Source organism: Metabacillus litoralis (genome assembly GCF_007994985.1).
In the GTDB taxonomy this organism is placed as follows: Bacteria; Bacillota; Bacilli; order Bacillales; family Bacillaceae; genus Metabacillus; species Metabacillus litoralis.
The window spans coordinates 1-57,671 of the sequence record NZ_VOQF01000003.1 but is presented as its reverse complement, the minus strand read 5'-3'; the positions used below and the strand labels follow the sequence as shown (position 1 = coordinate 57,671).

The following is a 57,671-nucleotide window of genomic DNA, read 5'->3' as shown; positions in this document are numbered from 1 at the left end:
AAGTGCAATCGAGTTTAATAAAGACATTGTTTTAGATAATAAATTATATGGAATTCCCTACACACAAAATTTAGATATATTATGGTATCGTGCAGATTGGTTTAAAGAAGCAAGTATATCACCTCCAGAATCTTGGGATGAATTTTTTACAGCCATAAAATCAATGACAGATAAAGATAATAACCGTTATGGTTTTACAATCCGTGGTGGTGCAGGTGGGTCTTTCCAATTGCAAAGAATGCTTTATGCTTACTCTGGTATTGAGGATTATATTACAGAGGATGGCAAGAGTACGATTAATGACCCAAAGCATGTTAAGTTTTTAGAAGAATACTTAAGCCTTTATAAAGAATATACACCGAAAAGTGATATTACAAATGGCTATAAAGAAATGATTGCGGGTTTTGATACAGGTGCTGTAGCAATGGTTCACCATAATATTGGTTCATATGGTGAGCATAGTGAATCACTAGAAGAAGGTCAATATGCAGCATTACCACTTCCAAAATCTGAAGATGGAAAATATGTTGCTGAAGGCGGTAATACAATTGGTATTAGTGTTTTCAAAACTACGGAAAATCCTGATGCAGCATGGGAGCTAGTTAGTTTCTTAAATTCTGCAGAAAGTCAAAGCTACTGGAATGAACAAGTTGGTCAAATCCCAACTAACTCTGATGTCTTAAATGAAGAATGGGTTCAAAATTCTCAGCATATTGAAACAGCATTTAAAGTATATGAAGATCCAAATCTAGTGCTTTATAAGCCAGCGTTTTATTTACCTGATTACAGATCAATTTTAGATAATGTTGTTGATCCTGGTACACAATCTGTTATGAGTGGAAAAACCACTGTTCAAGAATTTTTAGATGAATGGGCAAAAGCAATTGAAGACTCACAGAAAAAATATGAAGAACATGTGAACTAAAATAAGGGAAGCAAAAGGCGCATTAAGGAAAGATTTCTATCCTTCTTAACTAACTGGAAAAGTCTGTGGCGATTCCTCGCTTCTACAGACTTCTCCTTTAAGAAAAATAGTGAGGTGACTTCATTGATTGGAAAAGTATATTCTTCTGAATTTAAAAGCTATCAAGATGAAAAAACGGGAAGAATCGTTACACAATTAACAACAAATGGTTCAAATAATTTTCATTTTTACTTTACAGATAACTCTTTCACTTATGGAAACAACGAAATCCTTTTTTTATCAGATCGTGCCTCAATTGCAGCAAATATTTTTAATCTTTTTAAGATGGACCTTCATACAGGAGAAATGACTCAATTAACAGATGAAAAGGTCGGAATTACTCCAGGTTATATGACGAAAACACCTGAAAGTGATCTTGTCGTGTATGTTACAGAAAATAAAATCAGAAAGCTGAATGTAATTACACTTGAAAATCAGATCATTTATGAAGAAAAAGGGAAAGTTCATTTAGGGCACCCTCATATTTCTCCAAATAAACGGTATGTTGGAATAGCAAGAAATGAAGAAGCTGAAATTGAACGTGGTGCAAATTATAAAGGCTTTAAAGAAACAATGTATGCTACAAAAAAAGGGTGGATCACACTTATTTCGTTGGATGGAGATGAAGCCGTTGATGTATATGAGGACACACATTGGTTAGGTCATTTTCAATTTTCACCAGATGATGATACAGTAGCAATGTTTTGTCATGAAGGTCCTTGGAATCTAGTGCATCAGCGCATATGGATTTTGGATTTGATTAATAGAACTGTCAAAGCTTGCTTCAGACAAGGTGAGGATGACTGTGTAGGACATGAATTTTGGACCCGTGATGGTCTTATTTTCTTTGATAATCGACGTAAAGGTCATGATGGGACAATCACAGTGAATAAAACACAAGCAACAATTCAGGATGAACATACAAATCAAGTTCCATATATCGGTTTTGTTGATAAAAAAGGAAGTATAAAAAGAAAGCTTGATTTACCGTATTATTGTAATCATTATCACAGTAATGAACAAAATACCTTATTAGTTGGGGATGAGGTTGAAGATTTAGTATTAATAAATATTGAAGGCGATAAAGCTGAGATTGAAACTTTATGTTCCCATCATACAAGCTGGATAACCCAAAATACTCATTGTCATCCAACCTTTAGCTGGGATAATAAAAATATTTTATATACAAGTGATCGTGACGGTGTGTGTAATCTTTATCTTATAAATCTTGAAAAGAAATGTTAGGAGGAGAAAATATGTTTGTAAAGGGAGAAGTTGTTGAGTCTGTTGAAGCCGCAAATGGTGTAAGTAGGAAGCTACTTTCAAGAGGTGGTGGACTTATGATGACCGAAGTAACATTTGAAAAGGACGCAATTGGTGATATTCATTACCATATACATGAGCAAATTAGCTATATCGTCCAAGGGAGCTTTGAATTTAATTTAGATGGTGAAAAGAAGGTTGTACAAAAAGGAGATAGTATTTTTATCCCCTCAAATGCACCACATGGAGTAAAAGCATTAGAGCAAAATTCTATTATTCTAGATATCTTCACTCCACAAAGGGAGGATTTTTTATAATCTATTAGGACATTATTTGATTACTGCCTTTTAGGTACTCGTGATAATGAAGAAAACAGATATTTCAGAGCTTGATTTTAATAAAGAAAGGATGTCCTGATGGAAAAGAAACAATACGGAGTCCAAGTTTATGAAGTAAATCCCTTGAGTTCTGCAGAAATAGCGTGTAAAACCCTTATGAGTACCTATAAACCTGAAGAATTGCCTCCCGCTAATGTTTGGCATTATCACCAAGGTGTGTTTTTATACGGCATGCTAAAAGTCTGGGAAGTGACAAAAAATCAGGAATACTTCCAATATATCAAGAGTTATTTTGATCTCTTAATTGATAAAAATGGTAATTTCTTATTTGCTAGAGATGAACTTGATTCAATACAGGCGGGTATTCTTCTTTTTCCGCTTTATGAAGAAACGCAGGATCGTCGCTACTTAATTGCAGCAAAAAAGCTTAGACATTTGTTTTTTTCGATAAATAAAACGAGGGAAGGAGGGTTTTGGCATAAAGATAAGTATCCTTATCAGATGTGGCTAGATGGTCTATTTATGGCTGGACCTTTTGCATTAATGTATGATAAGCATTTTCAAGAAAGTGATTTCATTGAACAGGTTTTATATCAGGAAAAGCTTATGAGAAAAAATATGAAAAATGAAGACACTGGACTATTTTATCATGCATGGGATGAGACAAAAACCATGCCATGGGCAAATAAAGAAACAGGTTGTTCTCCAGAATTTTGGGGAAGATCTGTAGGTTGGTATGGAACAGCCCTTATCGATATATTAGATTTGCTTCCGGTAACTCATCCCTCAAGAAACGAATTAATAACAGAGCTGCAGCAGTTGATAAAGTCGTTAGTGAGCTTTCAAGATAAACAAACAGGCTTATGGTATCAAATTGTGAACAAAGGGAATCTTCATGATAACTGGCTAGAATCCTCATGCTCTAGTTTGTTTATTTATACTATTTCACGTGCTATTGAAAAAAATTACGTTGAAGAAGAATATCTATTAAATATCAACAAAGCATATCAAGGCTTACTAGAAAATATGACTGAAACAACTGATGGAAAGTGGAATTTAAAAGGTATTTGTATCGGTACTTCTGCAGGAGATTATGATTACTATGTTAATAGACCAACATCGAAAAATGATCTACATGGAGTTGGAGCGTTTGTTTTGGCGAGTATGGCATTAGAAAAAATAATGAAATAGATTTTTATCTAAGAACTTGTTTTGTGTTTTGTTCATTAAAAAATCAAAGGGGTGACCGGTTTGAAGACTATTATTAAAATAGGTCTTGTAGGTGCATTGGTTTTTGGAACATTTTCTTCTGTTCATGCAAGTCCCAAAGAGTTAGGTGATGAAGTACTTGGTAAAAAAGATGGATGGGCGTCATATGGTGAAGGTACAACCGGGGGATCTAAAGCAGACCAAAAGCATATTTACCGAGTTTCGACTAAGGTTGAACTGATCGATGCCTTAGGTGGAGATAATAGTAAAAATGCTAAGAATGATATTGATAAAATAATTTATGTGGAAGGTACAATTGAGTTAAATGTTGATGAAAATAATAACCCAATTGGTCCAGAATATTATGAAGATCCTGATTATGATTTTGATGATTATTTGGCTACATATGCTCCAGAGGTATGGGGTTATGAACGTGAAGTTTTTGGTAACTTGGAGAATGCTCGCGAGCGGTCACAACAAAATCAGAAAAAAGAGATTGTTATTAATATAGGTTCAAACACATCTATTATTGGATTAAAAGATGATGCGAAAATTATCGGTGGAAGCTTAATGATGAACGGTGTTGAAAATATTATTATTCGTAATATTGAATTTGAAGCACCTCTTGATTATTTCCCACAGTGGGATCCAACTGATGGTGACGTAGGAGAGTGGAATTCTGAATATGATAATGTTTCGATAACAAATGGAACACATCATGTATGGATCGATCATAACACATTTAGTGATGGAGAAAACCATGATCAAAAATCTGGCACCTATTTTGGACGTTTATATCAGCAGCATGATGGTTTATTAGACATAACAAATGGAGCGAATTATGTAACAGTTTCGTACAATGTCTTTAAAGATCATGATAAAGTTTCCATTATTGGTTCAAGTGATAGTAAAACATCAGATCGTGACCATTTAAAGGTTACATTACATCATAATCATTATAAAAACTTAACACAACGTCTACCAAGGGTTCGCTACGGAGAAGTTCATGTTTATAATAATTTCTATGAATTTACAAAGCACTCAGATTACCAATTTGATTATGCATTTGGAGTAGGTGTTGAATCAAAGATTTACGCAGAAAATAATTATTTTAAATTTGATTATGAAGTCGATCCTGCAGCCATTATTAAAAATTGGAAGGGTTCATCTATTTACGAAAGTGGATCATATGTTAATGGGAAAAGTAAACACCATAAAGTAGATTTACTAGATGTTCATAACAAGTCAAATGTTGTGAAGCTAAACGAAAACGTCAACTGGAAGCCTTTTTTATTCAACAAAATTCATCCAACTCAAAGTGTACCTGCACATGTAAAGAGTATGGCTGGTGCAGGACAGCTGCACTAATATAATAAAGAATGAGTGAATGGGATCTGCACCTCTTCACTCATTCTTGGAAAATCCTTCAAATTCCCCTTTACCAATTAATAGATATACAGTATTCTAGCACTAATAACTCTAATTGATTTTCGAGCAGAGCATGTGGGGTAATGTGAGATGCTAAAAAAGTTAATTCCGCTTTATTCAACAAGATCATTTAAAACGACGATTATTAGTTTGTATTTACCTGTCATTATTTTCTTTATCTTGCTTATCTCTTGGATTTCTTATTTGCTTGCTGCAAGTCAAATTCAAGAAAATGCCTATCAAAACATTAATGATACGGTCTTTCAGACAAAACATCACCTTGAAAACAGACTTACAGATGTGTTTGAACAGTTAGTATCACTATCGAATGATCCCAAAACTTTATCTATCATTACGAAAGATCCTTCAGAAATCACTCCAGAAGATTATATTGCGATGGATGAATATATAAACAGAATATATTTAAATCATAATTCCATGATTGAATCGGTATTAGTTGATTTACATCGCGGTCATTTCACATTAAGTAAACACGATCAACAAGCAGAGCAAATTCAATTTGATTATGATAAATATATGAAGAACTATAAAGGAAGTAAGGAAGGATTTTATTGGAGAAACCTTCATAAAGATGATGTGTTTTTAAATAAAAATAGTCCAAATGAAGTGATAAGTGTTTTTAAGTTAATTGGTAATGAACGTTCACAGGTTAATGGTGCTTTATTATTTAATATTCGCACAGATTTTTTTGAAAGGGTTTTCAATAAATCTTTGATTGGTGATAATGGATATTTAACGTTAGTTAGCAAAGAAGGGTATATGAAATCTAAAACAGTAGAAGAAGAATACCAATTAGATGAAACTGTCCTCAATTATCTTCATACACGTACGGAGGAACAAGGTCAGTTTGAATATCAAAAACCAAATGGAAAGAAAATGATCGTTATTTTTGATACGTTAGGTGTTAACAAGTGGAAGGTAGCGGCTGTTTTTCCTGAAGAAGATATATTGAAGAAAGCAAATTACATTAAATATCTGACTATATTTGTGATTATGATCTTAATTGTCATCGCTGTTATGATTGCTAATGTTATAGCGAAGTTCATTACAGAGCCAATAAGCTCATTAGTCAAAAATATAGAAAGTGTTAATGAGAAAAATGTCCATGTAGATCTTCCAGATTTTCAAAATGCTCCAAAAGAAATGGTGATTTTAAATAATGGTATAAAGAATTTAATGACGAAGATTAATAGTTTATTAAATCAAGTCAAATTAGATCAAGAAGAAAAACGCCAACTCGAATTCTCGGTCATACATGCACAAATAAATCCTCATTTTTTATATAACACCCTATATTCAATAAAAGGACTATGTGATATGGGAATGAATAAAGAAGCAAGTGATATGATCAGTGCGTTATCAACCTTTTTTAGAATTAGTATTAGTAAAGGAAAAGAAATCATTAAGATAAAAGATGAAATTGAGCATATTCAGAATTATTTATATATCCAAGAAATGCGTTATGGTGACGACTTCAATTATACATTTGATATTGATCAAAGAATATTAAGCTATCAAACAGTTAAACTCACATTACAGCCATTAATTGAGAATGCAATTTATCATGGAGTAAAGCAATCGCGAGGAATGGGAGAAATTCAAATTATTGGCTATGAAAAAGAAAATGAGATTATCTTTCATGTTATTGATAATGGTCACGGTATGAATGAACAGAATCTAAATAAAATCAGAGCTGAAATAAGTAATAAACATCACTCGTCAAGTAATATAGGCATTGGTTTAAGAAGTGTCCATGAACGAATGAAAATCCACTTTGGGGATCAATATGGTCTCACTTTTAGCAGCAAGCTTGGTGAAGGAACAAATGTAACCGTTACTATTCCAAAAGTAAGAGAGTAGGTGAAACGTTTTATGCATAAAGTTGTGATCGTTGATGATGATCGAATTATTCGTAGAGGGTTGATACAGACCATCCCTTGGGAGGAAAACGGTATTAAAGTAGTTGGGGAAGCTGGTGACGGTGAGAAGGGCTTAGAATTAATACGTTCAAAAAACCCACAAATTGTTGTTTCTGATATCAAGATGCCTTTTATGAATGGTTTAGAAATGGCACAGAAAATTAGAGGCGAATTTCCGACTATGAAAATAATTTTGCTTACAGGATATGACGATTTTAAATATGCTCAAGAGGCTATCAAAATAAGAGCATTTGATTATCTATTAAAACCAGTTGACAGTCTAGACTTAGTAAGGAAGGTAAAAGAAGCAGCAATTGAACTAGATAAAGAAGTAGAAGCGATTTCCAAGCTAAATGATGCGTTACCCCTTTTACAACAAGAATTTTTAAAGAATTTAATATATGGAAAAATACCTGAAAGTGAAATTCAGCAGAGTCTTTTCGAGGAGTTAAACCTTAACTTAAAGGGACCTTTTTACGCGACAATAATCGCTAGTAGCAGAGAAGAGAAGGATTCCTTTTATACAGGAGAAATAAAGAAATTATCTACTGATTTAGTAGTAACAAGAAAAGATGAAATACAAGGAATTGAATTTATCAAAAATCAACATGAATTAGTAATGATCTTCTCATGTTTTTCATTAGTAGATAATAGTTTCTTAAAGAAGTTAGCTGAAGAGCTTAAACATCTGCTAAAACATCATATTGATGTTGATTTAACAATCTCGTTAGGAAATTTATATAAAGGAATACATCATCTTAGTACTTCTTTCGAAGAAGCAAGAATGGCAATGGATTTCAGTCATGTTTCTGGCAAACAAAGAATTATATCTGTATCTGATATAAATCTTTCTGATAAAAAGTTAGATGTGATCCTAGAAGGGGAAGAATTAGAACTTCTCCAAAAAATCAGTCTTGGGTTAGTTTGTGAAGTAGAGGCTTTTTATGAAAATCTACAAAAATTACTTCTTAATCATTACCACTCTCTACAAGATGTTCATTTTATTGCTTTAAAACTATTAATCGCATTAAATAATAAAGCTAGTCATGATGCTGTAGTCTGGGTTGAAGATACAAATTTTAATTTAACAAGTTTATATCAAGAAATTTATCGTTTGCATACAATTCAAGATATTATAGAGAAACTTGAAGATATATCTGTAAGTTTAGCTCATTATTTACAAGCTGAAAATTCTAGAAGAAAGGTATCTGTTGTTGATATGGCTATTTCATTTCTTGAAGAGAATTACCATCAAGAAAGATTGTCGTTGCAAAAAATATCTTCCAAAGTTCATGTCAGTCCTGCATATTTAAGTAACTTGTTTAAGGTTGAAAAAGGGAAGAACTTTGGAGAGTTTTTGTTAGAAATAAGAATGGAAAAAGCAATGGAGCTTATTCGAAAAGAAAATTTAAAAACCTACGAAGTTGCAGAAAAGGTAGGATATAGTAATCCTCAATATTTTAGTATTTGCTTCAAAAAATACACAAATTACTCACCTGCTGAATTTAAGAAGTTATCGTAAGTTATTCTTTATGATAAAAAAAGCTTTGAGTGTAAATCAAAGAATAATCAATTTAATTTAAAAAAGAATACCAGTTAAAAAAATGAGAGAAGCTACAAACTTCCTTATATCTTATAGTGAAAGTTGTGAATGTGAAAACCTTTCTGTTCAAGTAAGGAGTATGGAGAAAAAGAGACACATTAGGTAAAAATTGAAGAGGCTGGGACATAAGTATTCAAGTTAATGAAAAACCCGAATTATTAGGTGATATTTCAAGTAATCATTCGCTTAATAGTTCGGGTTTTTATTTGCTGTCTTTAATAGATTTTTTGATTTTGTATACTATTTTTAAGAACTAGTGGAATGGAGCGGAAGACACTAGGGCACCTACTTTGAATAGAGGAAAGGCTAAGACCCCACAGGCGCGCAGCTTACGAGGAGGCTTAACTTCCTCCCCATGGAAAGCGAGTGTCTGCAGCGCAATGGAACGAACTTGCTTCTTTCAGCTTAACTGAATTTAGATTTATTCGTCTTTTTTTATGACTTCTTTACTTATGTCCCAACCTCTTTGTAGAATTTTATTAATACAAATAATCTAATTTAATTTAAAACCTCTATTCGAAATAAAGGATAGAGTTTTTATCCTATTAACCACCTATTTAAATGACATCATATAACCTGACAGATTTTTATATTTTTGTGTAAATTCACTAGTTTTTGTGACATAATGTTCATGGAAAAAGGAGTGAGAACATGCAAAAGATTATGATTGTTGAAGATGATCCTAAAATTGCTGAGCATTTACAAGCTCATCTACATAAATACGGTTTTAATGTGACACTAGTGAAGGATTTTAATGCTGTAATGGATGAATTTCATAAAAATAAACCTGACTTAGTTTTATTAGATATTAATCTTCCAAGTTTTGATGGTTATTATTGGTGTAGACAAATTCGAAAGGAATCAATTTGTCCTGTCATCTTTCTATCAGCAAGGGTGGGAGAAATGGATCAAGTGATGGCTTTGGAAAACGGTGGAGATGATTTTATAACAAAGCCTTTTTATATTGAAGTGGTTATGGCAAAAATACGAAGTCAGCTTCGACGTGCTTATGGAGAGTATGCTGTGGTAGCGGAAGAAAGGGTATTAGAAAAAGAAGGGCTAAAGCTATTCATTGAAAGATTAGAACTCATGTTAAACAATCAAGCTGTTACACTTTCAAAGAAGGAGGCAGATATAATAGAAAGTTTGATGGATCGCTATCCTCGTGTTGCTGGCCGAGAGGATTTGCTTGTTAAGTTATGGGATGAACAAACATATGTAGATGAAAATACACTTAATGTAAATATAACAAGAGTTCGAAAAAAGTTTCTTGAGCTTGGGGTTAAAGATGCAGTTGAAACAGTTAGAGGTGTAGGTTACAGACTTAACCCTACTTGGACAAAGGTAGAGAGATTATGAAATTATTTATGAAAGAGCATTTTTTATTAATTGTTGTACAACTCATCCAATTTTCTGTCATGTTCTCTATTTATTGGCTTGATGGGTATCGATCAATTCGACCTGGTCTTTATTCAGTTTTTCTCGGAATTTTCTTTCTTGTATGTTATCTTTTTTATTATTTTAACAGTCGCCGCAATTTCTATAAACGTCTAACTAAGCCACTAGAAGCACTTGATGATTCCTTCCAAAAAACAGAACAAACTCCTATATCAGAGGCACTTGATTCGTTATTGAAAGATCAATACAAGCTGTATCAACATCAAATCAAAACCTTAGAAAATCAGCAGTTGCAGCACAATAAGTTTATGAATCAATGGGTTCATCAAATGAAAACACCACTTTCAGTTATTGAACTTACTGCACAAACACTTGATGAACCTGATTCATCAAATATTCGAGAAGAAACAGAAAAAATGAAAAACGGGTTAAATACTGTACTATATATGGCGCGACTTCGATCGATTGAACAGGACTTTTCTATAAAGCCCGTTGTATTATCTAAGATTGTCAATGAAGTAAATGGTGAAAATAAACGTTTTTTTATTAGAAATCAAGTATATCCTAAGCTTGAGGTAGAAAAAGTAGGAATTACTGTTGAATCTGATGAAAAATGGTTATTTTTTATCCTTTCTCAACTGATAAACAATGCTGTTAAGTATTCATCTGGTCAAAGCAGCAGTATTGTGATTTCTATATTTGAACAAGCTGGGGAAGCGGTGCTAGAAGTGACTGACTTTGGAGTAGGTATTCCTGATACGGATAAAAGGCGTGTTTTTTCACCATTTTTTACAGGGGAGAATGGTCGTGAATTTAGAGAATCTACAGGAGTGGGACTTTATTTAGTAAAGGAAGCTGTTGATCATCTTGGACATGTGATTGAATTTGATTCTGAAATTGGAGAAGGTACGACATTTAGATTGGTTTTTTCACAAACTCAAAACCTTACATCGTTGTAAGAATAGTGAAAGATGAATCGATAGTTTACCACTTATTTGTAAAGCTATACTAATCACAGGTTAAACGAAAATGAGGAATCGAGGAGATCTTGTGATGTTATATGTAAACCAAGTTAGTAAAATCTATGAAGGCAAAATCACATATCGTGCATTGACAGATATTGACCTGACTATTGAGACTGGAGAGTTTGTTGGAATAATGGGACCTTCTGGAAGTGGGAAAACAACCCTTCTCAATTTAATTGCAACTATTGATGAACCTACAACAGGTAAAATTCTTATTAATGAAAAAAATCCCCATCAGTTAAAAAGAGATGAATTGGCTAAATTTCGCCGCAGAGAATTGGGTTTTGTTTTTCAAGATTTTAATCTGCTTCATACATTAACAGTTGAAGAAAACATTGTACTTCCTTTAACACTAGAAGGGAAAAAAGTAGAAGAAATGAAACAGAAAGCTCGTGACATTGCTGAGAAGCTTGGGATTTCAGAAATTATGAATAAGCGCACATATGAAATATCGGGTGGTCAAGCACAAAGAGCAGCTGTGGCTAGAGCAATGATTCATAATCCTAAACTGCTACTAGCCGATGAACCAACAGGTAATCTTGATTCGAAATCTTCTAAGGATGTCATGGAGATGCTAGAATATATTAATAATAAGGAACGAACAACAATGATGCTTGTAACTCATGATCCACAAGCGGCTAGCTATTGTAATCGAGTTGTTTTTATTCGCGATGGGAAGTTTTATTCGGAAATTCACCGTGGGAACAATCGTCAGGCCTTTTTCCAGAAGATTATTGATACACTTTCTTTATTGGGAGGGGATGCACATGACCTTTCGTCAATTCGCGTTTAATAATGTCACACGAAATAAAAGACTTTATGCAGCTTATTTTCTTAGTAGTTTGTTTACCGTTATGGTCTTTTTTACGTTTGCAATTTTTGCCTTTCATCCGGTATTAAGTGGAGATGAAATGAATGGTAATGTAACAAGTGGTATGTATATTTCTGCTTGGATTATTTATGTTTTTTCTTTCTTCTTTATTTTGTATTCAATGAGCTCTTTTCTACAGTCACGTAAAAAAGAATTTGGCTTATTGATGTTGCAAGGAATGACATCCAAGCAAATTCGTTTAATGGTTTTTCTGGAAAATATGCTAATTGGATTTTTTGCTACTCTTGGTGGAATATTGCTAGGGTTAGTTTTTGCGAAAGGAATTCTACTTTTAGCAGAAAATGTGCTAATTATCGATGAACGCCTTCATTTTTATCTTCCGATTCAGGCCATGATCCTATCATTTTTTTCTTTTATTTTATTATTTTTCTGTATCTCTCTTTTTGTTTCTTATGTTTTAAGAAGTAAAAAATTAATTGATTTAATTAAAGGGAACAAGAAGTCAAAGGGAGAACCAAAAGCAAATCTCTTTTTAACGATAATTGCTGTTTCATTATTAGGCATAGGCTATGCTGTTGCTTTAATGGTAAAAGGGGTTGTAGTAATCACGGTTATGGTACCGGTAATACTGTTAGTCATTGCTGGAACATATCTTATGTTTACTCAATTAAGTGTTTTTGTCATTGGTAGGTTAAAAAAGAAAGAATCTTTTTTCTGGTATAAAACAAACATGCTCTTGTTTTCAGATCTTGCTTTTCGGATGAAAGATAATGCACGAACGTTCTTTATGGTCTCAATCGTGTCAACGATTGCATTTTGTGCTATTGGAACTTTATTCGGTTTTCAAGCGTGGTCTACCTCAGGAACGAAAATTACAAATCCTAACTCTATTACCTATAGAGGTCAAAATGCCGACGTGGAAGTAGCACTTATTAACAAAACGTTACAAAAGCACAATATTGTCGCTAAAGAAGAACAAATGATGTTAAGCTATTTTGAAGTAGAAGGAGAAAAAATTGTCATTGCAAAGCAATCTGATTATAACCATTTTGCCAAGTTAATTGACGAAGAAATCATTAACCTTCAAGAGGGACAGATGATCACTGTTGAATTTGAAGGATTTTCTTTTGGACAAATGAATATAGATAGAAATGAGTCAGTGAAGCTAAATTCAGGAGATATTTTAAAATCAACAGAAGTGATCTATTCTAGAGCATTACCTTCAACAGATCCTTATTATGTTGTTTCAGATGAAGATTTCGAACAAATTTCAACAGAGCCTGCTGATGAGGTATATTTTCATGCCTGGCAAGTGACATCAGGAAAAGAAAATGTTATCGAAGCTTCAGAAAAATTACAGCAGAACCTGAAACCTTATGAATTTACATCTGTTGATTATGATGTTTATCAAATAAATAAATCATATGCACCCATTTTGTTTGTGGGGTTATTTATTGGAATTGTCTTTTTTATCTCAGCTGGTAGTTTTCTATATTTCCGTCTATACATGGATTTAGATGAGGATAAACAAAAATTTAAATCTATTTCCAAAATGGGATTAAGCGAAAAAGAGCTAAAAAAAGTGCTAACAAAGCAAACGGCTATTCTATTTTTTGCACCAATTATTGTAGCACTCATTCATGGTGCTGTTGCTTTAACGGCTTTATCAAACTTTTTCTCCTTTAATTTATTTAAGGAATCCGTTGGTGTGCTTGGAGTTTTCTTCATTATACAAGTAGTTTATTATTTTATCGTGCGTTTTTTCTATTCAAAACAGTTCATTGCTTCTGTTCAGTAAAATAATACGTGGTGTGAACTCGTTACAGATTCAATTAAATAAGATAAGTTAACAAAACCAGAAAAAAGACGTACTCGTTAATAAGAGTTGCGCCTTTTTTTTGGAGAAATAAATCTAACTTCTATCATTCCCTTTGGTAGTATGATGGTAAGAGCCTGTACTTAGTTTTAATACCTAGCTCTAGGCACTTATAAAATTCACTTAAATCATTTCCACCAATTATCATGCATAGAAGCAGGAACTTCACGTTTATGCTGACTCGTGATATAGCGCTTTTCAATTTTTTCAGCGATGTTCTTTGTTACTTCTTTTCCTTCTAAGTAATCATCTAATTCATCATAAGTAATGCCAAGCTCAGTTTCGTCAGCTTGAAGTGGTGTGTTATCAAGTAAATCAGCTGTTGGTGTTTTTAGGTATAAACGTTCTGGAGCTTCGAGCTCTTGAAGTAAGCTTTTTCCTTGACGTTTTGTTAGTCCAGTTAATGGAAGAAGATCTGCTCCTCCATCTCCATATTTTGTGAAAAAACCAGTAACAGCTTCTGCAGCATGATCAGTCCCAATGACTAATAAACCGTTTTGTCCTCCGATTGCATACTGTGTGATCATTCTTACTCGAGCCTTTACATTACCTTTATTAAAATCAGTAAGAGCTTCATTAGTCGTTTGATTATAACTAGTTGCAAAAGTATCAACAGTATTTGAAATATCAAAGGCAATACTTTCATCTGGCTTGATAAAAGAGAGGGCTAGCTGAGCATCATCTTCATCCTTTTGAATACCATAGGGAAGTCTAACAGCTGTGAATGTCGCTGAATGTCCTTCAGCTCGTAATTGTTCAACAGCCAATTGTGCTAGACGACCAGCTAATGTAGAATCTTGACCACCACTAATGCCTAACACGAACCCTTTTGCACCAGTTTTTTTAACATACTCCTTTAAGAAAGCAATTCGTGCAGAAATTTCTTCCCTAGGATTTATTGTTTCTTTTACATTTAAGTCGTTCATAATTTGTTTTTGTAGATTCATCATAATTTCCTCCTACTGATATAGTCCATGCTTTTTAATATACTTATAACAAGCTTCAGGAAGAAGGTAGCGTGGATCTCCACCTAAAGAAAATTCATCTCTTATATATGAAGAACTGATTTCCATTGCTAAACCCTTATCTAGCAAATGGAAAGTTTTCCCATCATCATTATTTCGTAAAATAGGTGAGCTACTTATTGCCCGAAGCATATTAATCTCATTTCTAGCCATAACAATAAATTGGTTTTCTTTAACTAAAAGATCGCCATTTCCCCATTTTCCCTGGCCAATATCAATTAATAGATCAGCACCCATAATGAAATAAATACGATCATCTTTAAATTTATTTTTGAAATGCTTTAATGTTTCGTAGGTTGTGATTTTCCATGCATTTTGATTCATTTCATAAGCATCTGCTTCAAACTGATTATTATCATTAATTGCTAGCTCGAGCATATTCCAGCGATGTTGATCTTCTGTTTGCATTTTCTTGTCTCTACGCTTATTTGAGCAAGGAAGGAAGATGATTTTATCTAGATTGCATCGATGTAGGATTGTATTTGCTGTCCAAAGATGAACATTAGTAACTGGATCAAAGGAAGAACCATAAATGCCGATTTTACCCATAAACACAACCTCCATAAAATCTAGTTTTAATATTCAGTTCTAGTACTAACCATTTCAGCAACTTTAGAGTTTACTTCATTTATATTGTTCATTTTATTTTCCCAACAAGCTTGACTTAAATCGACCGGATATTCCTCAGGATGAAGGGCACGTTTATATTCATCCCATAGCAAGTCGAGATTTGCTGCTGTATATTTTTGCATGCTCTCTAATGAAGGAGTATCATACACAAGCTTTCCTGAATTAAAAATTTGGTGATGAAGATTTTTCGCTTCAAAATTTGTGACAAATTTACTTACAAACGTGTGAATAGGGTGAAACATTTTTAATTTTTCCTCTTTCTCAGGTTCTTCGTTATAAAGTGTGATATAGTCACCTTCAGATTTTCCGTTCAGTTTGTTGATAATTCGATAAACCTTTTTTAAGCCTGGAGTAGAAACCTTCTCAGGGTTACCACTGATTTTGATGGTATCGACCATTTCGCCATTTTCATCCTCGATAGAAGCAAGCTTATAAACAGCACCTAAAGCAGGCTGATCAAAAGCAGTGATAAGCTTTGTACCAATTCCCCAAATATCAATTTTAGCTCCCTGTGACTTCAAGTTTATAATTGTTGCTTCATCAAGATCGTTTGAAGCGATAATTTTTGTATCATGGAAACCAGCTTGATCAAGCATTTTTCTAGCTTCTTTTGATAGGTAAGCTAAATCTCCGCTATCTAGACGAATTCCTTTAAATTGAATCTGATCGCCCAATTCTTTTGCTACCTTTATCGCATTTGGTACACCAGATTTTAATGTATTATAGGTGTCTACTAGAAAAACACAATCTTTATGTCTACCTGCATATTTATGAAAAGCAATATATTCATCCTTATAAGCTTGCACAAAAGAGTGAGCGTGTGTTCCCGAAACAGGAATACCAAACATTTTTCCAGCTCGAACATTAGATGTGGCATTAAAACCACCAATATATGCTGCTCTTGTTCCCCAAATAGCGGCATCAAGCTCGTGGGCACGTCTTGTGCCAAATTCCATAACAACATCATTTCCTACAACTTGCTTAATTCGAGCAGCCTTTGTCGCAATAAGGGTTTGATAATTAACAATATTTAAAAGAGCGGTTTCGATAAGCTGAGCTTCAACTAATGGGGCTTCAACTCGGATAATTGGTTCGTTCCCGAAAACCATTTCTCCTTCTTGGACAGAGTAAACATTTCCTGTAAAACGTATTTGTTGTAAATAATGTAAAAAGTCATCTTGATAACCTAGCTGATTTCGTAAATAATCGATATCTGATTCAGTAAATGCGAAGTTTTCAAGATATTCAATAATTCTTTCAAGCCCAGCAAAAATACCATAACCATTTCCAAAGGGAAGCTTACGAAAATATACTTCAAAAATCGCTTTGCGGTTATGAATACCGTCCTCCCAGTATGATTCAGCCATATTTATTTGATAAAGATCTGTGTGTAATGCTAAACTATCATCTTTATATTGTGTTTTCATATTTCCTATTCCTCCACAGTAAGTTCAATTTTTCACATAAATGATCGTGAAAGAGGGGGATATTTACCAAGGGTTAATTATTACGAGCTACTCATAAAAACTATAATTTCTAATTTAAACAACAGTAGCGTTTAAAGAGCCTTTAAAATGCTGTAATGCCCAATCATGTCCTTGTTGATTAAAGCTAGCAATAGCTTTTTCATGAATGACAATTTTATAGCCTTTGTTATAAGCATCTACTGCAGTGTGTAAAACACAAATATCTGTACAAACACCAACTAAATGGAGCTCAGTTATTTCACGTTCTTTTAGTTTTAAATCTAAATTTGTTCCCACAAATGCACTGTAGCGGGTTTTATCCATCCAGTAGACATTGTTTTTTTCTTTATAATCATCATAAGTAGCTTGAAGACCACCATAGAGTTTTCTACCTTCAGTGCCACGTATATTATGTGGGGGGTAAAGGGCTGTTTCAGGATGGAACTCATCATTTTGTTCGTGCATATCAATGGCAAAAACGACAAAATCATTTTGTGAAACAAATTGTTTTGTTAAATTAACAATTTCTAATTCAATCTCTTGACCTGGCTTTCCACATGTTAATGCACCATTATCTGCAACAAAATCATTCGTATAATCAATATTTATTAAGGCTTTTTTCATTTTTGTACCTCCTAATAATAAAAATAAAAAATGCTATTTGTAAACATGTATGCTTACCTAAATCAGTATCTTGCCGTATAAATGGGTCTTGCGACATTTATATCTTCAACAAAACGATAAAGCTGAGTGGGTGTTTTAGAAGTTCTTTGTGTTTTTTGTCCGGTTACTTCTTCTATAAAAGGGAGACTTTTAATTTTTCTTGAAAATGCTTGATCACTCGAGATCGCTGGATCGTTTGTAACAGTTTTTAAAACAGCCTGTAGCTCTGAATAGGTAAAATGATTTTGTAGAAAGTTCTTTGCAATTGGTGTTTGCAGGAGATCATGTTTAATAATTGAAATGGCCTCACTAATAATTTCTGCATGATCAAACGCTAAGTCTAGCTGTAGTACATCATCAATTGAAAATAATCTTACATCTTCTGCATCATCATTTGCTTTCCTTTTTGATAGCGTATGTTCAGGTACAATGGCATAGTGCGCATTCGAGAGGATCCAGCCCCGAGGGTCTCTGCCTGGTTTGTCATATACACCATAATGTTTAATATGAATACTTGCTACACCAGTTTCTTCTTCTAATTCTCGTTTAGCGGCTTCTAGAGCTGTTTCATCTGGCTGAACAAAACCACCTGGTAAAGCCCATTTTCCAGCTTCAATATTTGGGTTTCCTTCAGCATTTCTTTCAGATCTCTTAATTAACATGAGCATTAACTTCATTAGTGGTGGTTTAAACTCACCAACCTTGGATGAAATAATTGTAAAAACAGCAATGTCAGAAGTGTACCCATCTGGAGTCTGGAATTGTTTTGAATCATATAGATCTAATGCTTCTTTGTTTGACATCTGCTCAAGCTCCTATATGTTATTTAATTAACAAAATGTTAATTGTTAATTGTATTATATGGTAAACTTCTTACAATGTCTACACTGTTTAGGAAAAATAGGGAAAAAGTAGGGGGAAGGGTAAGCAGAAGGGTTTTAGAGTGATTTATCGACAAAAATAGAAAATGCCGATACTATGTGCATCGGCATTTTGTTTTTATGGATTCGTTGACCACATTCCGGCTGATTTAATGAAAATACGAGGATGTAATTTTAATTGCGATATCATAATTTCAGCTAAATCCTCTGGTTGCATAACTTTGTCTGGATTTCCATCTGTTAAGTTTTCTTTATATGCTAATTCAGTTGCTACTGTACTTGGAGTAAGAGCTGTTACTCGAATATTATGTTTACGAACTTCAAGTGCTAATGATTCTGTTAAACCTAGTACTCCAAATTTCGAAGCACTATAAGCACTAGTAACTGGAGCACCTTTTTGACCAGCAGTTGAAGAAATATTAATAATATCTCCACCATTTTTTTCAATTAATTGTGGTAGCACTGCACGGGTTACATAATAAACACCCATTAAATTAACATCAATAATATTTTTCCATTCTTGTGGATCAAGTTCCAGAAATTTACCAAACTTTCCAATACCAGCATTATTAATTAAAATATCAGTTGGTCCAAGGGATTTTGTGATTTTTTCAACAGCAGCATTCACTTCATCAATTGATGAGACATCCGCAGTAGCATAAGCTGATTTTGCTCCTATTGCCTCAATTTCCTTTGTTACGTCAATTAGATCCTTTTCTGTACGAGCTAATAAACCTACAGAAACTCCTTCTTTTGCTAATGCAAGAGCAATTGCACGCCCAATACCTTTTCCAGCTCCTGTAACAAGAGCTACTTTACCATCTAATGATTGTGCCATTTTTATTTGGCTCCCTTCAATATGTAAGATCTGATTTCTATAATACTATGGTTTAATTGATAGTCAAAAATTCTGCTTAAATTGATAAAAGAATTAAATTGTCAGAAGGATCCTTGACAGTATAATTACTATCTTGATTATGAGTGTTAATATTGTGCATCTTAAGCTGAGCAATTACAGCTTTTCTTGTTTCTTCATTAGGATACATTATTGTAAAAGATTTTAAACCAATTTCATCTGCATTTGAGGGTGAAGCATCTTTTGAGTGCCAAGTATTTAATCCAATATGATGATGATAACCTCCTGTGGACATAAACAGAGCTTGGTTACCATAACGATTGACAATATTAAAACCGAGAAGTTGATAAAATCTTTCTGAATCAGCAATATTTGCTACTTGAAGATGAATATGCCCAATAATTGTTTCTGGTGATAACTTAATAAAGGGGATATCACATTTTTGAGCTAATAAATCCTGAACATCTAGATGATTTGTCGCCATTTCAATCGTGTTATTATTTTTGGTCCATGTATCTGTTGGTCGATCAACATAAAGCTCAATTCCATTGCCGTCTGGATCTGCTAAGTAGATGGCTTCACTTACTAGGTGATCTGAAGCACCTTGAAGAGGATACTTCGTTAATAAAAGATGATTTAGACAATTTGCAAGCTCTTTCCGACTTGGAAATAATAGTGCAATATGATACAGGCCTGTTTTATTATGTGAAAGAGGGATCGTACTTTCAACTTCTTCAAGTGTGATTAGTATATCTTTTCCATTAGTTGAAAGATGTGCTATATGTTTTGTTTGCTTAAGTACATTAAATCCTAGTTTTTCTTTATAAAATGAAATCGATTTTGATAACTGACTAACCTTAAGGTGTATATGGTTAACATTTGTTGTGTGTGTACCGTGAAATAGCAACTTTATCTCTCCTTATTTAAATACTTACTTTTTGTAAGTAAAATATATCTTTTACTAGTCGTTGTGGTCAAGAAAATACACTTAGAGGGTTGAGTGTATAAAAATACAACGATATTAATTAATATGTTATCAAAGAGTAGTTTAAACCCATTTATTCCCTTATAAATGCTTGGAGTTGTATGTAAACGCTTTCTAATAAAATATTATAAAAATACAGAAAATTTAATAGAAAAAGACTTGTCAAATTTACAATCTTTAAATATAATAAACTCATGTTATAAAAAACGACATTGAAATGAGAGGTTATCTAACATGGCTGAAGCGGTTATTTCAAAAGGAAAAAATGATACAGAAACTCTTGCACAAATTAAAGAAATCATTAGCTCGAAAAATGTTGAGCTTATACATCTACAATTCGTAGACATAGAAGGCATTTTAAAAAGTGTTACGGTAACTGTAGAACAATTTGATGATGTAGCAGCAGGTAAGCAAATGTTTGACGGTTCATCAGTTAAAGGTTTTTCACCAATTAACAAATCAGATTTATACTTAATTCCAGATTATTCAACATTTGCAGTTTTACCTTGGACAGTTGAAGAAGGATATTCAGAAGCGCGTTTCTTATGCTCGGCAGCTAATCCAGATGGAACACTTTTTGAAGGAGATACACGTAACGTCTTAAAAAAGACTGTTAAGCGTGCTGCAGATCAAGGATATACAATCTCTGTAGGACCTGAACTAGAATTCTTCTTATTTAAAGCAGATGAAAACGGTAATCCAACTTCTGAGTTAGGTGATAATGGTGGATACTTCGAGCCATCACCAAAGGATTTAGGAGAGCGTGTACGTCTAGAAATATATAGAGCATTAAAAGCAATGGGCTTTACAATTGAAGCATCTCACCATGAGGTTGCTGAAGGACAACACGAAATTAATTTTAAATATGCAGATGCCCTAGGTGCTGCAGATATGTCTACAACGTACAAATGGGTTGTTAAAACGATAGCGCAAAAATTCGGATTACATGCGACATTTATGCCAAAACCTGTATTCGGTATTAACGGATCTGGAATGCATGTAAATATGTCATTCTTCAAAGATGGCGAAAATGCATTTTATGATGAATCAGATGAACTTCAATTATCAACAGAAGCATATCAATTTATTGCTGGATTAGTAGAAAACGTGAAAAGTTTTGCTGCAATTACAAATCCACTAGTAAACTCTTATAAACGCTTAGTACCTGGATATGAAGCACCTTGTTATATTGCATGGTCTGCATCTAATCGTTCTGCACTAATTCGTATTCCTGCTAAAAAAGGAATGGCAACACGTGTTGAACTTCGTTGTCCAGATCCATCGGCAAACCCATACTTAACATTTGCCGTAATCGCATCTGCGGGTCTTGATGGCATTGAAAAAGAATTACCAGTATCTGCATCTATTAACGAAGATATCTTCCATATGACAGAAGAACGTCGTGAAGAATTAGGTATTGAAAATCTTCCTGGAAGCCTTGAAGCAGCAGTAGCTGAGCTACAAAACGGAGAAATCGGCCGTAAAACTTTAGGTGATCATGTATTTAATGAATACGTAGCAGCTAAAAAAGCTGAGTGGGATAGCTATCGTACAGCTGTACATTCTTGGGAACTAGATAACTACCAATCTAAATTCTAAATAATTAATGAAAAAGTAGGTGACTTTGGTTACCTGCTTTTTTTGTTGTGAAAAAAGGATTATTAGAAATGTTAGTAGATCCTTTTTGTAATCACTAAAAATAGTTTTTATATTGATTGCCATCACATACTTCATTCTTAGAAACGTTTAACATCAGTAATAAATTTATTCAACTTTTAAGTAGGCTATGTTAAAGGTTAATGTTGATTTTTAGCACGATGTTGATTCGAGGTGAATATATATGAGACTCCTACTTAGAGAAGCGTGTCAAAGGGAGACCCCGCAGGCGCGCAGCTTACGAGGAAGCACCCGGACCTAGGAAGAATTGTCTTTATTCTTCCCTAGGAAAAAAGGTGCTTTTTTCCCGGGAAAGCGAATACCTGTAACGGAAATCAACAACAAAGTTTAACAGAGCTAAATTAAAAATTAATCGACATATATCTACATACTTCGACTGTGAACGATGGGGTAATGAATAGTAAGTCTATGAATGCCAACTAAAAACGGTGACATTTGGGTATAAATTTATGAAAGATATGGTTATTCGTGTCGGAAGTTGTTATAGTAGTGATTATACTTTATCTGTAAATAAAGGTCGGATGCAATTTGATACTAGAATCATCAATATTAGAAAAAGTTTTTTTACAGTCACGAATACCACAAATGATCTTTCAACAGGATTTTATTAATAATATTGCAAATAATGCATTTTTTCAATTTATTGGTTACACAGAAGAAGAATGGAGAAAAATTTCTGTTCAGGAAATCTCTCATCCAGAGGATTATGAATTAGATTTACAGCTATTCAGAGATATGTTAACAGGTTTACGTGATTCTTATCAGCTGGAAAAGCGTTATTTTCATAAAAATGGAGAGATTATCTGGGGATCTTTAAATGTTACATTAATTGAAGATTCTTATTCTGAAAAGAAATATTTTTTAGCACAAGTGCTAGATATTACTGAGGAGAAAAATCTCGAGCAGGTACTTACCAAAAATGAGCAGAAATATCGTTTATTAGCTGAAAATTCTTCTGACATCATTAATCTCCATTTAAAGGATGGTCAGTTTATTTATAATTCACCTTCGATCAAGCAAATTCTAGGTTATGAGGCTGCTGAATTACTAGGCGACAAACCTAGTGATTATATACATCCTGATGATCTTTCACTTATAAAGGAAAAGCATACATATCTTATAAATCATCAAGGTCCTTTATTGATTTCATATCGTGCTAGGAACAAGAATGGTACATATATTCCTTTAGAGTCAAGTGTAAAATCTGTTTTTGATGAAAAAACTGGTCTTGTAACAGGTTTCATTTCAATTACAAGGGATATCCGTAGTAGAGTTGAACAAGATATTTTATTGCGAAAGTCAGAAAAACTTGCCGTTGTTGGTCAATTGGCAGCTGCTGTTGCCCATGAAATTCGTAATCCTTTAACTTCTATTAAAGGATTCATGCAACTATTTTATTCTACAAAGGAATGTAATGAAGAACTAATAAACGTAGCTTTTAGTGAAATTAATCGGGTTGAAGAAATTATCTCAGAATTTCTTACTCTTGCTCGCCCACATCAAGAAAAAAAGGAACCAATAAAGGTTCATGACTTGATGAAACAAGTTGTTCAATTACTTCAAGCACAAGCGATACTAATAAATAAAGAAATTAAGTGCAAGATAGAAGAAGATATCCCAGTTATGTATGGTGATCCAAATGCATTGAAGCAAGTATTTTTTAATATTATTCAAAATGGCTTAGATGCAATCGACGAAAGAGGCTTTGTTATTATAAAAATAACATCTTCTGATCAATCAATAAGAATAGATTTTATAGATAATGGTCGCGGTATTCCTAAGGAACGATTACAACGAATCGCAGAGCCTTTTTATTCTACAACAGAAAAGGGAACAGGCTTTGGTTTATTAACAAGCTATAAAACTGTTGAAAATCATAATGGGAAGTTAGAAATCGATTCAACTGTTGGTATTGGAACAACCGTAACGATATTTTTACCGAATGCATCTAACTAGAAAAACATTATTTATCAATGGTATAGTTATTTTTAAATAATGAAAGAAGTTAGAGGGTGTTATTTTGTATTATGTTGTATTAGATCTAGGATGTTCGGATTGTGGTGAAAGCTCAAATATCCTTGGTATTTTTACTTCGCTCGAGTTTGCTAAAAGTGCGCGTGAAGAATATAAGGAGAAAAACCGGTTAGATGAATATTCTGATCATGAATTTTTTATTTACCAAATTGATACTTTAGATAAAATTTATCATAATAGTTTTGATCATCTTGTAGATTCATGAAACAATCCCTATTTCTAAGCATACTATGTTTAGAAAAGGGGTTATAACATGGATAAATATTACTGTTCAAGATGTATGCTAATATCTGATGAAAGTACGCCGTGTAAACAATGTGGTCATATAGAACTTAAGCATATTTGGATTACTGTTCAAGATCAAAAAGCAGAATATTATGTGGAAGATTGAAAATGACAGCACTCATGGCTGTCATTTTGTTTTTGAGAAGATAATGATCGAGAGAAAATCCGAACTATGGATGAGGAAAGATTGGTAGTGTTAAAATTTAATCATAAATGTTAATGGATTTATTTTTATGATTTGAGGTAAGATTTTTTGAGATGTTTATTTCTAAAATCCCATTATTGAATATAGCTGTTATTTTTTTATCTTCTATTTTAATAGGTAGAATGATATTTCTTGTCACTATATCATTTTGTTGTAATGCTAGTACTGATATTTTGATTACTTCTTTGTTAACGGTTACAGAGATATTTTCTTTTTTTATTTTATCTCCTAGCTCCGCTTCTATAATAAATTCTTCACTTGTCTCGAACAAATCTACTCGAAATGTTTCTTCATCCAATAAACTTGTGAATGGGTCAACGAAAAATTGAGTCATCCATTCTTCGATTCCTTTTATATTCATCGGATTCGAACATTTTCTTATATTCATTTTTGATGACCTCCATTTGGTGATTACAAATAGTAAAAACCCTCCCTTACCTGTTAAAATATTCAACTGGATTGTATTTGTGAACGGGTGTTGTCCATTTAAAGTGAAGTTAGTAAATTTGTGTATTGACTAATAGTGGAAAGGGTACTGGAAGATGTCAAAGAACAAGGGGAAAACAAGTTCGTTCCAAAACGCTGCAGACACATGTTTCGCCGAGGAGGAAGCTGAGTCTCCTCTATGCCCTTAGAAGTCGAGTGTTTTCCACTACATTTAAATAGTTCTTAAAAATAGATGTGAAATAAAAACCCGAACCATTAGGCATTAAAAAAGTACCTAATAATTCGGGTTTATCAATTACATATCATGACCTTGATTATGCTTTTGACGAGTGTGGTTAGCATTTTTCACTTTTTTTGAGCCGCTAAGTGGCTCTGGTTGCCCAGGATTGTTTCCTTTAGGAGCATTTTTTCGTATGTCTTTTCCTGTGTTTTTTTCTGTCATCTTATATCCCTCCTCTATATGTATATCATGAGTTTAAATTCTTAAAATCATGCTAGAAAAAAATGAATATTACAGTTTGTATACAAAACTCAGGACCTTGAGAATGATTTTGTTAAGAATGACTTTTCGAGGCGTGCGGCCTTGTGAGGTGCGGAGTAACCTAGTTGATAATTAGCATTGCTGCAAGGGAGTGTTTGTCAACAGTTTAATGAATATTATATTTTATTTTACACATCCTATCATATAGTTCGATACTTTTTCCTGAGAGGATAGTGAAGCACTTATGCCGTACAATAAGAATAAACAACAAGCGTTTCAAGCAGCTCAACAAGGAGCAACAGAAGCATTTGATTCATACGAAGCAATAGTGAAGGACAGTGCTGATTATGGACACCAATTAAAGCATTTAACAAATGAGGTAAATGAGGCTTATCAACAGATTAACAATGCATTAGAAACAGCCTCAGAAACACAAAGAGATCGCCTGGAACAATACCAACGTGATCTTCAACAAATTGTCCAGGATGTAAATGGATCTACAGAATAAATAAAACGACGGGAGTTCCGTCGTTTTTTTGTGCGAATTTTATCACATTATTGGTTTTTCTTACGCTTTTTATTATTTTGTCTCTGTGCAGCACTTAACGGCTCGTTTTGTAGTTCTTCATTATAACCAGTGCCAACTCCTTGAGCACTTGCATCATTCATACCCATTCTTATGTGATTTGCTTTACGTTTTGCCATAATAACAATTCACCCCCATGTAAATAGTTTGTCTAAAATTTCGAATTGAATGCAGAAACATCAAGAAGAAATTCTAAATTTCTTAAGATTTCTCTTTTTCTTTTTAAATCGTTAACAAGAACAAGTTTATACATTCGGAATAGTATTAAAGAGGTGATCATTACGTTAAGCCTGAAGTTTAACAGAAAAAAACAATGCTAAATAGTTTAAAATTTGGTATAGTAAGAAAGTAAAAACTAGTACGCTTTCATAAGAATAACTTATACATATCAATAACATCATTGTTATTTACTTATGTTACTAGTTGTATTACTATTAAATTGAGAGAACATTCAAAAATGGGGTACCACCCTTCGACAAGAGTCGATTTCTTGATCTTATTAAGGGGGAAAAATTTAATGACTAATCAAGTGACTACGAACAAAGACGCTTTCCAAGCACGTAAAAGCTTTACAATCAATGGAAAAACGTACAACTACTACTCTTTACAAGCATTAGAAGATGCAGGAATTGGTAATGTTTCACGTTTACCATATTCAGTTAAGGTTCTTTTAGAATCTGTTCTACGTCAAGTAGATGGAAGAGTAATTACAAAAGAACATGTTGAAAATTTAGCAAAATGGGGTACTAGTGAACAAAAGGAAATCGATGTTCCTTTTAAACCATCACGTGTTATCCTTCAAGATTTCACAGGAGTTCCAGCTGTTGTTGACTTAGCATCATTAAGAAAAGCTATGGCTGACATGGGTGGAGATCCTGATAAAATCAATCCAGAAATTCCAGTTGACCTAGTAATTGACCACTCTGTACAGGTTGACAAAGCAGGAACTGCTGATTCACTTCAATTCAATATGGACCTTGAATTTGAACGTAATGCAGAACGTTATAAATTCCTAAGCTGGGCGAGAAAATCTCTTGATAACTATCGTGCAGTGCCACCTGCAACTGGTATCGTTCACCAAGTTAACTTAGAGTATTTAGCAAATGTAGTTCACGCTGTAGAAAATGAAAATGGTGAATTTGAAGCATTCCCAGATTCTCTAGTTGGTACAGATTCTCATACAACAATGATCAATGGTATTGGTGTTCTTGGATGGGGTGTTGGGGGTATCGAAGCAGAAGCTGGAATGTTAGGACAACCATCTTATTTCCCAGTTCCTGAAGTAATTGGTGTTAAATTAACAGGAGAACTTCCAAATGGAACAACTGCTACTGATTTAGCATTAAAAGTAACTCAAGTTTTACGTCAACAAGGTGTTGTAGGTAAATTCGTTGAGTTCTTTGGTCCTGGTGTAGCACAGCTTCCACTTGCAGATCGTGCGACAATTGCAAACATGGCTCCTGAATATGGTGCTACATGTGGATTCTTCCCAGTTGATGAAGAAGCATTAAACTACATGCGTTTAACTGGTCGTGAAGAAGAACAGATCCAAATCGTTGGTGACTACTGTAAAGCAAATGGATTATTCTTTACACCTGATAATGAAGATCCAATTTTCACAAAGGTTGTTGAAATTGATCTTTCTGAGATTGAAGCAAATCTTTCTGGTCCTAAACGTCCACAAGATTTAATTCCTCTATCAATGATGAAGGATACATTCCATGATCATTTAGTTGCGCCTGCTGGAAACCAAGGTTTCGGTTTAGAGCCAACTGAGATCAATAAAGAAATCACTGTTAAGTTCAAAAATGGTGATGAAACAAATATGAAAACTGGTGCGATTGCGATTGCTGCGATTACTAGTTGTACAAATACATCAAATCCATATGTACTAGTAGCTGCTGGACTTGTTGCGAAAAAGGCTACTGAACTTGGTCTAGAAGTTCCTAAATACGTAAAAACTTCTTTAGCTCCTGGTTCAAAGGTTGTAACTGGATATTTGGAAAACTCTGGTCTTTTACCACATTTAGAGAAGCTAGGATTTAACCTAGTTGGTTATGGCTGTACAACTTGTATTGGTAACTCTGGTCCACTTTTAGATGAAATCGAAGAAGCTGTTGCAGCTAACGATTTATTAGTAACATCTGTGTTATCTGGTAACCGTAACTTTGAAGGTCGTATTCATCCACTAGTAAAAGGTAACTACTTAGCTTCACCACCACTTGTTGTGGCATATGCACTTGCTGGTACTGTTGATGTTGATTTACAAAAAGATTCTTTAGGTAAAGATAAAGATGGAAATGATGTATTCTTTAAAGATATCTGGCCTGAAACTGATGAAATTAATGAAGTTGTTAACAAAACAGTTACACCAGAGCTATTCAGAAAAGAATATGAGCAAGTATTTGATGACAACGAACGTTGGAACGCAATTGAAACAACTGATGAAGCATTATATGTTTGGGATGATTCTTCAACATATATTCAAAACCCTCCTTTCTTTGAAGGTTTAGAAGCTGAAGCTGGAACTGTGGAAACTCTTAAAGATCTTCGTATTGTAGCAAAATTCGGTGATTCTGTTACTACTGACCATATTTCTCCTGCAGGTTCAATTGGTAAAGATACTCCTGCAGGTCGTTACTTACAAGAAAATGGTGTAACACCTAGAGAATTTAACTCTTACGGTTCTCGTCGTGGTAACCATGAAGTAATGATGAGAGGTACATTTGCAAATATCCGTATCAAAAACCAAATTGCACCAGGTACAGAAGGTGGATACACAACTTACTGGCCAACTGGTGAAGTAAAATCTATTTATGATGCATGTATGGATTATAAACAAGATGGTACAGGACTTGTTGTTTTAGCTGGTAAAGATTACGGTATGGGAAGTTCTCGTGACTGGGCAGCTAAAGGAACGAATCTTTTAGGAATTAAAACTGTAATTGCTGAAAGCTTTGAGCGTATTCACCGTAGTAACCTAGTTTTAATGGGTGTTCTTCCTCTACAATTTAAAGATGGAGAAAATGCTGAAGTATTAGGCCTAAATGGTAAAGAAACAATTGAAGTTGAAATTGGTGAATCAGTAAAACCACGTGATTTTGTTAAAGTAACAGCAACTGATGAAGCTGGAAACAAAAAAGAATTTGAAGTACTAGTTCGTTTCGACAGTGAAGTTGAAATTGATTACTACCGTCATGGTGGAATTCTTCAAATGGTATTACGTGATAAACTAAAAGCTTAATAAACACAAAAAAAGGAACGGACTAGTCCGTTCCTTTTTTGTGTTGCTTAACCTTTTTATATACTCGTCTTCTTGTTTGTCATATAATATTCATTGTTAGTAAGCTTATTACATGGTTAAATAGAATAGAACCGTTAGGAGAAAGCCGCATGTATGACGCACTACAAATAGGGCCATTTACGATTCAATATTTTTTACTGATTGCCGTAGCAACATTTTTACTTACATACTTTATTCTTGATTCATTTTTAAAAGATTCAGAAGTCAAAAAGTTACTTAAAAAGCATTACTGGACAATTGTGTTCATCTTATTTTTATCTTATAAATTTGGTATTGTGATTTTTAGACCAGAGCTATTAAGGTCATCTAGTTGGATTTTTATGACTGGAGGAGAGAAAGGGATATATTTAGGTATTTTTCTGGCATTTTCTTTCTTACTTTGGCAAGTATTGAGGAAAAATGCTTCTATAAAAGCGGTCATTTATATGTATGGGTTAGTAATCGTTTGTTTTACGATCTTATTTCAAATTATTAAAATATTTGTTCTGTCGATTTTGTAGGAGGTTATCGTTTTAAAATGAAGAAAATATTAGCCATTTCAATTCTTGTTTTCTTAATTGGTTATGCAATATATAACACTGTTATCCCTTCAAATGCTAAGGTAGGTGTGACAGAAGGAAATGCAGCTCCTGATTTTGAGTTAACAACACTTGATGGAGAAAAAATGAGTCTTTCTGATTTAAAAGGAAAAAAGGTTCTCATAAATTTCTGGGCAACTTGGTGTCCTCCATGCCGTTCAGAGATGCCTGATATGCAACAGATTTATGATGAGTATGATGATGACGTAGTTATTGCTGCTGTTAATCTTACGAGCTCTGAAAGCAGTGTAGATACAGTCGAGTCCTTTGTTAATGAACTTAGCTTAACATTTCCTATCTTACTAGACGAAAAAGGAAAAGTGAATAATGAGTATGAGGTATTATCATATCCAACTTCTTATTTCATTGATGAAGAGGGCATTATTAAAACGAAATTTGTAGGTGCTTTATCATATGATCAAATGAAGAAATTAATTGATGATATGTAATGAATAGAGATATTTAACTGCTGAGATGCTTCATATCTCAGTGGTTTTTTAGTTGTTTTAATATTTATTGTACTGATTAAGTTTTAAGATTTTCTTCTTTCATTTTCCTCGTCATACTAACCAATATGGTTACATTCTTTTTCTTTTTTTGTCGAGAAAAGCCGGATATAGATTATTTAATAAAAATGTTTTAAGATTTCTGAAAATTGGGTATCCTTCTAATAAATAACTCGGAGGTGTACTTTCAACGATGATGAGAAAAAACAAGAAAAAAACATTTGAAGAATTAGTTCTTGAAAACAAACAACAACTGTTAAAAGATCAGGAAGCATTAGATCGAATAGAGGAAAGATGGGAACAAAGAATGTTGAAAAAATTAGATTAACAGTGATTTCTAATTATTGATTTGCTTCTTGTGGGCATTCTATGTGTGAGGAGGCGATAAGATTGTCTAACCAAAACGATACTCAAACACATTATAATCCATCACATGTTGGAATGAAGCCAAGAGGCTTTGGTAATAACAAAGGAAAAAAAATGCAAGATACATCTGGTAAACATGCACAAGTTATTCAAACAAAGGGTGAATAACTCTTTCTTTCAATTAATCAAATGTTGAGTAAAAAATAGTATGTTTAAGCAGACTATAATTGTCTAAATTGGAAACTTAGATTTATATGACTTCATCATTTATTAAACAATGGAAGGAAGATTAAAACATGCCAAAACATACAAAGCCAAATCCAGATGACCGTTCTGACAATGTAGAAAAGTTACAAAGTATGGTCCAAAATACAATCGAAAACATTGAAGAAGCACAGGATTCTCTACAATTTGCTAATCCTGAGGAACGAGAGCGAATTGAAGCGAAAAATCATCGTCGTGAAGAAAGCATTAATGCGATGAGAAATGAAATAAAAGATGAAGCACAAGCACGTGAAAACGGCTTCCGTCACGATGAATAATTAACACTAGAACCAGGCATTTGCCTGGTTTATTTTTGTGCATTTTTCTTTCAATAAATTTTCCATTTATGTTATGCTTGTTTGAAGAATTTATAAAAAACAATGTTATTGTGCAACAAGGAGAGAAATAGATGCATGTATCTAAGAAAGAAATTGAAGTAAGGTATGCTGAAACAGATCAAATGGGTGTTGTTTATCACGCTAATTATTTAATTTGGATGGAGTTAGGAAGAACAAAGCTAATTCAGGATTTAGGTTTTTCTTATGCAGGAATGGAAGAACAGGGAATAATTTCACCAGTAATCGACTTAGATATTTCTTATAAGAAGCCTCTTCGTTATGGTGAAATCGCTACAGTACATACTTGGATTGAAGCTTATAATGGTCTAAAAAGTATTTATGGATATGAAATTTTTAATTCAAAAGGTGACTTAGCAGTAACAGCAACTTCTAGTCATGTTTGTGTTCAAAAAGATTCTTTTAGACCGGTAAAGTTTAAAAAGCTTTTTCCAGATTGGCATGAAGCTTATGAAAAGGCCAAAAAATAAGTATGGCTTTTGGTATAACGCGCCAGGAATTAACTAATTGGAAGAAAGATGTTATACAAGGAGAAATTGCATTTTTAACACATTATTGGCTAGATGATCGTTTTCCAGATTCACATTGTGTGACAAAAGTAGGTTGTGCTAATGTTGAGAAGTTAGCTAAATGGGGATCACAATTTGGATTAAAAAAAGAATGGATTCATCATTATGACTTATTTCCACATTTTGATTTATTAGGCGAAAAACAGTTTCTTATTTTAAAGCATTATGGTTTAGAAGACCATATCAAAAAATTCAAATTAAAAATTTAGTAAAAAAAGGTCAAAATGCTTAAAAGCTTTTGACCTTTTTACGTTAATTTTCATACTGAAAGATTGGTTCATCTTCACTTTTATCAAGCTCTACACGCAAATTATGATTATCAAAATACCAGATATCACGTTTTTCGACAAAAAAAGTAATACCTTTGCTATCAAAACTTGCCCCAATATCTTCTGGAGTTTGTTTTACAACACCTAGAGAAAATCCTTTTTGTACATTACTGCAGCCACCATATCTCACAAAAAATTGAACCATATCTCCTTTTTCAAGTTGTAGTTCATTTATATACCAGCTTGCAGCGTTATCTTCAACAACCATTTTCATTTATTTCACTCTCCTTATTATTAAAATGAAAGGGTGTTTACTTAGTAAACTTTTCCCTAATTAGATTAGAAATAACAACCTTTATTCATATTATAGTTCAGAAAAGTGGTTAACTCTATAAATTCAACTTATTGAACGTGTGAAATTTATGTAAAAAAACCACTATTTTAGTGGTTTCAGACAGTTACCACAAACGCTCATTTTCTACGTTACTACTTTGCTGTGTTTTTTATCAAACAGGGCAAATTCATTCTTAACTAGGCTTCTTGCCTCAAGTGTTTTAAGCAGTATGAGGGGCTTGTAACTATACTTTGTCTACAAACTGAAACCACGATATTAGTGGTTTTCAATCAAACTAAAAGAAAAATGTATAGTCCTATAACCACTTTACTTTAGGCTCTGTTTTGTCGATAATTCTTTTAATATTTGCGCGGTGTCGATAAATAACAAAAGCAGTTAATAACGAGATGACAATGATTAAACCAATCTCGCCAATAAATATGCTATAGATAATACCATAAACACCAGCTAACATTGAAGATAATGAAACATATTTAGAGAGATAAAGAACAAGAAAAAAGAAAGCAATCATCGTGATAACCATTAGTGGTTGGACAAATAATAAAAGTCCAGCAGAAGTTGCTACTGCTTTACCACCTTTGAATTTTGCGAAGATAGGATATGTATGACCAATTACTGCAAAAACACCAACTAAAAGTGGATTTAATTCACTGTTAAAAAGTAATGGTAATGATGCAGCTAATGTCCCTTTTAAAATATCTGAAATAGTTACAATCAGGCCAGCCTTTACTCCAAGAGTACGAAATGTATTCGTTCCTCCTAAGTTTCCGCTTCCATGTTCACGGATATCTACTCCATAACCGATTTTACCAACAATAAGTCCAAATGGAATCGATCCTAGGAGATACGCTAAAATAAAAATCAATGCTTCAATCATAATAGTGCTCCTTTACGTATTCTTCTTATATTCTATCACGAGAAAATAGAAAAACTCTATTAGAGAATAAAAAAATCGAAAATCTCCCAAGTTAATAACAAATTCTAGATTTAGTATGAGAGTTTGGGCACGAACTCATGCGGTGTTAAAAACAAAGAAGATAACCAAACTAGTGTGATTATGCTTAAGCTAATTCATTGAATATTAGAGTTTTAGTTGATATTATGAAGAAAAAGGAGCAGGTTAAAATGACAATTGAAAACCCGACTAGACAGGAAATTGGTGAAATTTTAAAACAAAGTAAAACAATTGCGGTCGTTGGTTTATCCGATAATCCTGATCGTACATCATACATGGTTAGTAAAGCGATGCAGGATGCAGGTTATGAGATTATCCCTGTTAATCCAACTGTTGATGAAGTACTTGGTCAGAAAGCCGTGTCTTCTTTAAGAGATATTAAAACACATGTTGATATTGTTAACGTATTTCGACGTTCTGAGCATTTGCTTTCTGTAGCAGAAGAGTTTTTAGAAATTGATGCTGATATTTATTGGGCTCAATTAGGTCTTGAGAATGAAGATGCATATAATTTGTTAAAAAAAGCAAACAAAACAGTAGTAATGAATCGATGTATTAAGGTAGAGCATGCTATGACAAAGTGAATATTCAGCTTACTATTTTTAAAAATCCTTGTAAAAAACAAGGGTTTTTTATTTTATTACACGAATAATGTTTGCTAAACTCGTTTTACCATATACAATAAAGCAAGGATAATGTTTAATTTGCATGATAATGACGTACAAATAATATAAGATTATTTCGCCTTTCTTTTAAAGAAGCGGGTTGTCGATACGCAAATTATTGTATAAAATACTAAAACATGCGTTCTAATTCAAATACTCATTTTTGATTGTGTGTCTACTGAAAGGGGTTTAGTCGTTTGAGTAATAAGCAACAATTTGATTATAATGATGATGCCATACAAGTCTTAGAAGGACTGGAAGCTGTCAGAAAACGACCAGGTATGTATATTGGAAGTACAGATAGTCGTGGTTTGCATCATCTCGTATACGAGATTGTCGATAACTCCGTTGATGAAGCTTTGGCTGGTCACGGAGATCATATAATTGTAAAAATACATAAAGATAACAGTATTTCTGTTCAAGATAAAGGGCGTGGTATGCCTACTGGAATGCATAAGTTAGGTAAGCCAACTCCTGAGGTCATTTTAACAATCCTCCATGCAGGAGGTAAATTCGGTCAAGGTGGTTATAAAACAAGTGGAGGTCTACATGGAGTAGGTGCGTCAGTTGTAAACGCTTTGTCTGAATGGCTTGTTGTAACGATTCAACGAGATGGCTTTGTGTATGAACAAAGATTCGAAAATGGTGGTAAACCAGCAACAACATTAGAGAAAAAAGGTAAAACAAATAGATCAGGCACAAAAATTCATTTTAAACCAGATCCTACTATTTTTAGTACAACAACTTATAACTTTGAAACGTTGAGTGAACGCTTAAGAGAGTCGGCCTTTTTGTTAAAAGGCTTTAAGATCGAGTTAATTGATGAGCGACAGGATCAAAGTGAAGTTTATCATTATGAAACAGGTATTGAAGCATTTGTTACTTACTTAAACGAAGAGAAGGATGCCCTTCATCCAGTTGTTTCATTTGAAGGTATCCAAAATGGAATTGAAGTTGATTTTGCCTTTCAATTTAATGATGGGTACTCAGAAAATATTTTATCTTTTGTTAATAATGTCCGTACAAAAGACGGAGGAACACATGAAGCTGGTTCAAAGACAGCTATGACCAGAGCTTTTAATGAATATGCTCGTAAAACAGGTGTGTTGAAGGAAAAAGATAAAAATTTAGAAGGATCAGATATACGAGAAGGTCTAGCAGCAATTATTTCTGTTCGTATTCCAGAAGAGCTTCTTCAATTTGAAGGCCAAACAAAAGGGAAATTAGGTACAAGTGAAGCTAGATCGGCTGTAGATGCAATTGTATCTGAGAATCTATCTTATTTTCTTGAAGAAAACCCTGATGAAGGAACATTACTAGTTAAAAAGGCTATAAAAGCATTTCAAGCGCGAGAAGCTGCACGAAAAGCTCGAGAAGAAGCCAGAAGTGGAAAGAAGCGTAAACGCTCTGAAACAACGCTAAGTGGGAAATTAACACCTGCTCAATCTCGAAACCCATTAAAAAACGAAATTTATTTAGTTGAGGGTGATTCAGCAGGTGGATCAGCTAAACAAGGTCGCGATCGTCGCTTTCAAGCAGTTCTCCCTTTAAGAGGTAAAGTAATAAATACCGAAAAAGCTAAATTGGCTGATATATTTAAAAATGAAGAGATCAATACGATCATCCATGCAATTGGTGCTGGAGTTGGTGCTGAATTTTTAATTGAAGATGTCAATTATGATAAAGTCATTATCATGACGGATGCTGATACAGATGGAGCACATATACAGGTTCTGCTTTTAACATTCTTTTATCGTTATATGAAACCACTGATTGAAAACGGTAAAGTCTTTATTGCTTTACCACCTTTATACAAGGTAAGTAAAGGTTCAGGGAAAAAAGAAGTTGTAGAATATGCGTGGTCTGATGATGAATTAAGTGGTGCTATCTCTAAAGTAGGTAAAGGCTATATGATTCAGCGTTATAAAGGTCTAGGTGAGATGAATGCTGATCAGCTTTGGGAAACGACGATGAATCCAGAATCAAGAACACTTATTCGAGTGAAAATTGATGATGCTGCCCGTGCTGAACGCCGTGTGACAACACTTATGGGTGATAAAGTTGAACCACGACGTAAATGGATTGAAAGTAATGTAGCGTTTGGTCTTGATGAAGAAACAAATATATTAGAAAACGAACACTTATCGGTAGTAGAGGAGGTATAGGTTTTGGCAGATTCAGTAGAAATATTTCGAGATTTACCTCTTGAAGATGTACTAGGTGATCGTTTCGGACGTTATAGTAAGTACATCATTCAAGATCGTGCTCTTCCTGATGCGCGTGATGGTTTAAAGCCTGTACAACGAAGAATTTTATACGCGATGCATGTAGAAGGTAATACAAATGATAAGCACTATCGAAAATCAGCAAAAACAGTTGGTAATGTTATTGGTAACTATCATCCCCATGGTGATACTTCTGTTTATGATGCGATGGTGCGTATGAGTCAGGATTGGAAGTTACGTAACCTTCAAATTCAAATGCATGGTAACAACGGAAGCATTGATGGTGATCCACCTGCTGCAATGCGTTATACAGAAGCAAGGTTATCAGCAATTGCTTCTGAATTATTACGTGATATAGATAAAGAAACAGTCGAGTTTGTACCGAATTTCGATGATACAAGTAAAGAACCATTAGTGTTACCTGCAATGTTTCCGAATTTATTAGTGAATGGTTCGACTGGAATTTCTGCAGGATATGCAACAGATATTCCACCACATCATTTAGGGGAAGTTATTGATGCAGTTATAAAACGTATGGACAATCCATTTTCTACAGTTGATGAATTAATGACGGTTATAAAAGGACCAGATTTTCCAACTGGTGGTATTATTCAAGGTGTTGAAGGAATTAAAAAAGCTTACGAGACAGGTAAGGGCAAAATAATTCTTCGTGGAAAAGCATGCATTGAAGATATACGTGGCAGTAAGCAACAAATAGTAATTACCGAGATTCCATATGAAATAAACAAAGCAAATCTTGTAAAACGAATCGATGAATTTAGAATTGAGCGAAAAGTAGAAGGAATCTCAGAGGTTCGTGATGAAACAGATCGAACAGGTTTACGAATTGTCATTGAATTGAAAAAAGATGCAAATGCAGAAGGTGTCCTGCATTATTTATATAAAAACAGTGACCTTCAAATTACATATAACTTCAACATGGTAGCGATTCACAACCGAAGACCAATGCTAATGAGTTTACCTTCGATTTTAGATGCTTACATAAACCATCAAAAGGAAGTTGTAACAAACCGTTCAAAATATGAATTACGTAAAGCTCGTGAGCGTCAGCATATTGTAGAAGGACTAATTAAGGCTTTATCAATTTTAGATGAAGTAATTACTACAATTAGAGCATCAAAGGATAAGCGTGATGCGAAGGATAACTTAATTCAAAAATATCAATTTACTGAAGCACAAGCTGAAGCAATTGTTTCTTTACAACTTTATCGTTTAACAAATACAGATATAACAGCTTTGACAAATGAAGCTGAAGAGTTAGCAAAGAAAGTTGAGGAGCTTACCAATATCTTAAATGATGAAAAAGTTTTAATTAAAGTTATTAAAACGGACTTGAAAAAAGTTAAAAAAACATATGCAGATGAAAGACGCTCTGTGATACAAGCTGAAATTGAAGAAATTAAGATTAATCTTGAAGTTATGATCGCTTCAGAGGATGTTATCGTAACCGTAACTAAAGATGGTTATGTAAAAAGAACAAGTCAGCGATCCTATGCAGCATCTAATGGCCAAGATTTTGGTATGAAGGAAACTGACAGGCTTCTCAGTCAATTTGAGATAAATACAACTGAAGTAGTGTTGTTGTTTACAAATAAAGGGAATTATTTGTATTGTCCTGTTCATGAGCTGCCAGATATTCGTTGGAAGGATTTAGGTCAGCATATTGCAAATATCATTCCTATAGAACGTGATGAACAAATATTAAAAGCAATTCCGGTAAAAAGCTTTGATGAAAACTTATTCCTAACTTTTATAACAAAGTCTGGTATGGTGAAAAAATCAGAGTTAAGTCAATATAAAGCACAAAGATATTCCAAGCCTTTAGTTGCTGTAAATTTAAAAGGTGATGATAAAGTAGTTGATGTTCATGTAACATCGGGAACAGAAGACTTATTCTTAGTCACGAGTTCAGGTTATGGCTTATGGTTTGCAGAAGAAGAAGTGAATGTTGTTGGACCAAGAGCTGCTGGTGTAAAAGGAATTAACCTTAAGCCAGATGATTATGTGGTTAGTGGTAATATTGTTAATCCGAATAAAAAAGCTTATTTAGTTATTGCAACCCAAAGAGGTGCAGTAAAGAAGATGTCATTAAATGATTTTGAAAAATCCTCTCGTGCAAAGCGTGGATTAGTCATGCTACGAGAGCTTAAAAGCAATCCTCATCGAATAATAGGAGGAGCTATTGTTCAGGAAAAGGAAGATTTCTATATTGAATCGTCAGGTGGCACTGTTGAATGTATAAATGTTTCAGCATTACGTGCAGTTGATCGATATAGCAATGGGTCATTTGTCATTGATGAACAAGAAGCAGGAGCTATTATTGAGGTATGGATATCACCATCAGAAGAACAAAATAAATAAAAAAAGGGCTGATCAGCATTTTAAAATTGCTGATCAGCCCTTTTTGGTTATTATTGTGATTTATTTTTATATAATTCAGTAATTGCGTGTGTTAATTCAATTCCTTGGTATGTTAATAAGCTTAATGCTGTTAACGAAAACAGAACTACCGGTATTAATCGAATAAAAAACATCATTTATAAAACCTCCAATTAAATTTAATTACCTGAGTGTTTAATAAATGACTTTTTGAGAGATAAGAAGATTGATAATGAACAGAACAAAGGAAATGTCTCACTTTTTCTCTTCCTGCTATAAGCATACTAAACAGACATAAAATCATGGCTGCAAGTAACACTAGAAAGCTCATACCTATGAAGCTATTAAATAAATCAATATGCTTCTTTTTGTCCTCATCTATTTGTAGAAATACATGAGATGATTCAGCTTCAACAGCAATCATATGGTTATGATCTGAATGAGGATGATTACCATATGACATCGAAACAATGTGAGAGCCGGAAAGGACAATCAGAAACATGATGATTGATTTAATCAGGAAAAGTTGTTTCAATGATATCACCCCTTTGCCATATAATAGACATATCATAGTCTTTTTTAAGCTATTTGAAAAGTGTTTTTTTTGTCGCAACAAATTATTTTTTTATAATATTGTTTACGTAAGTGTTTCCATTTCTATTATTTCGGGAAGTTAATAATTAATGATGAAATTGATAAATTTATATTGTTAGTGATAAACTCAAAATGAACCGAATAGAAAATTTAAACAGTAAGTTTTTTATTTGAGAGGAGATCATAAATGAATATTCAAGGATTATTGATAAATGGAAAATATGTTATGAAAGAAAGAACTTATCCTTTGTATGCTCCTTACGACGGTAGGTTGCTTGCTAAGATCAGCATGGCTGATGAAGAAGATGTAAAAGAAGCGATCAGTGGAGCACATGAAGCATTTAAATCAATGAAGGACATGCCTGCATATAAGCGAGCTGAAATATTGTTTAACGTTTCTAAAATTATTCGTGAACGAAGTGATCAGCTGGCTACAGTAATAGCAAACGAGGCCGGTAAACCAATTAAAGCAGCTAGAGCTGAAATAAGTCGTACTATCGTTACATATGAATTTGCAGCAGAGGAAGCAAAACGGATTTATGGAGAAACCATTCCTATGGATGCTGCACCTGGTGGAGAAAATCGTATTGGGATGACCTGGAGAGAGCCGATTGGTGTTGTAACAGCCATCAGCCCTTTTAATTTCCCTTTTAATCTTGTTGCACATAAGTTAGGTCCTGCGTTTGCAGCAGGCAATACAGTTGTGTTAAAGCCTGCTGAAAAAACACCATTAAGTGCGTTTTTAATTGCTGAGATATTTCAACAAGCAGGTCTTCCTGAAGGTGCTTTACAGGTGATAACTGGAAGCGGAAAAGAACTTAGCGATGCGTTAATCACAGATGAGAGAGTCAAAAAAGTAACATTTACAGGCAGTGCTGCTGTTGGAAAGATCATTAAGCAAAAAGCCGGCTTACGGAAAGTAACACTAGAACTTGGTTCGAACTCAGGCTTAATCGTAGAACCAGATATTCCTATGGACAAAATTATCCCAAGATGTGTGGAGGGTGCATTTGCCTTTGCAGGACAAGTTTGTATTTCTCTTCAACGGATTTATGTTCATGAGTCAATTTATCAAACATTCACTGAGAAATTTATAGAACAAGCAAAACAATTGAAAATCGGTGATCCATTAGATGATAAAACAGATATTAGTACGATGATCGATGAAGCTGAGGCGAAGCGGATTGACACATGGGTAAAAGCTGCAGTAGATCAAGGTGCTAAAATTGGCTTAGGTGGTAAAAGAGAGGGATCGATCTTTACACCAACTGTTTTATTAGATGTGAAACAAGATATGGCTGTTTCTTGTGAAGAAACGTTTGCACCAGTTGTGTCGATTGTTCCATATCAACATTTAGACGAGGCAATTGAAATGGTCAATGATTCCGTATATGGATTAAACGTTGCTTTGTATACTCAAAATATTAATAATGCTCTAAATGCTTCTAGAAAACTGGAATCAGGAGGAGTTATTATTAATGATATACCTACTTTTAGACTGGATCATATGCCATATGGTGGAGTAAAAGAAAGTGGTTATGGACGTGAAGGTATCAAATATGCTGTAGAAGAAATGACGGAATTAAAGTTTGTTACCATCAAAACAGAATTTTAGTCTATCTCATTGTTAAAAGGGAGTTAATACAAGAACTCCCTTTTAGCTAAGTTTTTAATGTTTCTTTTCTTTAACTAGATATTATTGTATTTTTTATTAATTTCTATTACTTATTGTTATCCTTACCTTTGTTTTTCTTATTCGGATTGTCTACTTGAAAAGCTGTTTCAGTTTCATGATCATTTTTTATTTGTTCAATGCTTGAATTTTGAATATCTTTTTTCACAATTTACACCACCTTTTATTAAAGATCATTATGTAGGATTTGTATTACTTATAGTTTTTATGATTAGTCATTTACTTTATTTTGATAATAGGGTTAATTTCAATGATTTTAGTGGTTTTACATATGAAAATGGAAGTATAGGGGCTTATGGTTATCCACTTATTGAGGTTTATACCTTTAGAAAGTGGTTATTTTTATTTTGAAAAAAACTTTATATTTACAATGGAGGTTTCATAGAGGATGATCGTCTATAGAAAATATAGGGAGTTTTATGATGTTTACTATTAAAAATTTGCACTTTAAAGATATTTTAGAAATTGAAACTATGGATATTCCTAAAAATAAAATCACTTGTATCGTTGGTGAAAGTGGGGCAGGAAAGTCAACTTTATTAAAAATGTTAAATATTATGCTTTCTCCTGATAAAGGAGAGATCTATTACAAAGGAAAAAACCTACTTAAAGAAGATCCAATTAAGCATAGAAGATTAGTTGTGATGTTACCACAGCAGCCAACGATTTTTGATGGAACAATTCGAAAAAACATAAATATCGGCTTGGAATTCGCAGGGAATGATGTACAAGATGATTCTAAGCTTTTGAATGCATTGGAACTAGTTCATTTAGCTAAAAGTCTAGATGAGGATGCTGAAACACTTTCTGGTGGGGAAAAGCAACGTCTTGCACTTGCGAGGGCATATATAATGAATCCGGAAGTCTTTTTACTTGATGAGCCTACAGCGGCACTTGATGATGATACCGAGGATAAGGTAATGGAAAGCTTTATTAATAAAATAAAAGAAAACAATCAAACTGCTGTTCTTATTACTCATTCCCAAAAGCTAGCAGCAAAATACGGAGAAAATACGATTACTCTAAATAAAAATGGAGGAGGAAGTAAGTGACAAATATCGTAAGAGATATTGAATTTTGGAGACTTTGTGCAGGCTACGTTTTTATTTTACTATTAATTGGTTTTGTAAAATGGAGAGGGCTAAAGAGAGAGAAGCGGATCATCATATCCACCGCTCGAATGACGATTCAATTAGTGTTGGTTGGTTATATACTTACCTATATCTTTAAGGAACCAAATCCATATCTTATTAGCCTAATTGTATTATTTATGTTAACATTTGCGATTTTCAATACATTCAAACAAGTTGCAAAGACTTTAACGAAAAAACTTAAAAAAATTATTGCTTTATCAATGGTAGCAGGATCACTTATTACGTTAGTTTATTTCAACTTTGTCGTCATCCATTTTCAGCCTTGGTATGAACCTCAATATTTAATTCCTATTGCAGGTATGATTATTGGAAATTCTATGACGGGCATTACACTTGGTGTAAAGAACTTACTTGACGGTATCCATAGAGAAAGAAATTTAATAGAAGGAGCGCTAATGCTAGGAGCTACACCAGAGGTTGCGACAAAATCTGTTGTGAATTCAGCATTTGATTCAGCCATTTTACCTACTATTAATAATATGGTTGGGATGGGGATCGTGTTTTTACCAGGTATGATGACAGGTCAAATTCTTGCCGGAATAAGTCCACTAATTGCAATAGAATACCAAATTGCCATTTTATTAGGAATAACAGGCAGTGTAGCACTTACAATTATGATTTTTACTCATTATGGGTATAAAACATTTTTCAATGAAAGAGATCAGTTTGAGATATAATGCTTAAAAACAGTAAATAACGGAGAAAACTATTTTAAAAAGTTACAAAATTACATAACAAAAGATTCGTTAAAAGTAAAAAGTCATGATCACCATTGAGGTCATGACTTTTTAACTTTGGTGAGATCTCTAATCTCTAGTCCATAAAACCAGAGAGGAAATTCATTTAAGATCATTAATATATACTTTTAGTGGTAATGAAAATGGAGAAAAGAATACGATTAAGTAAATTCAAGAATACTAATACCTATGAAACGTATAATTTTATTTTTACTATTTGTATCTATATTTACCAGTCAAGAAACTGTATATGCTAATGACATATTAAAGGTCAAGTTGAAAAATTACATAGGAGATACAGATGAGCTCACTATAGAGGTCAAAGGTAGATATACAACTTTGAATGGAATTGAGGAAATAAGAGAAGGAGTTAAACACATTTTATCCGTTAAAAAAGGATCTATGTTATTAACTAATCATGATGACAAAATGGTACTAAGTGAATCTTTTATCTTAATACCTGATCATTATAATAAAGAGCATGTTATCACAATTAATGATAAAAAATACCTAGGTGCAATGGAATTTATCATAGAAGACGATAAATACATTAGACCCATTAATCATATTTTTTTGGAAGATTATTTAAAAGGTGTTGTTCCTTTTGAGGTATTTCCATCATGGAAGATAGAAACGTTAAAGGCGCAGTCGCTTGCTGCTAGGACCTACACCGTGACTCATATGGACAAAGAAATGGATGATACCATTCAATTTCAAGTTTATGGGGGATATGAATGGTTCGAACAAGCTTCTAGAGCAGTTGATGAAACAAAAGGTGAAATTATTACTTTTGAAAATAAACCAATTAATGCTTATTATTCGGCAAGTAACGGTGGAGTGACTGAAAACAACGAAAATGTATGGAATGAAACAGCAAAATCTTATTTTCCCATTAAGATTGATCCTTACGATCCGATTCAACCATGGACACTACGTTTACATAAAGAGCAGCTATTATTAGCAAGGATAGATGCTACTAGAATGAACTGGTGGAACAAGTTGGAAGAAAAAGAACAGTCTATAATAGAACCCATGAAAAAAAGGCTAAACAAACAAGGTTTTGAAGGGGATATAAAAATCTTATCGATCTCAAATCTAGATATATCACCAGATCTTTTTGAATCAAATCGTTCAAAAAAAGGTTCAATTAAAATAGAATTTTTAAGATGTTTGATAGAAGGAACAATTTTATATGAAGTATTTGAGCTCAACGGGGTTGAAATTGATCAAATAAGACCTTTAATAGGTGGATCAACCTTTAGAAGCTACTTCATTGATACATTCGAAGAACACGATCGTTATTATGTTATAAGAGGTAGAGGGTTTGGTCACGGTGTAGGAATGAGTCAATGGGGTGCAAGTATAATGGGCGATAGAGGTTACAAATATAAAGAAATCATTGAACATTATTATCCAGGGACAACAATTAAAAAAATCTCAACTATAAACAAACAGGTGCATGATGATGAAAGTTGAGTATAATATAGAATTGACAAATAAACAGGAATTAAAAAGTTATTTAAATTCATAATAAGCTCTATTTTTAGAATATTCAGTATTGACAACTAGGGTTTATCGATATATCATTCTATTTAATTAAATAAATAATTTATAAGCAAAGATTGGAACTAGTAAAAGGATTTATAAACTTGTCAGAGAGCCGATGGATGGTGAGAATCGGTAGTTATAGCCTTCGAACTCATCCAAGAGCTACTTCCTGAACACAATCAGTAGGGAATGTCGGTGATCTTCCGTTATGAAGATAGGTGGTGTTGGCCACCGAAAATGAGTGGGTTAATGTTATTTTAATTAATCAATTAGAGTGGTACCGCGAGATATAAAGTCTCGTCTCTATTTTTTATAGAGATGAGGCTTTTTTTATTTTTTAAATAAGGCTCTTTTCTGAACGATTGTTGCTATGTAATAAAATTTGGAATATAAACAGTGTTTTCTTACTATAAGGGTACCATTTTATGAAGATAAGATGCCACTAGACTTAATAAAGTGCTGATTGCTTTAGGTATTTAAAAGCAACAAAGTTTGAGAAAACAGCCTTAAAAAAATAACAAATTATAAATGAATAGGTGGGAGACAGAATGAAAAATATCGATAAATATTCTAGGGGTTACTTTATGCCTCCAGTGCAAAGCTTGAAATGGACAGAGAAGGAATATATTACAGAAGCTCCTACATGGTGTAGTGTCGATCTTCGAGACGGAAATCAGGCTTTGGTCGTCCCGATGAGTTTAGAGGAAAAACTAGAATACTTTCAGTTGCTATTACGTGTAGGGTTCAAGGAGATCGAAGTTGGATTTCCAGCTGCTTCGGAAACTGAATTTGCTTTTTTACGTACTTTGATTGAAGAAAACTTAATTCCGGAAGACGTGACAATTCAAGTTTTAACACAATCAAGAGAACATATTATAAAAAAGACATTTGAAGCATTACAAGGTGTGAATAAAGCAGTTGTTCACTTGTATAATTCAACATCTGTAGCACAACGTGAGCAAGTATTTAGAAAATCTAAAGAAGAAATTATTGATATTGCTGTTAATGGAGCAAAACTGCTTAAGAAATATGCTGCTAAAACAAATGGGAATTTTCAATTTCAGTATTCTCCAGAAAGCTTCACTGGTACAGAAGTTGAGTTTGGACTTGAAATTTGCAACAAGGTTCTTGATATTTGGCATCCGACAGCAGACAACAAGGTGATTATCAACCTACCAGCAACTGTATCAATGTCCATGCCTCACGTTTACGCAAGTCAAATTGAATATATGAGTGACAACCTGAGCTATCGAGACCATGTAATCATATCACTTCATCCACACAATGACAGAGGAACTGGCGTAGCAGATGCCGAGCTAGGAATGCTTGCCGGAGCGCAAAGAGTTGAAGGGACTTTGTTTGGAAATGGAGAAAGAACAGGGAACGTCGATATCGTAACACTAGCACTAAATATGTTTTCACATGGGGTAGATCCTAAGCTGAATTTAGACAATATCCCTACTATTATTTCTAAATATGAGAAATTAACAAGAATGAAGGTTCACGAAAGACATCCATATGGCGGTGAACTTGTCTTTACAGCATTTTCAGGTTCACATCAAGATGCAATTGCTAAAGGAATGAAATGGCGCGAGGAAGAAGAACGTGAGCAATGGACTGTACCTTATCTATTAATTGATCCGATGGATATTGGACGAGAATATGAAGGAGATATTATCCGAATCAACAGTCAATCAGGTAAGGGAGGAATTGGTTATATCCTTCAGCAAGCGTATGGAATTGATCTACCTGTCGAAATGCGTGAGAGCTTTGGATACAGTGTGAAAAATGTTTCAGATCATGAACACAAGGAACTTATGCCAAGTGAAATTCATGACATTTTCATTAACAACTATGTGAATATAAATACCCCTATTGAATTGATAAATTACAAATATACTAAAAATGATGATTATGAAACAATTATATCAATCAGGATGAATAATGAAGATCATGAATTTATTGGTGTGGGAAATGGTAGACTTGATGCGATTAGCAACGCTCTTCAAACTCAACTTGATATTACTTATACAGATTTGGTCTACAAGCAGCATGCCCTAGAAGTAGGATCAAGATCAAACGCTGTCTCTTATGTAGGAATTACTGCAAGTAATGGTACTATATATTGGGGATGTGGTATTGACACTGATATAATGAACTCCTCAGTAAAAGCTCTGTTTAGTGCGGTTAACAATTTGGTGTCTAGTATATAATTTCCTTTTACTATTAAAAGAAAAAAATGCCTATCAAATTAATTATGATTTGATAGACATTTTTTGTTAGTGTTTTTCAGGAATAGTTGTACTTCGTTTTTATAGTTATAGAAATACTTCGGTGACGGTAAAGCCTATAGCAGATTTATTCCAAAGGTTTATTATCTGTTTTGATATAATTTCATTAATAATAAGTTAAATAATTAGCAGTTGGACATAATTGTAAAATAGCTTTTGAATTAGAAACAGTGAGAGAGGTAAATCCCTATTATTCTATAATTAACTTCGTGTAAAAATATTTATTAATAAAACTAAACCATAGTTAATAAAAACGTTTGAATCCCTTGGTAGTTAGGGACTTAGACGTTTTTTTATCATATTAGGAATTAACCAAAAGTGTTATTAACACATCTATGGTGATCAGTATTAGGGGAGTTATACCCATATCATTCCTGTTACACACCGCAGAATATAAGCATCTGGCACTACATAAAACTATTCCTAAAAAATTATGATAGTAGAATAGAATCATTATTCAGTAGAATTAAACTATTATAAAATAATTCTGCTATATTTAGATTTAGAGATTTAATCTCTTAGAAAAATAAAAGGATGGATGGATCGAATGAAGTTGCAAAACAAGCTTAAAGGTAAAAAGATTTTGACTAGTACACTAGCTATTTGTTTGTTATCAACCCCGTTCATGACAAGTGTTGTAAATGCAGCAAAGCCTACCACTTCTAAGGTTCAATCACAGGTAGAGCTTCGAATTATGGAAACAACAGACATTCATACGAACCTGCTAAACTTCGATTATTACAAAAATGCTGTAGCTCCTAAGCTTGGACTAGCTAAGACAGCAACTCTTGTGAAAGAAGCAAGAAAAGAAGTAGAAAACTCTGTTCTCGTAGACAATGGTGACTTAATTCAAGGTACTCCTCTTGGCACCTATAAAGCTAAGATTGATCCACTAGAGGACGGCGAGGTACATCCAGCTATTGAAGCAATGAACATCATGGACTATGACATAGCCACACTTGGAAACCATGAATTCAACTATGGACTAGACTACCTAGATGAAGTGTATGATGATGCTGAATTTCCTTATGTAAATGCAAATGTATATATTGATGACCATGATAATAATCCTTCAAACGACGTTAATAAATATAGTCCTTATAAAATTGTTAATAAAAAAGTAAAAGATGAAGATGGCAAAACAAAGGTTATAAAAATAGGCTATATTGGTTTTGTTCCTCCACAAATTAATGAGTGGGACAAAGCTAACCTTGATGGCAAGGTGATAACAAAAAACATTATTGAAAGCGCTGAAAAATTTGTTCCTCAAATGAAGGAAGAAGGTGCAGATGTTGTTATCGCATTAGCTCACTCTGGTTTTAGTGGTAATGAAAATAACACAGAAGATACTGTTTATGGTTTAAGTAAAGTGGACGGCATTGATGCCATCACATTCTCACATACTCATAAAACTTTCCCCGCTAAGGATGAATCTAGCCTAGATTCACTTTTTAAAGGGTCTGATGGAAAACCATTACCTGGAGTAGATAATAAAGAAGGTACTATTAATGGTGTTGCTGCAGTTCAAGCAGGATATGGTGGTGGTTCACTTGGAATCATCGATCTTACTCTTCAAAAGATTAAAGGAAAATGGGAAGTTGCTGATTCCAAGTCTTCTACTAGAGATGCATCAGTAGTTGAAGCAGATCAAGAAATTGTTAGCGCTGTAAAAGATGTACATGAAGATACGATTAAGTATGTAAATACACCAATTGGTACAACAACTGATGATATTTACAGCTATTTTGCTCTTGTTCAAGATGATCCTTCGATCCAGGTTGTGACAAATGCACAAAAATGGTATGTAGAAAAATACATTTCATTGAATAAACCTGAATTAAAAGACCTTCCAATTTTATCAGTTGGTGCTCCTTTTAAAGCAGGACGTAATGGTGTTGATGAATATACAGAGATCAAAAAAGGAGATTTAACCATCCGTAGTGCGGGTGACCTATATCTTTATGACAATACATTAAAAGCTGTCAAAGTAAAAGGTTCTGTTGTGAAGGAATGGATTGAAATGTCAGCTGGAAAGTTTAATACAATTGACAAGACTAAGACGGAAGCACAAGAATTATTAAATGCTTCTTTCCCTGTGTATAACTTTGACGTGATAGACGGAGTTGAGTATCAAATTGATGTAACTAAGCCTGCTAAATATGATTCAAAAGGAACGCTTGTTAATCCTGACTCAAGCCGAGTTGTTAACTTAGAATACAATGGTGAACCAATCGATCCAGAACAAGAGTTTGTTGTGGTAACGAACAATTATCGTGCAGGTGGTGGTGGGAATTTCCCTGGCTTAAAAGGCAGTGAATTAGTTGTAGATTCTGCTGATGAAAACCGCCAAATTTTAATGGATTATATTTCTGAAGAAAAACAAATTACTCCAACTGCTGATAATAACTGGTCAATTGCACCAATCTCAAGTGATGTGAATGTTACATTCAAGACTTCACCTAATGCAGATCAGTACATTTCAGAGGGAAGCCCATTCTCTTATACTGGACAAACTGATGATAAGGGATTTGGTATATTCAATATTGATTTAAACCGTGGAATAAAAGTTCAACTTCTAGGGTTAAATGATTTACATGGTCAATTAGATACGACTACAAAAGTAGGTGAATCCTACGCTGGAAAAATTGAATATACAGCAGCTGCACTTAAAGCGGAAGAAGCAACAAATCCAAATTCACTTATCGTTCATGCGGGTGACATGATTGGTGGGAGTCCTTTAGTTTCAGCTCTTTTCCAAGATGAGCCAACAATTGAAGTATTAGAAGAGATTGGCTTTGATGCTGGAACATTAGGAAATCATGAGTTCGATGAAGGTATTGATGAGCTAAAGCGTATGATGAATGGGGGAGATCACCCAAATGGTAATACAGGTTATGACGGAATGGACTTTCCACTTGTTGCAGCAAATGCCTATGATATGAGAGACGGACAGCTGATCACTGAACCCTATACAATACTAGAAACTGGTGGTCAAAAAATAGGTATCATTGGTGTTGTTACGCAAGAAACTCCGTCTATGATTGTGACAAAAGGAAACGAATTTTTAAAAATTACAGATGAAACAGAAGCAATTAATAAATATACGGCAGAATTAAAAGCACAGGATGTAGAATCGATTGTTGTTCTAGCTCATAACCCTGCTACTCAAAATGGTTATACTGACTCATTTGATGCAAGCAGAATTGCTGAACAAATCAATGATGAAGTTGATGTAATCTTTGCCGCTCATAACCATGTAAAGGTGAATAGAGTTGTAGATAATAAGTTGATTGTACAAGCTTATTCTTATGGCTCTGCTTTCTCTGATGTTGATCTTGAAATTGATCCGTTTACAGGAGATATTTATAAAAAAGAAGCAGAGATCAAAACAGTTTACCATGACAAGTACTCACCAGATCCTGTGGTGTTTAACATTATGAAAAAATATATAGAAAAAGTAGAACCAATTAAAGCTCAGGTAGTTGGTCAGTCCGTGTCTACACTTGCAAAAGGCTATCCAACTATTGCAAAAGAGTACGGTGATATTGGCCTTGGTAACCTGATCGCTGATGGCATGAAGGAAGCAATGGACGCTGACTTTGCCCTCATGAATGGTGGTGGAGTTCGTGCACCATTAGAAGCGGGTGAAATCACATTTGGTGATTTATTCGCCGTTCAACCATTTGGTAATGTATTAAATAAAGCGACCCTCAGTGGTGATGATTTAAGAATGATTCTTGATGAACAGATTTCCGCAAAAGGTCTTGATTATCATATTTCTGGCTTCAACTACACGTACACATTTGATGATCAAACTAAAACTGGTAAAGTCGTTGACATCTTTTTACCTGATGGAACTCCAATCGTTCCAACAAAAGAATACACAGTAGTAGTAAATAACTATATGTACGGTAATCTTAAAACTAGTTTTGGAAAACTTTCTTCAAGCATGGAGGTTGGTCCAGTAGATCTAGATGCTACAGTTGATTACGTTAAGGGTTTACCTTCTTCAGTTGACTACAAAACTGAAGGAAGAATTAAAAGAGTAAACTAAATGAAGAAGAGGCTGGCAATTAGTTTTGTCAGTCTCTTTAGTTTATTTAAATAATCAGTGCGAAAACAAATTTCCAAATACATATAAACCTTAACCAAAACTTAATTTCAATGTCAATTGTGTTAATTCCGCCTCTTTACATGCTCTACCTAAAGCAATAATAGGTTGAACTCCATAGAGGGTGAATTAAAAAAAGAAAATTACATAAATATTAATAATACTAATTTTAAGTGTTGTAGAAGTTAGTTTATCGGTAGTAGAAGGAAATAAATCTTGTTTGTTTTAGGGAGCAACTGGCGGTATAAAGCTAGACTCAACTGAAGTAGAGATTTGAGAGGCTAAGGTGGTTGAAATTCTGTTTAATTCGAATGATATAAAATCCATATAAATTCCCGCGATAGAATAGTGTGATGGTGTTACAAAAAAATAAGTTGAACTTGCTCTTTGTGTGGATGAATACAATAGTAAACAAGGATAGAGTACATACTCTTGGAGACGAAATGATTTTTATACATAGACAAGTCATAGTTGCAACTAGCAATGCTCTTAAATCTGCGAGCATATGGTCTAGTCCTAGGTTTTTTAGAGGAAGATTTGGTTTCAAAAATATAGCGAAGTACCAGAGAGATAGGAGGGATATAAAACTTTATGTCAGTAAGATGTAACTGCGGTTGGTTCAGATACTTTTATGTATAACTTAGAAGTAGGTTATGTAATAGAATCTTATCACGATGGAGAAGTTACAATAGGTTTAAATAAATTTTAATTACAGATAACGATATATTTTCCCATATTTAATGTTCCACAAACGAGCGCAAGTGTTGAAGATGATGATTTCAATTTTAATGCACCGTGATAAGGAATAGTTGTGATGCTAACGGGTGCATTCCTTCAAAAAGGGTTGCTCCTATTTTTTTAGAGGAGGGTCTGGTTTCAAAAATATAGCGAAGTACCAGAGAGATAGGAGGGATATAACCTTACAGAGTTATAGAGCGTTTATGTCATGTAGGAAACTTTTAAAAAATATTTAAATCACTTTTCATAGCTGTTCAGAGTATTTGGGAATAATTTTATTGAACCTCTGAAATTCCATTGAAAAGACCTCTAAATAATTGTTTTTTGGAGGTAAACTTTTAAATAACAGTTATTATATAGTGAGTGTCTCATTTGGCGAGATTTTTATTCCATCTCAATTCCTTAAGTGATCTTAGTGTATGAGACAGAATACAAGTTTTTCTTATTACTTCCTAGAATATATTTTAAAAGTTGCCCAGAAGGGACTTATTGTTTCGTTCCTATAATTATAGGGATGGGATAGGAGATTATCGGCATACGTCCTTGGGAGTTATGTGTTGCAGTAAAACACATAACTTTATTTAGTGTTACCAAGTACCCACAGACTAAACATAGCATAAATTTGATATTGAAAAGGCTGGTAATTTTTTGATGCAGGTTAATTATATTAAAGAATCGTTAATATGTACTTTCCTCATAGATCGTAAACACTGTTATCAAAAAGGGTTGAAAAATAGTTATTCAATAAACAAGGTATTAACTGTAACTTTTCTACTCTAACGATAAGTGTTATTAACACGTCTAGAATAAAGGCACCTTTAATAGGAAATTGTTCTTTTAATAATTATTAAGTAAGCGTATATAAAATGGGAAGTTGGTATTTTTCGCCAACTTCCTATTCGTTATTTTATTTCTATATAATCTTTATAGATAACCACCTGATCTCTTCCCATGTTTTTAGCTTTATATAAAGACTCATCTGCTAGCTGAATCATGTTATTTATTGATAAGTTTTTATTGCTAGTATTACTACAAACTCCAATACTGACAGTTAAAAATAGTTTTTTTCCATCATCTATTGAAAATGGGTGAACATGGAGAGTTTCAATTAACAACTCAGATATCTCCAAGGCCTTTTTCTCGTCAGCATTATTTAAAATGGCTATAAATTCTTCACCGCCATACCGTCCAACAACACCTATTTCTTTAATTATCTCTTTTACTCGATCAGCAACAAAGATTATAGCTTTGTCACCTATGTTATGACCATAAGTATCATTTACCTGTTTGAAATGATCAATATCTATTAAAATGATCGTTACATTTTGATTTAATTCAACAGATTTTTTCATCATATTTTTTGCTTTTTCTAAAAAATATTTTCGATTTAATACATTTGTTAAGTGATCATACATTGCTGATTTTTGTAGCGATTGATAGTTAATTAAATTGTTTATTAAAACCATATATTGCTCCCTGAAATAAGGGATAACATTCTCTACCTCGTATGTATCTATTTTAAGGTTCTCTTGACTATAAGCAATAAGAAGAGCTTCATGTCCCTTACAAACTATTGGTATTGAAAGGTATGAACCGAAAGACTGCTGAATACCTAATATACTTAGATCTACATCATTTGCATAAGTCAGTTTTTTAAAATATTGTTGATCTATATTAATTGTACGATTAACTAAAATTTCACCTTTTTGAGTTAATAAAGACCAACCTGATTTATTTTTAGATAGGTAAAAGCCATTTTTAAATTTTGTAAGAATCATTATTGTAGTAAGACCACTATCCGCTAACTCTTTTATTTCCTTCAAACTTGACATTTGTTTAAAAGAATTTTGTATAAGTGTTTGCATGTAATATTTTTTTGATTCCATCTCTTTTTCTAAAGTAATCCTTTTAATCCTATCAGCTAACCCCAATGATAAAACTAATACTTCCACAAGAGATCCAATTTTGGGGGCAAATAAGGTTATAGGAGTAAGTGGAACTAGCTTATATGCAGCCAAGATATTTAATAAGACCCCTATTAAAAGAAAGACCCATGCAGCAATAAAAAATTTTGCTTCCCTTGTTTTTAACCTCACTTTTATTGCAATCAATATGATAAACAATACAAAGATAGTTGCAATAAGAGTACTAGTCATGGTTGAGATACTTATACTAAGTGTAAAAGGAAGTATCAAAGCTATTGCACACACTGTATTAAAAATATTGACCATTTTATATAAAATAGGTGCTTTCCTTTTTAATTGTAAAAAATGTTTAGCGAACTGTAATGCAAATATTGCAGTCCAAAGAATAAAGAATGAATTTGATCTTAATGCCCACCAAGGATAATCTCCCCATATCCATTGAAATGCATATCCGTCCCATATTGATTGCATAGTTGTAAATCCAGCAATAAATAGAATGTAATAAAAATATGTTTTTTCTCTAAGTGAAAAGAATAGGAAACTATTATATATAATTAATCCAATCATTGTGCCATAAAATAGCCCGTACATCATTTGTGCGTTAGAATTTTCTATTGAAAATACAACAGGGTCCCAAATTGTGATGGGAGCTTGAAAAAAGCTATCGGTTCTAATTTTTAGATAATATGTACTTGCTTTCTCTGAAGGTTGTAGTTCAAGAGGGAAAATTAGATTACGATGTCTTATATTTCTCTCATTAAAAGGTTTACTGTAGCCAATTGTTTCCTTTAATTCAAGCTTTTGATGAGTAACCGAATATAATGAAACTAAACTTAAATGTGGCTTTTTTAATTCTAGTAATATATCTTTTGGAGAATCACTAGTATTTAAGATATTTATTTTTATCCAGTAGGTAGAATTTGCTATGTCTCCGTCTATATTCAGCTTACTTATAGGAAGAAATTCGTCTTGCTTTTTAAGAATCTCGTTTTCTGAGATATTATTTTGATCAACGTATACCTCCCATGAATCTTTTATATTCACCTTTTCAAATTCGTTATTAATAATAATATTTTTTGAAGAAGCAAAAATAACGTTCCTGTCTGTAAGAATAAATGTGAAAAAGAGAATACAAATAATTAATATTATCTTCTTGAAAGCCATTTTCATGAGGTTTGACTCCTTATTGCAAGAATTATTGTATAATTATATCATGAGCAATTCCGATTAAAACATCAATTATTAGGAGGAGCATATGAATTCACAGTCATTTAACAATCTATTGCCAACGCTCAATACGGGAGATCTAATCCTTTTTAGTGGTAAATACTCTATAAGTAAATTAGTAGAAAAACTTGAAAAGAGCATGTGGTCACATGTAGGAATGGTGATACGTCCCGATCCTAAGGGAGAAGTGTATTTTTTTGAATCAACAGCATTAACTAATTTACAAGATGAATGGTTTCATGATAATAAGACAGGACCAAAAGTCGTGAAACTTTTAGATCGACTTAAATCATATGGGCAAGATGTCACTCCTTATGAACCTCCTCAATATGCACTTCGTTCATTAAAACTAAATCACAAAATAGATCAACAAAAGCTTTATGATTATATTACGGAAGTACATGGAATTCCAAACCCTAATGAATGGAAAATGATAGAGGAGGTAATCGAAGGAAGATATTTATCTATAACCTCCAAAAATATTGACTATACATGTAGTAGGTTAATAGGAGAAACATATAAGACGTTAGGAATTGCATCATTTAATATGCCTCTTAATGGTTTAATGCCTAGCGATTTTTCTTCAACAGGGAAAATTATTATAAAAGATGGTAATTTGGAAGAAGAAGTATTAATTGATATCAAGGAATACGTTGGACATATGTAGACTATTTCCCATAAACAAGTATAATTGCATTAATTTTAAAAATTTATGCAATTAAAAATAAGTTTTAACAAGGTGTTCAAAATAGGAAGTAGCATTTAGAAACAGAGAGGGAGGAGTGTCCCTAAAATCCGAATAAATTAACTTTGTGTGGTATATCTATTAAAATCAGACTTATTAAACACGTTTAAAAACCTTTCTAGTTTGTGTTTTAGAGATTTTTATATGAACTTAGAAATTAACGAAAATTGTTATTAACACTACTTGAGTGAGGGAAGCACAGGATACAGGAGGAGAAATTATTTAATTACATTTAGTGTCTTTGTCTTTTTCGTTTTTAATTTTGACATTATTAAAGGGGAAGCAGGACATCGTTGTTAGGAATAAATCGATTACAATGGAGTTCGTCCTAAGAGCTTAGCCTTATAAACAATAGGCCATTTGTTTATAGTGATAACTGTATTTATTTTAATATTACTGAAGAATCACCATTTCTAGTCATATTATTTGAGTTGAGTTCTGCATTCGGAACTGTGGGTTTATCATTTGGCTTTTCAAACTTATTGGATAGATCGTCATTATTATGAATATGTTTATAGGTAAACTAAGGCCACTTACCCTAGCATTTTCTTTAGAGCAACCAGTAAAAACTAAGATAGGGTTTCCAAATGAATTTATACTAACAGGGTAAAAGGTACAGTACTAATAATTTATTTAAAATTAAAGGAAATCATCTTATAAAGGTATGATTTCCTTTTTTGTGTTCCTACAATATGTCAGTGGAACATTATTTACAATATCTGATGTTCAGCCATCGAACGCGAGTGTTGAAGAGTGGGGTTTTAACACCTTTTATCTATCTGCATATTCAACAACAGAGCGGTAATATTGAAAATATAAATTACATATTATTCCAATCTAAACTTTTAACAATATGATATATATTACTGAACAAGTTAAAACAGAGGGAGGTAACTCCCTATTCTTGAAATCTGAACTCTTGTAAATACAAAAAGCCAGTGGAACAGCTCCGTCTTTTGACCTAAATCCCAAAGAGATTCTCAGAAAATTAAAGTTATTTTACAATCCTTTTATCTAATAAATTCCTGCCTACAAAATATAGCAAAAGGAGACTTTCTCTAACTAAGGACAGTTTCCACCCAATTATTATATTATCTAAGAATAACACCTCGAAATATAATCTTTTACATGAGGAGATTTGTGATTGTAAGTAGGAGTTTTATCCATTACTATTAGATGGTAATATTGTCTCATTTTGAAGAAATTTAGCATATTTTGAAATCGCTTTTTCATCATCAGCGATTATCAAAAATATAATATTGGGGTTTGAGATATGAATGTTTTGATAACAGGTGGTTATGGATTTATTGGTTCTTTTGTGGCAGAGAGATTTTATAAAGAAAATCACAAAATTTTTATTATTGATAATTTAACAACTGGAAGAAAAGAGAATATAAACTTTCGGCATAAATCACTGATCATCGACATCGAGGATGAGCAGTGTGAAAAGTTTTTTAAGGCCCACAGTATAGATGTTGTGATTCATTGTGCAGCACAAACACATGTGAAGCGATCAATCGATGAACCTGTCACTGATTCGTCAACAAATATTCTCGGACTAATTAATATGTTGAATTTGTCAAAAATCCATGATGTGAAGAAATTTGTTTTTTGTTCTTCTGCAGCTGTTTATGGAGATAATCAGAATTTACCATTACGAGAGGATGAACAGGGAAACCCAATCTCTCCTTATGGCTTAAACAAATTAACTGGCGAGCAGTATTGCCAAAAATGGGATGAATTGTATGGTGTTTCTTCATTAATATACCGTTTTTCTAATGTGTATGGACCAAGGCAGCATTTGAGCGAAGAAAGTAGTGTTATTGCCCATTTCACTAATGTATTACTCCGGAAAGAACCAATCACAATTCATGGTGATGGTGAACAAACACGTGATTTTATATATGTGAGTGATGTCGCTGAAGCGATTTTTCGAGGAGTTCGTAGTGAATTGAGTGGCATCTATAATTTGTCAACTGGTACGGAAGTGAGTATTAAT

At 33.4% G+C, this 57,671-nt stretch carries 51 protein-coding genes, 1 pseudogene and 1 other annotated feature (1 of these 53 running past the window's edge); of the genes and pseudogenes, 36 read left to right on the top strand and 16 right to left on the bottom strand.

Annotated elements, in window-relative coordinates:
- From FS935_RS05320 to FS935_RS05270, 11 genes are all read left to right on the top strand, one after another.
- On the top strand, positions 1 to 925 hold the 3' portion of the coding sequence (locus FS935_RS05320) for an ABC transporter substrate-binding protein (protein WP_240050827.1). 419 nt of this gene lie to the left of the window's left edge; the window shows 925 of its 1,344 coding nt (coding positions 420-1,344); its start codon lies beyond the left edge, outside the window; its stop codon occupies positions 923 to 925.
- Between the two features lie 123 nt (positions 926 to 1,048).
- On the top strand, positions 1,049 to 2,209 hold the full coding sequence (locus tag FS935_RS05315; RefSeq protein WP_146946536.1) for an oligogalacturonate lyase family protein: 1,161 nt from the start codon (positions 1,049 to 1,051) through the stop codon (positions 2,207 to 2,209).
- Positions 2,210 to 2,220: 11 nt separating this feature from the next.
- On the top strand, positions 2,221 to 2,544 hold the full coding sequence (locus FS935_RS05310) for a cupin domain-containing protein (RefSeq protein ID WP_146946534.1): 324 nt from the start codon (positions 2,221 to 2,223) through the stop codon (positions 2,542 to 2,544).
- Positions 2,545 to 2,643: 99 nt separating this feature from the next.
- Complete coding sequence (locus tag FS935_RS05305) at positions 2,644 to 3,756, top strand: glycoside hydrolase family 88/105 protein (RefSeq protein ID WP_146946532.1); 1,113 nt, start codon at positions 2,644 to 2,646, stop codon at positions 3,754 to 3,756.
- A gap of 69 nt (positions 3,757 to 3,825) precedes the next feature.
- Entirely contained in the window at positions 3,826 to 5,142 is a 1,317-nt protein-coding gene (locus FS935_RS05300) for a pectate lyase family protein (protein WP_275669583.1), read from the top strand.
- 150 nt (positions 5,143 to 5,292) lie between these two features.
- The gene (locus FS935_RS05295) at positions 5,293 to 7,083 is read left to right on the top strand and encodes a sensor histidine kinase (protein ID WP_146946530.1); all 1,791 of its coding nucleotides are present in this window, start codon (positions 5,293 to 5,295) and stop codon (positions 7,081 to 7,083) included.
- 12 nt (positions 7,084 to 7,095) lie between these two features.
- Positions 7,096 to 8,664, top strand: coding sequence for a response regulator transcription factor (locus FS935_RS05290; protein ID WP_158638544.1), 1,569 nt, complete (start codon positions 7,096 to 7,098; stop codon positions 8,662 to 8,664).
- A gap of 732 nt (positions 8,665 to 9,396) precedes the next feature.
- Positions 9,397 to 10,104: a response regulator transcription factor gene (locus FS935_RS05285; protein WP_146946526.1), complete on the top strand. Its 708-nt coding sequence runs from the start codon at positions 9,397 to 9,399 to the stop codon at positions 10,102 to 10,104.
- Positions 10,101 to 11,102, top strand: a complete 1,002-nt coding sequence (locus FS935_RS05280) for a sensor histidine kinase (protein WP_146946525.1) — start codon at positions 10,101 to 10,103, stop codon at positions 11,100 to 11,102. Before FS935_RS05285 ends, FS935_RS05280 begins: the two co-directional genes overlap by 4 nt.
- A 94-nt stretch (positions 11,103 to 11,196) precedes the next feature.
- The gene (locus FS935_RS05275; RefSeq protein WP_146946523.1) at positions 11,197 to 11,961 is read left to right on the top strand and encodes an ABC transporter ATP-binding protein; all 765 of its coding nucleotides are present in this window, start codon (positions 11,197 to 11,199) and stop codon (positions 11,959 to 11,961) included.
- Positions 11,936 to 13,798 carry an FtsX-like permease family protein gene (locus tag FS935_RS05270; RefSeq protein ID WP_146946521.1) on the top strand — a complete coding sequence of 621 codons (1,863 nt, stop codon included), beginning with the start codon at positions 11,936 to 11,938 and terminating at the stop codon, positions 13,796 to 13,798. The genes FS935_RS05275 and FS935_RS05270 overlap by 26 nt, the downstream gene beginning before the upstream one ends.
- Positions 13,799 to 14,004: 206 nt before the next feature.
- On the opposite strand, the gene nadE is transcribed toward FS935_RS05270, so the two are convergent.
- The 7 genes from nadE to FS935_RS05235 form a co-directional block, all read right to left on the bottom strand.
- Positions 14,005 to 14,823 carry an NAD(+) synthase gene (gene nadE, locus FS935_RS05265; protein WP_146946519.1) on the bottom strand — a complete coding sequence of 273 codons (819 nt, stop codon included), beginning with the start codon at positions 14,821 to 14,823 and terminating at the stop codon, positions 14,005 to 14,007.
- Positions 14,824 to 14,835: 12 nt separating this feature from the next.
- Complete coding sequence (gene nadD, locus FS935_RS05260; RefSeq protein ID WP_146946518.1) at positions 14,836 to 15,450, bottom strand: nicotinate (nicotinamide) nucleotide adenylyltransferase; 615 nt, start codon at positions 15,448 to 15,450, stop codon at positions 14,836 to 14,838.
- Positions 15,451 to 15,476: 26 nt separating this feature from the next.
- On the bottom strand, positions 15,477 to 16,958 hold the full coding sequence (locus FS935_RS05255) for a nicotinate phosphoribosyltransferase (RefSeq protein WP_146946516.1): 1,482 nt from the start codon (positions 16,956 to 16,958) through the stop codon (positions 15,477 to 15,479).
- A 114-nt stretch (positions 16,959 to 17,072) separates the two neighbouring features.
- Positions 17,073 to 17,621 carry a cysteine hydrolase family protein gene (locus tag FS935_RS05250; protein ID WP_146946515.1) on the bottom strand — a complete coding sequence of 183 codons (549 nt, stop codon included), beginning with the start codon at positions 17,619 to 17,621 and terminating at the stop codon, positions 17,073 to 17,075.
- Positions 17,622 to 17,683: 62 nt separating this feature from the next.
- Positions 17,684 to 18,463 carry an NUDIX domain-containing protein gene (locus FS935_RS05245; protein ID WP_146946513.1) on the bottom strand — a complete coding sequence of 260 codons (780 nt, stop codon included), beginning with the start codon at positions 18,461 to 18,463 and terminating at the stop codon, positions 17,684 to 17,686.
- Positions 18,464 to 18,659: 196 nt separating this feature from the next.
- Positions 18,660 to 19,379, bottom strand: coding sequence for a 3-ketoacyl-ACP reductase (locus FS935_RS05240; RefSeq protein WP_146946511.1), 720 nt, complete (start codon positions 19,377 to 19,379; stop codon positions 18,660 to 18,662).
- A gap of 76 nt (positions 19,380 to 19,455) precedes the next feature.
- A complete protein-coding gene (locus tag FS935_RS05235; RefSeq protein ID WP_158638543.1) occupies positions 19,456 to 20,304 on the bottom strand; it encodes a VOC family protein in 849 nt (282 codons plus the stop codon).
- A gap of 312 nt (positions 20,305 to 20,616) precedes the next feature.
- Here FS935_RS05235 and glnA point away from each other — a divergent pair, with 312 nt between their 5' ends.
- The 4 genes from glnA (at position 20,617) to FS935_RS23370 (ending at position 24,484) form a co-directional block, all read left to right on the top strand.
- Positions 20,617 to 21,981 (top strand): type I glutamate--ammonia ligase, encoded by a 1,365-nt coding sequence (gene glnA / locus FS935_RS05230; protein ID WP_146946508.1) that lies wholly within the window; start codon positions 20,617 to 20,619, stop codon positions 21,979 to 21,981.
- A 606-nt stretch (positions 21,982 to 22,587) separates the two neighbouring features.
- Complete coding sequence (locus FS935_RS05225) at positions 22,588 to 24,015, top strand: PAS domain S-box protein (RefSeq protein ID WP_158638542.1); 1,428 nt, start codon at positions 22,588 to 22,590, stop codon at positions 24,013 to 24,015.
- Between the two features lie 64 nt (positions 24,016 to 24,079).
- Positions 24,080 to 24,298: a hypothetical protein gene (locus FS935_RS05220; protein WP_146946505.1), complete on the top strand. Its 219-nt coding sequence runs from the start codon at positions 24,080 to 24,082 to the stop codon at positions 24,296 to 24,298.
- A 48-nt stretch (positions 24,299 to 24,346) separates the two neighbouring features.
- Positions 24,347 to 24,484, top strand: coding sequence for a hypothetical protein (locus tag FS935_RS23370; RefSeq protein WP_158638541.1), 138 nt, complete (start codon positions 24,347 to 24,349; stop codon positions 24,482 to 24,484).
- A gap of 97 nt (positions 24,485 to 24,581) precedes the next feature.
- Here the strand turns inward: FS935_RS23370 and FS935_RS05215 are convergent, their stop codons facing one another.
- Together FS935_RS05215 and FS935_RS05210 are read right to left on the bottom strand one after the other, a co-directional pair.
- Complete coding sequence (locus tag FS935_RS05215; RefSeq protein WP_146946504.1) at positions 24,582 to 24,971, bottom strand: Hsp20/alpha crystallin family protein; 390 nt, start codon at positions 24,969 to 24,971, stop codon at positions 24,582 to 24,584.
- A gap of 354 nt (positions 24,972 to 25,325) precedes the next feature.
- Positions 25,326 to 25,472 (bottom strand): small acid-soluble spore protein P, encoded by a 147-nt coding sequence (locus tag FS935_RS05210; protein WP_146946502.1) that lies wholly within the window; start codon positions 25,470 to 25,472, stop codon positions 25,326 to 25,328.
- Positions 25,473 to 25,755: 283 nt separating this feature from the next.
- On the opposite strand from FS935_RS05210, the gene FS935_RS05205 reads away from it, so the two are divergent.
- Positions 25,756 to 26,019, top strand: a complete 264-nt coding sequence (locus tag FS935_RS05205; protein ID WP_146946500.1) for a hypothetical protein — start codon at positions 25,756 to 25,758, stop codon at positions 26,017 to 26,019.
- 47 nt (positions 26,020 to 26,066) lie between these two features.
- On the opposite strand, the gene sspO is transcribed toward FS935_RS05205, so the two are convergent.
- On the bottom strand, positions 26,067 to 26,216 hold the full coding sequence (sspO, locus tag FS935_RS05200) for a small acid-soluble spore protein SspO (protein WP_146946499.1): 150 nt from the start codon (positions 26,214 to 26,216) through the stop codon (positions 26,067 to 26,069).
- 398 nt (positions 26,217 to 26,614) lie between these two features.
- Between sspO and acnA the strand changes: the two genes are divergently transcribed.
- From acnA to FS935_RS05160, 8 genes are all read left to right on the top strand, one after another.
- The gene (acnA, locus tag FS935_RS05195) at positions 26,615 to 29,341 is read left to right on the top strand and encodes an aconitate hydratase AcnA (RefSeq protein ID WP_146946497.1); all 2,727 of its coding nucleotides are present in this window, start codon (positions 26,615 to 26,617) and stop codon (positions 29,339 to 29,341) included.
- Positions 29,342 to 29,490: 149 nt separating this feature from the next.
- On the top strand, positions 29,491 to 29,901 hold the full coding sequence (locus FS935_RS05190) for a hypothetical protein (protein ID WP_146946495.1): 411 nt from the start codon (positions 29,491 to 29,493) through the stop codon (positions 29,899 to 29,901).
- Positions 29,902 to 29,918: 17 nt separating this feature from the next.
- Entirely contained in the window at positions 29,919 to 30,428 is a 510-nt protein-coding gene (locus FS935_RS05185; protein WP_146946494.1) for a redoxin domain-containing protein, read from the top strand.
- 253 nt (positions 30,429 to 30,681) lie between these two features.
- On the top strand, positions 30,682 to 30,813 hold the full coding sequence (locus FS935_RS05180; RefSeq protein ID WP_146947066.1) for an FbpB family small basic protein: 132 nt from the start codon (positions 30,682 to 30,684) through the stop codon (positions 30,811 to 30,813).
- 62 nt (positions 30,814 to 30,875) lie between these two features.
- The gene (locus FS935_RS05175) at positions 30,876 to 31,019 is read left to right on the top strand and encodes an acid-soluble spore protein N (protein ID WP_239589287.1); all 144 of its coding nucleotides are present in this window, start codon (positions 30,876 to 30,878) and stop codon (positions 31,017 to 31,019) included.
- A 128-nt stretch (positions 31,020 to 31,147) separates the two neighbouring features.
- On the top strand, positions 31,148 to 31,393 hold the full coding sequence (gene tlp, locus FS935_RS05170) for a small acid-soluble spore protein Tlp (RefSeq protein WP_146946492.1): 246 nt from the start codon (positions 31,148 to 31,150) through the stop codon (positions 31,391 to 31,393).
- A 131-nt stretch (positions 31,394 to 31,524) separates the two neighbouring features.
- The gene (locus FS935_RS05165; RefSeq protein ID WP_146946490.1) at positions 31,525 to 31,941 is read left to right on the top strand and encodes an acyl-CoA thioesterase; all 417 of its coding nucleotides are present in this window, start codon (positions 31,525 to 31,527) and stop codon (positions 31,939 to 31,941) included.
- 2 nt (positions 31,942 to 31,943) lie between these two features.
- On the top strand, positions 31,944 to 32,249 hold the full coding sequence (locus FS935_RS05160) for a hypothetical protein (protein WP_146946489.1): 306 nt from the start codon (positions 31,944 to 31,946) through the stop codon (positions 32,247 to 32,249).
- A gap of 43 nt (positions 32,250 to 32,292) precedes the next feature.
- Here the strand turns inward: FS935_RS05160 and FS935_RS05155 are convergent, their stop codons facing one another.
- Both FS935_RS05155 and plsY read right to left on the bottom strand, forming a co-directional pair.
- On the bottom strand, positions 32,293 to 32,583 hold the full coding sequence (locus FS935_RS05155; protein WP_146946488.1) for a HesB/YadR/YfhF family protein: 291 nt from the start codon (positions 32,581 to 32,583) through the stop codon (positions 32,293 to 32,295).
- Positions 32,584 to 32,959: 376 nt separating this feature from the next.
- A complete protein-coding gene (plsY, locus tag FS935_RS05150) occupies positions 32,960 to 33,541 on the bottom strand; it encodes a glycerol-3-phosphate 1-O-acyltransferase PlsY (RefSeq protein WP_146946487.1) in 582 nt (193 codons plus the stop codon).
- Between the two features lie 248 nt (positions 33,542 to 33,789).
- On the opposite strand from plsY, the gene FS935_RS05145 reads away from it, so the two are divergent.
- From FS935_RS05145 to parC, 3 genes are all read left to right on the top strand, one after another.
- Positions 33,790 to 34,203: a CoA-binding protein gene (locus FS935_RS05145; protein WP_146947064.1), complete on the top strand. Its 414-nt coding sequence runs from the start codon at positions 33,790 to 33,792 to the stop codon at positions 34,201 to 34,203.
- Between the two features lie 278 nt (positions 34,204 to 34,481).
- Positions 34,482 to 36,449 carry a DNA topoisomerase IV subunit B gene (gene parE / locus FS935_RS05140; protein ID WP_146946486.1) on the top strand — a complete coding sequence of 656 codons (1,968 nt, stop codon included), beginning with the start codon at positions 34,482 to 34,484 and terminating at the stop codon, positions 36,447 to 36,449.
- Positions 36,450 to 36,452: 3 nt separating this feature from the next.
- The gene (gene parC / locus FS935_RS05135; protein ID WP_168714467.1) at positions 36,453 to 38,891 is read left to right on the top strand and encodes a DNA topoisomerase IV subunit A; all 2,439 of its coding nucleotides are present in this window, start codon (positions 36,453 to 36,455) and stop codon (positions 38,889 to 38,891) included.
- A 50-nt stretch (positions 38,892 to 38,941) separates the two neighbouring features.
- On the opposite strand, the gene FS935_RS24155 is transcribed toward parC, so the two are convergent.
- Entirely contained in the window at positions 38,942 to 39,067 is a 126-nt protein-coding gene (locus FS935_RS24155) for a hypothetical protein (RefSeq protein WP_275580249.1), read from the bottom strand.
- Complete coding sequence (locus FS935_RS05130; protein WP_146946485.1) at positions 39,064 to 39,444, bottom strand: hypothetical protein; 381 nt, start codon at positions 39,442 to 39,444, stop codon at positions 39,064 to 39,066. The genes FS935_RS24155 and FS935_RS05130 overlap by 4 nt, the downstream gene beginning before the upstream one ends.
- Before the next feature lie 246 nt (positions 39,445 to 39,690).
- On the opposite strand from FS935_RS05130, the gene FS935_RS05125 reads away from it, so the two are divergent.
- On the top strand, positions 39,691 to 41,118 hold the full coding sequence (locus FS935_RS05125) for an aldehyde dehydrogenase family protein (protein WP_146946484.1): 1,428 nt from the start codon (positions 39,691 to 39,693) through the stop codon (positions 41,116 to 41,118).
- 106 nt (positions 41,119 to 41,224) lie between these two features.
- On the opposite strand, the gene FS935_RS05120 is transcribed toward FS935_RS05125, so the two are convergent.
- Complete coding sequence (locus FS935_RS05120) at positions 41,225 to 41,347, bottom strand: biofilm-forming protein (RefSeq protein ID WP_146946483.1); 123 nt, start codon at positions 41,345 to 41,347, stop codon at positions 41,225 to 41,227.
- Between the two features lie 247 nt (positions 41,348 to 41,594).
- Here FS935_RS05120 and FS935_RS05115 point away from each other — a divergent pair, with 247 nt between their 5' ends.
- The 6 genes and pseudogenes from FS935_RS05115 to FS935_RS24555 form a co-directional block, all read left to right on the top strand.
- The gene (locus tag FS935_RS05115; RefSeq protein ID WP_338036903.1) at positions 41,595 to 42,248 is read left to right on the top strand and encodes an ABC transporter ATP-binding protein; all 654 of its coding nucleotides are present in this window, start codon (positions 41,595 to 41,597) and stop codon (positions 42,246 to 42,248) included.
- Complete coding sequence (locus tag FS935_RS05110) at positions 42,245 to 43,027, top strand: ABC transporter permease (protein ID WP_146946481.1); 783 nt, start codon at positions 42,245 to 42,247, stop codon at positions 43,025 to 43,027. The genes FS935_RS05115 and FS935_RS05110 overlap by 4 nt, the downstream gene beginning before the upstream one ends.
- 336 nt (positions 43,028 to 43,363) lie before the next feature.
- Positions 43,364 to 44,563: a SpoIID/LytB domain-containing protein gene (locus FS935_RS05105; RefSeq protein ID WP_240050825.1), complete on the top strand. Its 1,200-nt coding sequence runs from the start codon at positions 43,364 to 43,366 to the stop codon at positions 44,561 to 44,563.
- Between the two features lie 133 nt (positions 44,564 to 44,696).
- Positions 44,697 to 44,943: a binding site (T-box leader), on the top strand.
- A gap of 240 nt (positions 44,944 to 45,183) precedes the next feature.
- A complete protein-coding gene (locus FS935_RS05100) occupies positions 45,184 to 46,848 on the top strand; it encodes a 2-isopropylmalate synthase (protein ID WP_146946479.1) in 1,665 nt (554 codons plus the stop codon).
- A gap of 625 nt (positions 46,849 to 47,473) precedes the next feature.
- Positions 47,474 to 50,980, top strand: a complete 3,507-nt coding sequence (locus tag FS935_RS05095; RefSeq protein WP_146946478.1) for a bifunctional 2',3'-cyclic-nucleotide 2'-phosphodiesterase/3'-nucleotidase — start codon at positions 47,474 to 47,476, stop codon at positions 50,978 to 50,980.
- A gap of 658 nt (positions 50,981 to 51,638) precedes the next feature.
- A pseudogene (locus tag FS935_RS24555) lies at positions 51,639 to 51,746 on the top strand (CDI toxin immunity protein); the annotation flags it as partial.
- 931 nt (positions 51,747 to 52,677) lie between these two features.
- On the opposite strand, the gene FS935_RS05090 reads toward FS935_RS24555, so the two are convergent.
- Entirely contained in the window at positions 52,678 to 54,870 is a 2,193-nt protein-coding gene (locus FS935_RS05090) for a sensor domain-containing diguanylate cyclase (RefSeq protein WP_146946477.1), read from the bottom strand.
- 85 nt (positions 54,871 to 54,955) lie between these two features.
- Between FS935_RS05090 and FS935_RS05085 the strand changes: the two genes are divergently transcribed.
- A complete protein-coding gene (locus FS935_RS05085) occupies positions 54,956 to 55,594 on the top strand; it encodes a C40 family peptidase (RefSeq protein WP_146946476.1) in 639 nt (212 codons plus the stop codon).
- Positions 55,595 to 56,945: 1,351 nt separating this feature from the next.
- A partial coding sequence (locus FS935_RS05075; RefSeq protein ID WP_146946475.1) for an NAD-dependent epimerase/dehydratase family protein occupies positions 56,946 to 57,671 on the top strand: 726 nt, incomplete at its 3' end.

What these genes read in the sequence shown, in the direction of transcription:
- FS935_RS23370 (WP_158638541.1), top strand. Translation starts at nt 24,347, where the DNA reads ATGGATAAATATTACTGTTCAAGATGTATGCTAATATCTGATGAAAGT.
- FS935_RS05155 (WP_146946488.1), bottom strand. Translation starts at nt 32,583, where the DNA reads ATGAAAATGGTTGTTGAAGATAACGCTGCAAGCTGGTATATAAATGAA.
- FS935_RS05165 (WP_146946490.1), top strand. Translation starts at nt 31,525, where the DNA reads ATGCATGTATCTAAGAAAGAAATTGAAGTAAGGTATGCTGAAACAGAT.
- nadD (WP_146946518.1), bottom strand. Translation starts at nt 15,450, where the DNA reads ATGGGTAAAATCGGCATTTATGGTTCTTCCTTTGATCCAGTTACTAAT.
- FS935_RS05275 (WP_146946523.1), top strand. Translation starts at nt 11,197, where the DNA reads ATGTTATATGTAAACCAAGTTAGTAAAATCTATGAAGGCAAAATCACA.
- FS935_RS24155 (WP_275580249.1), bottom strand. Translation starts at nt 39,067, where the DNA reads ATGATGTTTTTTATTCGATTAATACCGGTAGTTCTGTTTTCGTTAACA.
- FS935_RS05215 (WP_146946504.1), bottom strand. Translation starts at nt 24,971, where the DNA reads ATGAATATAAGAAAATGTTCGAATCCGATGAATATAAAAGGAATCGAA.
- FS935_RS05125 (WP_146946484.1), top strand. Translation starts at nt 39,691, where the DNA reads ATGAATATTCAAGGATTATTGATAAATGGAAAATATGTTATGAAAGAA.
- FS935_RS05310 (WP_146946534.1), top strand. Translation starts at nt 2,221, where the DNA reads ATGTTTGTAAAGGGAGAAGTTGTTGAGTCTGTTGAAGCCGCAAATGGT.
- FS935_RS05270 (WP_146946521.1), top strand. Translation starts at nt 11,936, where the DNA reads ATGACCTTTCGTCAATTCGCGTTTAATAATGTCACACGAAATAAAAGA.
- FS935_RS05145 (WP_146947064.1), top strand. Translation starts at nt 33,790, where the DNA reads ATGACAATTGAAAACCCGACTAGACAGGAAATTGGTGAAATTTTAAAA.
- FS935_RS05250 (WP_146946515.1), bottom strand. Translation starts at nt 17,621, where the DNA reads ATGAAAAAAGCCTTAATAAATATTGATTATACGAATGATTTTGTTGCA.
- FS935_RS05210 (WP_146946502.1), bottom strand. Translation starts at nt 25,472, where the DNA reads ATGACAGAAAAAAACACAGGAAAAGACATACGAAAAAATGCTCCTAAA.
- sspO (WP_146946499.1), bottom strand. Translation starts at nt 26,216, where the DNA reads ATGGCAAAACGTAAAGCAAATCACATAAGAATGGGTATGAATGATGCA.
- acnA (WP_146946497.1), top strand. Translation starts at nt 26,615, where the DNA reads ATGACTAATCAAGTGACTACGAACAAAGACGCTTTCCAAGCACGTAAA.
- FS935_RS05160 (WP_146946489.1), top strand. Translation starts at nt 31,944, where the DNA reads ATGGCTTTTGGTATAACGCGCCAGGAATTAACTAATTGGAAGAAAGAT.
- FS935_RS05240 (WP_146946511.1), bottom strand. Translation starts at nt 19,379, where the DNA reads ATGGCACAATCATTAGATGGTAAAGTAGCTCTTGTTACAGGAGCTGGA.
- FS935_RS05185 (WP_146946494.1), top strand. Translation starts at nt 29,919, where the DNA reads ATGAAGAAAATATTAGCCATTTCAATTCTTGTTTTCTTAATTGGTTAT.
- FS935_RS05295 (WP_146946530.1), top strand. Translation starts at nt 5,293, where the DNA reads ATGCTAAAAAAGTTAATTCCGCTTTATTCAACAAGATCATTTAAAACG.
- FS935_RS05305 (WP_146946532.1), top strand. Translation starts at nt 2,644, where the DNA reads ATGGAAAAGAAACAATACGGAGTCCAAGTTTATGAAGTAAATCCCTTG.
- FS935_RS05205 (WP_146946500.1), top strand. Translation starts at nt 25,756, where the DNA reads ATGCCGTACAATAAGAATAAACAACAAGCGTTTCAAGCAGCTCAACAA.
- FS935_RS05090 (WP_146946477.1), bottom strand. Translation starts at nt 54,870, where the DNA reads ATGAAAATGGCTTTCAAGAAGATAATATTAATTATTTGTATTCTCTTT.
- FS935_RS05245 (WP_146946513.1), bottom strand. Translation starts at nt 18,463, where the DNA reads ATGTCAAACAAAGAAGCATTAGATCTATATGATTCAAAACAATTCCAG.
- plsY (WP_146946487.1), bottom strand. Translation starts at nt 33,541, where the DNA reads ATGATTGAAGCATTGATTTTTATTTTAGCGTATCTCCTAGGATCGATT.
- FS935_RS05290 (WP_158638544.1), top strand. Translation starts at nt 7,096, where the DNA reads ATGCATAAAGTTGTGATCGTTGATGATGATCGAATTATTCGTAGAGGG.
- glnA (WP_146946508.1), top strand. Translation starts at nt 20,617, where the DNA reads ATGGCTGAAGCGGTTATTTCAAAAGGAAAAAATGATACAGAAACTCTT.
- FS935_RS05180 (WP_146947066.1), top strand. Translation starts at nt 30,682, where the DNA reads ATGAGAAAAAACAAGAAAAAAACATTTGAAGAATTAGTTCTTGAAAAC.
- FS935_RS05095 (WP_146946478.1), top strand. Translation starts at nt 47,474, where the DNA reads ATGAAGTTGCAAAACAAGCTTAAAGGTAAAAAGATTTTGACTAGTACA.
- FS935_RS05085 (WP_146946476.1), top strand. Translation starts at nt 54,956, where the DNA reads ATGAATTCACAGTCATTTAACAATCTATTGCCAACGCTCAATACGGGA.
- tlp (WP_146946492.1), top strand. Translation starts at nt 31,148, where the DNA reads ATGCCAAAACATACAAAGCCAAATCCAGATGACCGTTCTGACAATGTA.
- nadE (WP_146946519.1), bottom strand. Translation starts at nt 14,823, where the DNA reads ATGAATCTACAAAAACAAATTATGAACGACTTAAATGTAAAAGAAACA.
- FS935_RS05100 (WP_146946479.1), top strand. Translation starts at nt 45,184, where the DNA reads ATGAAAAATATCGATAAATATTCTAGGGGTTACTTTATGCCTCCAGTG.
- FS935_RS05190 (WP_146946495.1), top strand. Translation starts at nt 29,491, where the DNA reads ATGTATGACGCACTACAAATAGGGCCATTTACGATTCAATATTTTTTA.
- FS935_RS05285 (WP_146946526.1), top strand. Translation starts at nt 9,397, where the DNA reads ATGCAAAAGATTATGATTGTTGAAGATGATCCTAAAATTGCTGAGCAT.
- FS935_RS05255 (WP_146946516.1), bottom strand. Translation starts at nt 16,958, where the DNA reads ATGAAAACACAATATAAAGATGATAGTTTAGCATTACACACAGATCTT.
- FS935_RS05280 (WP_146946525.1), top strand. Translation starts at nt 10,101, where the DNA reads ATGAAATTATTTATGAAAGAGCATTTTTTATTAATTGTTGTACAACTC.